Genomic DNA, 57,671 nt, shown 5'->3' with positions numbered 1-57,671 from the left:
AACGGGCGCTCCGCATGGGCGACCGCGTGACCACCCTCCCGCACCACCACCCCCTCGGGCGCCTCGACCCGGTGCACCCGGAACTCCCACGGGCCGTGCAGCACACTCGTCGTCTCGATCCGGTACGGGTGATCGTCACCGGGCAGCCGGGCCGCGTACCAGGAGGCGGCGACACGTTCCTCGCAGCGCAACGGATGGATGCGGCGGCGCGGTGACGGGGTGCCGTCCGGTGCCAGGAGCGCCAGATGGCCGTCGATGGCGCGGGCCACGGCGTGCGGGGCGGCCTCGGGCGCCGTCGCCGTCGAGTACGCGAACCGGGCGTAGTGCGGATCTTCGGTGCCCTCGGACGGGTCGGCCGACTCGTCGTACGGCGGATTGTGGTCGCTGCCGTGGTTGATCAGCCGGACGATGCCGTCGTCACGGGTGCCGTGCAGCAGCCAGCCGGTGGCGGGCAGTGCGGTGTATTGGTCGGACTCCTCGACGGGCAGCGGGAGTTCGCGCGCCGTCCACACGGCGTGGTCGGCCGGCAGCAGCAGCCCGAGGAAGCCCTTGCTCGCCCAGTACGGCGAGGCGGGGCCGGAGTACGGCTGGGTGCTCGGCAGGAACGTGTCGTACCAGCCGAGCGTCAGCAGCCCGCGCTCGTCCGGCACACCGCGCTCCGCGAAGTGCCGCATCGTGCCGGAGGCGAGCCGGCGGGTGAGCCCCGGCGCCAGCGGGGTGCAGTCGGCCAGCGCCCCCATCCACACCGGCGCCAGCGCCGCGAACCGGTAGGTCAGCGAACGGCCCTGGTGGACCGGCGCGCCGTCGGAGCCGAAGAAGTGCTGATAGCCCTCCAGGAACCGGCTCAGCCGCTGCCGGTAGACCTCGGTCCTGCCACCGTCGTCGGCACCTGCCATCCGCGACCACAGCAGCGGGTACAGATGCATCGCCCAGCCGATGTAGTAGTCGAAGTTCCGGCCGTCCCCGTCGGTGTACCAGCCGTCACCGACGTACCAGTCCTCGATCCTGTCCAGGTTCGACTCGATGTCCGAGCGGCTGTACGGCGCGCCGACCGAGGCGAGGAACTGCTCGGACACCACCTGGAAGAGCCGCCAGTTGTTGTCCCAGGTCCGTCCGCCGACGAACCCGGAGAACCAGTCGACCACCCGCTCCTGCACCCGGGCGTCGAGCCGGTCCCAGATCCACGGCCGCGTCTCGTGCAGCGCCACCGCGACCGACGCCGCCTCCACCATCTGCTGCGAACAGTCCGTCAGCCTCGGCCACGCCTCCCCGCTCCCGGGGTCCGTGCCCGCGGCCAGCCCCGCCGTGTACCGCTCGATCAGCGCGGGGTCGACCGCCCCACCCGCGCCCGCGATCCGGCAGGCGGCGAGCAGGAACGACCTGGCGAACCCTTCGAGACCGTCCGAGACGACCCCCGACCAGCTGCCGCGGCCGGGCAGCCGGTACTGGGCGAAGCCGGGGGTCGCGTACGGCACCAGCGCATCGAGCATCCGGTCGGCGGTCGCCTCCCAGTGCGCCCGGGTCCAGCCGGTTCGTGACGACAGGAGCCGGTCGGGCGGCGGCAGTTGCAGATGCGGTGCGACGGACATGGTGGTGCTGCTCCTCGGGATGGGTTACTGGATGAGTTCGGCTAGGTGGGTGTGGCCGCGTGAGCCGCCGACGGCGACGGTGAGCACGGGCCTGCGGCCCGGCACGAGAGTCACCGAACCATCGGCCCGTGCCACCGACCGCACGGGGAAGGGGAGTTCGACCGTGAGCGTGGTGAGCGTCCGCCCCGGGTCGGCGACCGCTACCCGGACCTGTCCGCCCTGGCGCCGCACCAGCACCGACGCCGGACCCGACGCGGTGATCCCGGCGGCCGTTCCGGCGCCCCAGAAATTCACCGCGGTCAGCCCGGCCCAGCGCACCTCCACGGCCTGCGCGGTGGTGTCATTGGCCACGATCCGGACCGGCCGGGACCGCGACCACACCGCGGTCGACGCGGCCGACGCGCCCGGCAGCAGTACATAGGCGTAGTGGGCGTCGGTGGGGGAAGTGCCGTGGTCCGTCCAGAGCGTCAGGTAGCGGCGGGTGACGGGGGCGGTGCTGCCGCCCGTGTCCGCGCCCGTGTCGATGGCCCGCCAGGTGCCGGTGCGTTCCTCACGCAGGGCACGCAGGGCGGCTCCCTCCGGGAACACATAGCCGCCCACCGAGTCGACATGCGCCCACCGGGCCCGGCCGAACTCGCCGCTCCAGCCCTGTTCGACGGGGAGGCGGACACCGTCGACCAGCAGCCGGTGGCGTCCGTCCGTACCCAGGTTGCGGTTCTCCACGATCGTCTCGACCGGTCGGCCGTCGCTCGCCGTGATGCCCGCGCCGAGCGCGATCACCGCGTTGTCGAGCAGGAACCAGGACTTCCTGGACCGCAGGGTGGTGCCCTGGGCGCCGACCACCTCCATCGCGGCGGCCCCGTACCGGTCGTCCAGCACGGCTCCGCCCGCCACGGTGTTGGCCGGACGGTAGGTGGACGTACCCGCGCCGGTGCCGAGGTCGGTCCGCGGCCGGGTGTCGACCGTGGTGCCGGGGAGGCGGTACGGATCGACGGTGGGCCAGAAGCCGTCGTTGAACTGCCCGAGGTCGTCGCCGTCGTACAGATACGTCATGCCGTCGCCGGTGTACCAGCCATGCAGGTTCTCGCCGTTGCCCGCCTCGTACGCCGAGATCCGCTTCGACGACAGCGAGAGCGCGCAGGCCCAGCCGGGGCGGCGGTGCACGACGCGGTCCATGTCCGCGAAGACGTGGCTGCCGGTGGAGCGCGGTCCGGCCGGCACGGCGTTGTCGTTCAGGAGGGCCTTGGCCAGGGAGAGTTGGGGGATGGTCGCGAGCCCCTCGAAGGGGGTGGTGCGGTTGCGGGTCAGCCAGCCCTTGACCAGTGACCGCCAGCGCGACGCGTACTCGGCGGGCGCGCCGGACGCCAGCAGCAGGATCGCCGCCAGGGCCGTCGCACCGTCGCGGTGGTCACCGGCACGCTCCCGGGAGATCGCCCGGCCGCGCACCGAATCCATCATCAGCCCGTCGAAGACCACCGGGGCGAAGGTCCGCTCCACGGCGTCGTACATCACCGACACCTTCGGGTCGGCCACCGCCCACTCGGAGCCCGCCAGCAGAGCGAGCAGATACGCCGTGCCGCCCAGCAGCACGACGCCGTACGAACCGGTGTAGGCCACCACGTCGTGCTGGACGAACGAACCGTCCTCGTAGAACCCGTCACCCGAACTCGTGTATCGGAAAAGGCTGTTGCGGCCCGAGTCGCGTACGTCGGAGAGAGCGTCGCGGGCCGAGACGAGCTTGGCGGGGTCCTGCCCCAGAAGCCCGCGCAGCGCGACGATGACCGCCTTGTCGGTGCGGTTCGCCCCGGTCTCGGAGAGCGTGGGGGAGTTGGTACGGCGGTCCGCGTCCGGGCAGAACCGGTCGACGACCGCCAGATAATCCGCCAGATCGGCTGCCGGAAGCCGGTCGCGCAGGATGACGGAGCAGTCCATCAGCGCACGCGGGGCACCGATCTCCCAGAACCACCAGTTGCCGGTCTCGCGCCTGGCCGGGTTGTACGCGGTGTCGTGGGTGAAGCGCAGGGCGGCGACGAGGGCGTCCGCCACCTGCGTGGACCCGGCGAGGGAGGTGCCCCCGGTGGCCCAGGCGGTCGTGACGGTGCGCAGCCGGGTGTAGCTCTGGCCGAAATTGCCCGGGTCGGTGAGCGGTGCGAGGTCCGGCCAGAGCGCCGTGCGACCGGCGCTGCGGTCGAGGGTGTCCCAGAGCTCCGCGGCCGTGGTGTCCAGGGCCGCGACGGCGGTTGCGAAGTCGGGGTCGGCCGGGTCGAATCCGCCGCCGGTGAGCAGGGATTCGGCCCGCTGGAGCAGTGTGTCGAAGCCGGCGGTGGGTGCGGCTGTGGCTTCGCCGGATGCTTCCGCGACGGGCGAGGCGTGTGCCGCACCGGCCGGGGTCACGAGGGCGACGGCGGTGGCGCTGCTCGCCGCGAGCAGAGTGCGTCTGCTCAGGTTCACGGTGAACTCCCTTGTCACGACGGTCAGTCGGCCAGCGTGGACGGGTCGACGGGCGGCTTCGGAAGGTTCAGTGCGGCCAGCTCGGCCCGGCCCTTGGCGTCGATCGGGAACGCCCAGGTGTTCACGAAGAAGTCGGTGAGGTCGTAGCCCGCGACACGGCTGGAGTAGGTGGCGAGGGCCCGGTAGCGCTTGTCGTTCTCGGTGTAGTCGGACTGCGGGTTCTCCTCGCGGACCAGCTTGTGCATCCGGGGCCAGAAGTCTTCGCCGAACGCCAGCTCCAGCTGGCGCAGCGGGACGAGCTTCTCGTACGCGCCGAAGGACTTCTCGTACGTCAGCCCGGCCGTGCCGAACTTCAGCCGCGCCGACTCGAAGTAGGTGAGACCCGTCTTCGGGTCGACGGTGAGAAGGTTGGACGGCTGCTTCAGGGTGCGTTGCGCGGCGAGCGAGTAGATGTTGACCGTGACCTCGGTCAGACCGCCGGGCTTGTACGCCATCTGCTGGTGGAGATGGCCGAGTTCGTGGTAGAGCCCCCAACCCCGGGTCCGCAGCCCCTCCACGGTCGTGGCCCGGTCCAGGTAGGCGCGCGGGAAGCCGTTGTAGCCATGGGTGGCATAGGCGCCGACACCACTGGGCACCTTGCTGACCTCGGTGAAGTGGTACGGCCCGGCCTTGCGCCGGTGCACCGGCTTCGAGCCGTCCAGACCGCTGATCCGGGCATGGGAGTCGATGATCGTCTCGACCAGCCCGAGCAGTGCGGCGTGGTCCTCGCCTCGGTACAGCAGCGCACCCTCGCGAGTGAGCGTCATGATGGTGTTCGGCGCGTGCAGTTCGACGTACGGCGAGATGGTGAGAGTGTCCAGCTGTTGCTGGTAGTCGGCCTCGGAGGTGCGGCCCAGGGTGAAGACCGGCATGGGTACGGCACCGGAGCGGAACAGCACACCGGCCTGCTCGCCGCGGCCCGTCAGGGTGAGGTAGACCGGCCCGCCGTGCGGGTCCGTGACGGTGTTCGCCCCCGCGGTCAGCGGATAGCTGCGCGGCGCGGTGATCTCGCCGTAGTAGTCCCAGGCGCCGATCCAGAGGGTGGGCAGCAGATCGTCGTACGGCTGGACGGTGAGGGAGATCGGGGTGCCCGCCGGGACGTACAGACCGGTGGGCTGGAACTCCGAGCCGCGCAGGGCCTGTCCGAGCCGCAGCCGCTCGGCCTCGGCGGCGGGCCGGGCGGTCAGGGTCAGGTTGACCGGCCGGCCGGCCGCCCGCTCCGTGGCGGTGGCGGACGTGGCGGCCCGAGCCGTTCCGGTCGCGGCGCCGAGTGCGAGGGCCGCCCCGGCCGCGGCGGCCGCGGCGAGAACGGAACGCCGGCCGACGGGGGAGGAGGCGACGGAAGAGGTGGTGGCGGAGCCGGCGGGGTCTGTGGGCATGCGCATGCGGAACTCCCTGCGGAAACGAGTGAGGGCGGAAGCGTGCGGAACGGTGCTGCTCGGCGCCAGCATGTAAGCGGTTGCTAAGGGGAGGCAAGGGGTGACAAGAAGTTACTGTTATTTTCTATGGCCAACTGCGGACAGGCGGGAAGTAACCGGTCACATTCCGGCGGAACGGCCGGGCCTCGGCGCGACGGAATCGCGTACCACGATGTGGGTGCCGAGCCGTAGCGCGCCCGTGGTGGGTTCGCGCCAGTCGTCCTCGTCCCCGCTGTTCACGGCGAGCCGTACCGCCTGGCGCCCCATCTCCTCCAGCGGGACATGGACGGTGGTCAGCCGCGGTCGCAGCTCCTGCGCCACCGGAATGTCGTCGTACCCCACCAGGGACACGTCCTTCGGTACCCGGATCCCGGCCTCTTCCAGCGCCTGGGCCGCGCCCGCCGCCACCATGTCGTTGGCGGCGAAGACAGCGGTGAAGTCGGGCCCTTCCCGCAGTACTTCGGCCATCATCCGGTAGCCGAAGTTACGGCTGAAGGCGCCGGGCCGGACCAGGTCGGGGTCCGGTTCGATGCCGCGCAGCCGCAGCGCCCGCTGGTGGCCGGCGAGCCGGTCGCGGGTGGTGGAGAGCTTGGGCGGGCCACCGAGGGAGAGGATCCGTTCGTGCCCCTGCATCAGCAGATGGTCGGTGATGGCGAAGGCGCCGCCCTCGTTGTCGTACTCGACCGCGACGGTCGGGGCCTGCTCGCTCAGCGGCGGCCTGCCGCACAGCACCAGCTTCGATCCGCCCGCGTCCAACTCGCGTGCCCTGCGGGCCAGTTCGCTGGTGTAGCCGCGGTCCGCGATGGAGCCGCCGACCACGACCACCGCGTCCGCCCGGCGCTCGTGCATCAGATCGATGAAGGCCAGCTCCCGCTGCGGGTCGCCCTGGGTGCAGCAGACCAGGCAGAGCCGTCCGCCGAGCGCGGCCTCCCGCTCCACACCGCGCGCGATGTACGCGTAGAACGGGTCGATGACCTCGTTGACGATGATCCCGACGGTGCGGTTGGAGACGCCGGCCAGGGCGCGGGCGTGGGCGTTGACGACATAGCCCAGCTCGCGCATCGCGGACTCGACCCGCTCCCGGGTCGCCTCGGCGACCGGGTAGTTGCGGTTCAGTACGCGGGAGACGGTGGCCGTCGAGACGCCTGCGCGCCGTGCGACGTCGGTGACCGTCGCCCGCCGTTGTCCGTCCCCGGCCGTGCTCTGCCGGCGCATCCGGCTCACCCCCTGGTGGCTGTTGTGTGACGACGAGCCTAGAGCCTGTGCGAGGGAGGGGCTCACGCGATCCTCCCCAGATCGGCCCGCTGCACAGGGTGGTCGAACGGTGTGCCGTGCGCGTACCGGGCCAGTTCGTCGACCGCGAGTGCTCCCAGTCGGCCGACCTCGTTGCCCTGGGCGCCGGCCATGTGCGGGGTGAGGAAGACGTTCGGCAGGTCCCACAGGGGGTGGCCGTCGGGCAGCGGCTCGGGCGAAGTCACGTCGAGGACCGCGTCCAGCCGCCCGCTGACCAGGTGCCCGGTCAGCGCCTCGGTGTCCACCAGCGGGCCGCGCGAGGTGTTGACGAGCAGGGTGCCGGGGCGCATCAGGCTGATCCTGCGGGCATCGATGATCCCGCGGGTCTCCAGGGTGTCGGGGGCGTGGACGGTCACCACGTCGCTGGTCGCCACCAGGGTGTCGAGGTCGGTCGGGGTGACGCCGAGCAGTTCCGCCTCGGCCGCACTCACATAGGGGTCGTAGAGCAGCACCTCCACGTCCAGGACCCGCAGGAGTTCGATGACCCGCCGGCCGATCCGGGAGGCCCCGACGACGCCGATGGTCAGCCCGTGCGTGCCGAGCCAGTGCTGGCGGTCGAGATCGGCGCCGGTGCGGTGGGTGCGCCGGGTGCGGAAGAGCCCGGCCAGCGGGAAGACGCGCTTGGCGCCCATGATGATCGCCGCCAGGGTGTACTCGGCGACGGGTACGGCGTTGGCGGCGGCGGCCGACGAGACGACGATCCCGCGATCGAACGCAACCGGGGACAGAAAAGTTTTCACCGTGCCGGCCGCATGGATCACGGCCCGCAGCGCGGGCGCCCGGTCCAGCAGCGCGGCATCGACGGGCGGGCAGCCCCAGCCGGTGAGCAGGACCTCCGCGCCGCGAAGCGCCGCCGAGGCCTCCGGGGAGTCGAACTCGCTGATCACGGACGGATTGAGCAGCTCGGCGGTCTCCTCCAGACGGGCCCGCACCGGTGGCGGAAAGACGTCGTCCAGCAGTCCGGGGCTCATGACCAGGAGCGTGCGCGGCCGTCGCGGGGACGGTGCCGCGGCATCGCTACCGGAATGCGCCGGTGCCTCTTCGGTGGTTCGCACCCTGCCTCCGGACAGTAATCGCGTTCTATGGAATGACCGGCACGCTAAGGAGCGTGGCGGCCGACCGTCAAGCTCCCGCTCGCTCCAACTGTCCAAATAGGGAGCATATTTGCAGGTTAGGGACGCTGGATTCAGTCGCCCGGGCATCGCGACTCAACGACATTTGCCTGGATCTCTTGACGCTTGGGTTAACCGCTTACTAACTTGCGGCCCCAGAAGGCCCACCACGCGCCACCCAGCCGAACAGGACGCACCATGGCTGAAACAGCACCCCCGTTGCCGCGGGAAGAGCGGCGGCAGAAGGCTGAAACACCCTCCCCGCCCGCTGCCGGGGCCGTTGTCGCACAGCACCGGCTGAGCCTCTGGCAGCGGATCAAGCGGGACCGGGTGATGCTGCTGCTCACCCTGCCCGGCCTGCTGTACTTCATCGTCTTCCACTACGTACCGCTGCTCGGTTATGTCGTGGCGTTCCAGGACTACCAGCCGTACCTCGGCTACATGCACAGCGTCTGGGTGGGGTTCGCCAACTTCTCCGCGGCGTTCAGCGAGCCGGCCTTCTGGTCCGCGACGTTCAACACCCTGGAGATCGCCCTCGTCCAGCTGGTGTTCTTCTTCCCGATCCCGATCGCCCTGGCGCTGCTGCTCAACAGCATCGCCAGCGACCGGATCAGGCGCTTCGTGCAGAGCGTCGTCTATCTGCCGCACTTCATCGGCTGGGTCATCATCGTCTCGATCTTCCAGCAGATCCTGGGCGGTGCGGGGCTCCTGCCCGACGTCCTGGGCGGAATGGGGCTGCCGCGCTACGACATGATGAGCGACCCCGACGCCTTCCCCTGGCTGCTGACCCTTCAGGTGGCCTGGAAGGACGCCGGCTGGGGCACGATCATCATCCTCGCCGCGCTGCTGAACATCGACAAGCAGCAGTACGAGGCCGCCGCCATCGACGGTGCCGGACCGCGTCGCCGCCTGTGGCACGTGACCCTGCCGGGCATCGCCCCCGTACTCATCCTGCTGCTGATCCTCAACCTCGGGCAGATCCTCTCCGTCGGCTTCGAGCAGATCCTGCTCCAGCGCGACGCGGTCGGCCCGGACGCCGGTGAGGTCCTCGACACCTACGTCTACTACCACGGCATCAAGGACAACGACTGGGGCGTAGCCGCCGCTGTCGGACTCGTCAAGGCGGTCATCGGCACCGCACTCGTCCTGGGCGCGAACAAGTTCGCCCATCGACTCGGCCACGAAGGGGTGTACCGCGGTGCTGACCGCTGAGAAGACGCGCGCCACAACGGAATCCACCGCCCCGGCGCCCCGCCCCGAACCCGCCGGGAAGTCCGACGGCCGGCCCCCGTGGATGGAACGGCCGACCCGCATCGGACAGACCGCCAAGGCGATAGCCATCGTCGTGGTCGTCCTCGCCGTCGCCTACCCGCTGGTCGGTGTCATCGGCACGAGCTTCGCCTCGCAGACCGACATCATCAAGAGCTCCGGCCTCGTCGTGTGGCCGGACCACCCCACCCTGGACGCCTACCGCACCATCTTCACCGGCGGAGTCGTCACCCGGGCGCTGATCGTCTCCGTGGGCATCACGGTCCTCGGCACCCTCGCCAGCCTCCTGGTCACCGTCGGCATGGCGTACGGGCTCTCCCGCCGCGACGTCACCGGCTCCCGCTTCATCCTGATGACGGCCCTGTTCACGATGCTCTTCAACGCGGGCATCATCCCGAACTTCCTGCTGGTCAAGGGACTCGGCCTGTACGACACCTACGCGGCGCTCGTCATGCCCACCCTGGTCAGCGCGTTCAACCTGGTCGTCCTGCGCTCCTTCTTCATGAATCTGCCCGAGGAGCTGTACGACGCGGCGAAGGTCGACGGCGCGGGCGACTTCCGAGTGCTGGTGCGCATCGTTCTGCCGCTGTCCAAGGCCGTCCTCGCGGTGATCAGCCTCTTCTACGCGGTGACGTACTGGAACGCCTTCTTCAACGCGCTCCTGTACCTCAACGACTCCGACAAGTGGCCGCTGCCGATGGTGCTGCGCACCTACGTGCTCCAGGGCCAGAGCCTGAACGCCGCCTCCGCCGGCGAGGTGCTCGCCCCGCAGCAGGCCGTGCAGATGGCGGTCCTGGTGATCGCCGTCGTACCGATCCTCTGCGTCTACCCGTTCCTCCAGCGCTACTTCACCAAGGGCGTGCTCACCGGCGCCGTCAAGGGCTGAGAGCCCGCCCGACGGCCTCTGAGCGCAACCACCGCCCCCCACTCCTTCCTTCCCCTCTCTCAAGGAGATTCAGGTGTCGAGCTCCACCCCCATCAACCGCAGAGCGCTGTTCCGCATGGGTGCGGGCGTCGGTCTGGGACTGGCCGCCGCCCCGCTGCTCGCCGCCTGCGGCGACGGCGGCACGACCGCCAAGGCCGAGGCCAAGAGCGCCTCGCTGCTGCCCAACACCGCGGTCCGCAACATCGGCCTCAACCCCGACCTGGCGGGCACCGCGGCCGGCGTTCCGCAGGGCTACTTCAGCTACCCGGCCAAGCCGCTGCGCGCCACGAAGGGCACCCCGCTCAAGGGGGCGAAGCCGATCAGCGCGACGATGGAGACCTTCTCCCCGCCGCCGCCCTCGCGCGGCGGCAACGCCGCCTGGCAGGAGATCGAGAAGCTCCTCGGCGGCACGGTGAACATCACCGCCGTACCCGCCGACGACTACGGCACCAAGTTCTCCACCATGGTCGCCAGCGACAGCCTGCCCGACATCTTCATGTACCCCGAGACCGGAGGCGTCGACAACAAGGCCGCCTTCCTCCAGGCCAAGTGCGCCGACCTGACCCCGTACCTCGCCGGTGACAAGGTCCAGGACTACCCGAACCTGGCGGCGATCCCGAAGGCCGCCTGGCAGGCCGCGATCTTCGGCGGGAAGCTCTACGGGATCCCGATCGCCAGGACCGGCACCGGTGGCGCGGGCTTCTACCGCCACGACCTGTTCGAGGAGGTCGGTGTCACCAGCCTCGACCAGATCACCGACCTCGACCGTCTCGTCGAGGTCTGCAAGGAACTGACCCGGCCCAAGAAGGACCAGTACGCCATCATCGCGGGCGCCACCGGCATGCTCGCCATGTCCGCGGGCGCGCCCGGTGGCTGGCGGCTGGACGAGAAGACCGGCAAGTTCACCCTGGACCTGGAGACCCCGGAGTACCGCAAGGCGGTGGAGACCGCCCGGCTGCTGTACAAGGCCGGCTGCTACTACCCGGGAACCCTCCAGATGTCCGGGGCGCAGAAGGCCCAGTACACGGACATGTTCAAGAACGGCAAGGGCGCCTACGTCCTCGACGGCATGCCCAGCTACCTGGCACCCGGAGTCGGCTACGTAGCCGCCATGAAGGCGATCGACAAGAAGTACGACCCGCGCCCGTTCGTGCCGGTCGGCAAGGACGCCGTCGCCTGGATGGACAACGTCTCGCTCCAGAACACCCACATCAAGAAAGCGTCCGGGGACCGCGTCAAGGAGATCCTGGCCCTCGCCGACTTCGCCGCGTCCCCGTTCGGCAGCCAGGAGTACACGCTCATCAACTACGGCGTGGAGGGCAAGGACTTCACCCGCGACGCCAAGGGCAACCCGGCGCTCACCAAGCAGGGCACCCAGGACGTCACCGTGCCCTGGAAGTTCACCGCCTCCGCCGTCCCGGCCATCTTCAGCGCCGACTCGGAGCAGGGCGTCCGGCACGTCCACGACGCCTTCACCAAGATGATCCCGATGATGGTGCCGGATCCGGTGCTCCAGTACTCCTCGCCCACCTGGGACTCCAAGGGCACCGGCAGCCTCAACACACTGAAGGGCGACGGGCTGAAGGACATCATCGCCGGCCGCAAGCCCATGTCAGCCTACGACCAGCTCGTCAAGGACTACCTGGCCAAGGGCGGCGAGCAGGCCCGCGGCGAGTTCGAGGAAGCGTTCCAGAAGGGGAACAAGTGACGACGCGACGCTCGGCCCTGAAGCTCGGCGGTGCGGCGGTCGCCGCAGCCGTCGCCGTACCCGCACTCGGTTCGACCGCCCTCGCACAGCCGCACGGCTTCGACCCGAAGCCCGGCTCCGACGGCGTCGGCGACCCGCTCTTCCCGACCCTCGGCAACGGCGGCTACCAGGTCGTCCACTACGACCTGACCTTCGATTTCACCCCGGTCACCTACGACTTCACCGCCGTGGTGCGGATCAACGCCAAGGCCACCCAGGACCTCTCCGCGTTCAACCTGGACACCGACGGCCACACCATCGACTCCGTCACCGTCGCCGGCCGCCCCGCGACCTGGGCGCTCGCGCCCGGCAGGAGCGGCCAGGAACTCACCGTCACGCCCGACCGACCGCTCCACAACGGCCAGGCGTTCACCGCCGAGGTCCGCTACCGGGGCAACGGCAAGGCGCCCCGACTCGGCCTGACCGGGTGGAAGTTCGGCACGGACGGCGGCTTCGCCTCCGCCGCCCAGTCCTCCCGTGCCGACACCTTCCTGCCCTGCAACGACACCCCGTCCGACAAGGCGACGTGGACCTTCCACATCAGCGCCCCGCAGGGCTATGTCGCCGCCGCCAACGGCGAGCTCCTCCACAAGACCCCGCGCAGCGACGGCTCCACCGTCTGGCACTTCGCCCTGCGCGAGCGCATGGCGACCGAACTCATCGGCATCGCCGTCGTCAAGGGCACCTACCTCTACGGCACCAGCCACCGCGGACTCCCGCTGCGCCACATCGTCCCCCAGGGCCAGGAGGACAAGTACGGGCCGATCGTCGCCCGTACCGCAGACCATCTGGCCTGGCTGGAGGCCAAGTTCGGCCGCTACCCGTTCTCCGTCTACGGCGTGCACGTCTACGACGGCTACACCGACGCCCTGGAGAACCAGACCCTCTCCCTGTTCTCCACCAACTGGTTCAAGCTCAACGCCAACGGCCAGCCCGGCTACGAGACCACCATGGTCCACGAACTGGTCCACCAGTGGTTCGGCGACTCCGTCACCCCCAACGACTGGCAGCAGGCCTGGCTCAACGAGGGCCCCGCCGTGTACTACGCCGGCCTGTACGGCGAGGAGCGCGGCTGGTCGGTCTTCGAGGACAAGATGAAGGCGACGTACGAGAAGCTCGACGCGGTCCGCGCCGCCGACGGCCCGCCCGGACTGCCCAAGGCGCTCGGCGGCACCAACATCTACGACGGCGGAGCCCTCGTCCTGTACGCCCTCAGCCTCCGGATCGGTCAGCGGAAGTTCGACCGGGTCATGCGCGAGTGGGTGAAGCGCTTCAAGGACTCCACGTACACCAGCGAGGCCTTCATCCGCCACACCGTAGACGTCACCGAAGACGCCTCCCTCGACCCGTTCCTGCGCGACTGGCTCTTCGGAGCCGTGAACCCGCCCATGCCCGGCCACCCCGACTGGAAGGCCACCGCGTGAACCGCCACTGTCCGAACGTCGTACGAGGAACCGCCGCTGCCGCCTCCGCCGCCTTCCTGGCCGCACTGCTCGTCGCCCCCGCCGCCCAGGCGGCGCCCGGCGCCCGCACCCTGTACGCGGCCCCGGACGGCCACGGCACCTCCTGTACGGTCGCCCGCCCCTGCACCCCCGAGGGCGCCCGCGACCTGGCCCGCACCGAGACCGGCCACGACATCCGCGTACTCCTGAAGAACGGCACGTACCAGCTCGACCAGCCTCTGAGGCTCGGCGCCGCCGACTCCGGGAAGGCCGGCCACACCATCACCTGGAGCGCGGCGCCCGGCGCCCGCCCCATCCTCTCCGGCGGACAGGACATCACCGGCTGGCAGCAGAACACCGACGGCACCTGGACCGCCGGGGTCCCGTCCGGCGTCACCCCGCGCCAGCTCTTCGTCGACGGCAGGCGCGCCACCCGCGCCCGCGGCGAGGCCTGCGCGGCGAGCATCTGCGACGCCACGAAGACCGGCATGACCGGCGCGGTCGCCACTGGCATCGCCGACTGGCAACGCCCCACCGACGCCGAAGCCGTCATCCGGATCCGCTGGCGCAACTACCACTGCCGGATCACGGCCGTGAACGGCGATGTCATGACCTTCGCCCAGCCCTGCTGGACCAACTCGGCCAGCGGGACGAACCGCACCGGCCCCGCCTGGGACTCCACCACGGTCGACTCCACCCGCTACAGCGGCGTCGCCTTCTTCGAGAACGCTCCCGAACTCCTCGATCAGCCGGGCGAGTTCTTCTGGAACTCGAAGGAGCGCACCGTCACCTACCTGCCGCGCAAGGGCGAGAACATGCGCCACGCGCGGGCCGTCACCCCGCACACCGAACAGCTGCTCGTCGTCGACGGCGCCCATGACGTCACCGTCAGCGGGATCGGCTTCGCGTATGCGGCGTACCGGCAGCCCGGGACCGACGAGGGCTACGCGGGCATGCAGGCGGGCCTCACCCTGACCGGAGCCACCGGCCCCGCCGACCACGCCGGCCGCTTCTACACCAAGCCGTCCGCCGCGGTGACCGTCCGCGGCGGACAGCGCGTCAGCATCGACAACGCCCGGTTCAGCCGGCTCGGCGGGGCGGGCGCGATCCTCGAAGCGGGCACCAAGGACAGCTCCGTGACCCGCTCGTCGTTCACCGACCTGTCCTCCGGCGCCGTCTACGTCGGCGATACCGAGCCCATGCCGTCGGCGGCGCTCGCGGGGGAGCGGAACACCGTCGCGTACAACACCATCACCCGATCCGGAGCCGAGTACACCGACTCGGTGGGCATCTGGGCCGGATACGAGGCCGGGCTGACCGTCGACCACAACAGCCTGGACCACCTCCCGTACTCCGGGATCTCGGTCGGCTGGGGCTGGAACCAGCCCGAGTCGCAGAAGTCCGTGCTGCGTGACAACAAGGTGACGGACAACCGGATCACCCACGTCATGGAGGTCGCTCAGGCGCAGCACGACGGCGGGGCGATCTACACCCAGGGCTCGCAGCCGGGCACGGTTGTCTCCGGCAACTACATCAACCGCTCCGCCTTCGGGAACACCGAGCGCGACGGCAACGGCATCTACCTCGACGAACAGTCCTCGCACATCCTCGTCGAGAAGAACGTCATCACCCGCATCGGCTACAAGTGGGTGTCGAACTGGGCGGACTACGGAATCCAGAACACCGCCCGCGGCAACTGGACCGACACCGCCGCGCCCGCCCTCGGCGGCACCGGCTCGGTCATGACGGACAACCTCACCGGCCTGGACCGGCTGCCGGCCGAGGCGCTGGCCGTCGCGCGCCGGGCGGGCGCCCACGGCGGTCCGGTCGAGCAGCTGCGCACCGACCTGGCCCGCACCGGCACCGCCACCCAGTCCTCCACCGAGGGCACGGCGGGCGCGGCACTCGCGCTGGACGGCGACACCAACACGGACACCCGCACGCTGTCCCAGGCGGGCGCCTGGTGGCAGGTCGACCTGGGCGGTGAGCAGCACATCCGCCAGATCGAGATCTGGAACAACTCCTCGTCCACGACCGCCGACTTCGACGTGGTCACGGACGACGGAACGATCCACGTCAGCGGGAAGGCACTGCGCCCGACCGTCCTGGACCTGGACAGCCGCACCCGCACGGTGAAGATCGTGACGTCTGGCACCGGACGCGTGGCACTGTCCCAGGTGCTCGTCCACCCGTAGGGCCTGTACGCCCCCGATCCACCGGGCGCTCCCCGGGGACGCCGCCGGTCACACCCCGACCGGCGGCGTCGCCGTGCTCGCCCGCACCACTCCGGATCGGTGTCGTCCCCCCTCGTCCTGGCGGCCACGGCCTGCGGTGGCAACGACGCGTCCACCACCAGCGAATCGGGCAAGAAGCTGGACAAGGTCACGCTGACCCCCAACTGGTACCCGTACGGCGAACACGCGCCGTTCCGCTACGAACAGCTCACGTGCTCGCCGCAGCCGGTACTTGAGCGTGTTGTGGTGAATCGGGCGGCAGCTATGGCATGGGCACCGAGCGCGCTGTCGTGGGAGACCGGACATGGCAGGGCCATCGCGGCAGCTACCCCGGGTTCAGCGCGCAGGGCGCAACCGATCTTGAGCGCGGGGTGACGCTCGTCGTCGTGACGAACAGGTATATGCCCAAGCACAGTCCCGCGGACGTCATCTGGGAGCAGCTCGCCGAGACATACGCGAGGGCCGCAAGCTGAACCGAGCTCTGGGTGTCACTGAGCTGTTGACATCTACGGATCACGACGCTGCGTGAGGGGGGTTCGTGAAGCCTCGGGTACCCGGACTTGATCTCGGCAGACCAGTTCGTACCAGGGGCTTTACGCCTGTCCGGCAGAGGGAGCGCCGAGCAGCGTCACATGCCGCGCGACCCTGTCCTTCGACGCAGCACCGTCGAGTGCGTTTCCCGCCTGCTGGAGGCCGGGCACCGTCGGCGCTGCACCCGCAAGACCCGCTTGCTCACCCTCTTCCGTCAGAACGTCGTGGTATTGCGCTGGTTCGTCGACGGGACGCTGACGCCTGCCACATCCCCGGGCCGACACCCGGCGTGGACCTGTGGTGGACCGGCAAGCACAAGCAGCACGGTGGCAACATCCAGGTTGCACACGACCACGACGCGTCGGCCCCCGCGTTTCGTTCGACACCCCACTGGACTCCGAGGTCGACGACCTCGGAGTCCAGTGGGGCCCATCAGGTGAGCGTGGGGCTGTAGGTGGTGCGGGACGGCAGAACCCTCGTGCCGCGCCGCCGTCCGCGCACGGAGTCGGCCATTCGCCTGCACCTGTCGAGTGCGCCGCCGGCCCTGACCCGCTGGGCACAGGACGGGAGAACCACCCGGTGCGAGGTCACCGTCGGCGACGTCTGCGCCGTGCTGCCTCCCTCCGGCGCGGGCCGCCACCGCATGGCCGCAGGGCCCGCGGTCCCTCTTCCGCGGCCTGGTCTTCACCGACCCGGCTCGACAGGTTGCCACCGGGATCCTCGCTCGACTGTCCCGCTGTCGCTGGACGTGGAGATCATCCGCCAGGCCCTTGAATCCGCCGACCCGGCGCAGGCCGTGCAGGACGCGGCGAAGGGCGGCGGCCCGTGGCGAGGGGGCCGCCTTTGGGCTGCGGCGGTTTCGCTCAGGCGGCGTGGCGGGTCTTGCGGCGACGTACCACGACGGCGGTGCCGCCACCGGCGACGACAAGCGCGGCGGCCACGCCGGCAATCGCCGCGGTGTTGTCGTTCGTGCCGGTCTCGGCGAGGTTGGCGTCCTTGGCCGCAGCCGACGAAGCGCTGTTGGTCTCGGCGAGGTTGGCGCCCTTGGCCGCAGTCGACGGAGCGCTGTTGGTCTTCATGGTCTTGTTGATCCAGCCCGCGTAGGCGGGCGCGCTGGTGTAGAGGCCGGGGCCCTGCGAGCACGGCACGTTCGGGGCGCCGGGCCCGGAGGTGACGCCGATCAGTTCCCAGCGGCCGTCCCGGCCCTTTTGGACCTGCGGTCCGCCGGAGTCCCCGTGGCACGCCATGGCCTTGGGCACGGTGGTGATCGTGCACAGCCGGGTCCGGTCCGCCCAGCCGGGCGCGCACTCTGACTCGGCGCCCCTGCGGGTGTTCAGCTCCTGCAGCCGGTCCGGGAACTTGAACTCGGTTTCGACGGTGGTGCCGAAGCCCAGGAGCCGGGTCGGCGTGCCGGGCTTTCCTGCCTGCTTGGCGATCTTGATGGGTTGCTCGGCGACCGGGCGGTCCAGGCGTACCAGCGCGATGTCGTCCTTGTTGGCGACCTTGTTGTCGCCGTTCACGTAGCCGGGGTGGACGAAGGTCCGGTCGATCTTCCGCACGGTGCCGCCGGACTTGCGGTGGTCGCTGCCGACCCGCACGATGCCGTCCAGCTTGATGCCCTCGACCTTCAGGCAGTGGGCCGCCGTCAGCACCCACTGCGGATCGATCAGCGACGCCCCGCAGTTCCCGTCGATCAGACCCTGCTCCGGGGCCGACTCCGGGATGGTCGCCATGAACGGGTAGCTCTCGGTGGAGTCCGACCCGTTGACGATGGCGCTGGCGCTGCCGGCCATGACAGTGACGCAGGCCGCGGCGGCGAGAGCACCGACGGCAGCGGTGCGGGCGGTACGGCGGCGCGGCGACTTGAAGCTGAACACAGAAGGTTCCCTTTTGCTTGGTGGATCCGTATGCATTCAGCTTCGTTGTCCGAACCCTGCCGCACCATCCGGGCAACGGGTCGGTCGATGGTATGGCTAGCCCCCCCTCTGAACTGGGGAAACTCGGTGGCCGAAGGGGAGCTGCCCGGCGAAGGACTCCGCAGAGGGCCGGAGAACCCCCGGAGGGAGTCACCGGCCGGGAGCCAGGACACAGACGTAGGCCCTGATCGAGCTCGTGCACGCCGTACCGGAGAGCGACTAGGACGCGGAACGGTCGAAACGGCGAACGCCCCGCCGACGGCTGGGACAGATCGACCCCAGCGGTCGGCGAGAACCACGTCGCCCGGGGCATGAACAGCACCCCCCACCAGGAGCATCCCGATGCCGCCCCGGCAAGAACCCAGTGCCGGTCGCGACGAGACGCTCGTCCTCCGGCTGCACCTACGAACGCCGGCCCGGCTGCGGGCAGGCGGCTGAGCGTCCCTGACAGATGTTGACCGTGCGTATCAACGGATGAGCCAGTCCCGAAGGGCGCGGTGGACTTCACGCAGTTGGGAGACCTCCACGTACTCACCAGGTGTGTGGGCCAAAGACGGGTCGCCTGGACCGAAGTTCAGGGCGGGCACGCCTGCCGCAGCGAAGCGGGCGACATCGGTCCAGCCCAGTTTCGCCTGCGGCTCGGTGCCGAGCCGCGCGAGCAGCGACGCGGCGGCGGGCCGGTCGAGCCCCGGCAGGGCGCCCGGCAACACCTCGGTCACCTCAACCTCGTACTCGGAAAAGAGCCCACGCACGTACGCCTCTGCCTCCACAGTGGTACGGCTGGGCGCGTAGCGCAGATTGACCGTGACCACGCACAAGTCAGGGACCACGTTGCCGGCGACCCCCGACCGCACCGCCACGGCGCTCAGCCCCTCCCGGTACACCAGCCCATCGATGACCACCTCCTCAGCGATGTGCTCCGCCAATCTGCGCAGCACATCACCAGCGAGATGCGCCGCGTTGACGCCCATCCACGGCCGGGCTGTGTGCGCCCGCCTTCCCCGTACGACTATGTCCGCCGTGAGGAAGCCCTGACAGCCGCCTTCCACCGTGCCGTTGGAGGGCTCCATAAGGATTGCCAGATCGGCGTCGAGGAGGTCCGGGCGCTCGGCGGCGATCCTGCCCAGGCCGTTGCGGTTGTCAGATGTCTCCTCACACTCGTAGAAGACGTAAGTGACGTCCCGGACCGGGGTGGCGATGGTCGCCGCGGTGTGCAGGGCCACAGCGACCCCGCCCTTCATGTCGCATGCCCCAAGCCCGTGCAAGAACCCGTCGGCGAGACGGGAGGGCAGATTGTCGCATGGCGGGACAGTGTCCAGGTGCCCGGCGATCACCACGCGCTCGGCTCGTCCCAGATCAGTGCGGGCGACCACGGAGTTACCGATCCGCTCGACCCTCAGGTGGGACAGACTCCTCAAAGCACGCTCCACCCCGTTGGCGAGTGTCGCCTCCTCACCGCTCTCGGACGGTATGTCGACCAACGCGCGTGTCAACTCGACAAGATCCGCGCCGAGATCGAGTGCAGTCCGGATGCCGCTGGAAACAGACATGGCAGTTCTCCATCAGATAGGGGACAAGGTGCAGCTACTCCGGCGCACGGCACAGGAGCGGGTCGGGGCGGTGTGCGGTACCACGCTTACGTCATCCGATGGCTTGCCCCCCGTTCGCTTGCCCCGCCGTTCAGCGGCGGCCGAAGCAGAGGTAGAGCGATGGCACCCAGCAACCGGTGATCGTCAGGTGACAGGTGGCACATACGCCAGGTTCAGGTACACGGAACGGCCGTGGGCCGACGCGGCGGAGCGGGGCCTCGATGAGCGTAGAGCTGCCCCCGATCACGTCCGGGGCGGCTGGTACCAGGGCAGCGCCGGCTGCCTGCCCGGCGCTGGTCAGCGAGTCGTGTCCAGCCGCGTCGCCTTGACGGTGACGGTGACCACGCCCGACCTCTTGATCGAGGACCACCGCGGAGCCTTCGGCGTCAAGCGGCTGTGCCGGGTCTGTCGGGGCCGACCGGCCGCCGGAGCCGGTTGGCGGCCGTGATCAGCGGAATTTGGGATGCCACACGTCCAGCGTGTGACCTTGGCTGTCGACCACGGTGATGTCGGGCCAGCGGTCGAAGGCGGAGCAGGGGTGGGAGATCCCGAGGTCGACCTCGTCGCCGACGTGCAGATCGCGTACATCGGTGAGGACAAGGTGGTGGTCGTAGATCTGGTCCGCGGTCGCTGTGGCGGCGGTCCGCCGTGCGCCGTATGGATCGCGGGCGGCGATGAGTACGGGAAGGCCGGCGTCGTAGGGCAGCTCGCGTTTCCCGGCGCCGACGACGGCTCGCCCTGGTTCCGGGGTGGAGAGCACGACCGCGCGCACGGTCAGCGCCGCTTTCAGGCCAGGCAGGCGGGAGACATGTTCGTATGTGCCGTGGTCATGGGTGACGTAGCAGCCTGACCGCAGGACGGGCACCATCGGCAGGTCACCGGGGTGGCGTGCGGCGTTGGCCAGGGCGTGGACGACCCGGTCGGGGAACGCCGAGCCGCCCATGCTGAAGACAGGCCGCGTGGTCTCGAAGAGCGCGGTGAGGTTGCGGAACACCGTGATCGTCCGATGGCAGTGCTCGTCGACGGCCGCAAGGGTGGTGGTATCCCTCCGGTTGGGCCGGACGCCTTCGAAGCCGGCGACGCCGGCAAGGAGGAGTCCGGGCGCTGCGCGGACGGCCCTGGCCAGGTCAGCCGCCTCGGCCGGCCCCTTCACGCCTGTGCGGCCTGCGTCCGTTCCGACGTCGATCAGGATGCGCAGGGGGGCGCGTGCGCCGGCCATGAGCGGCTGGGCGAGGCCGATACCAGCCAAGGAGTCGACGAAGCAGTACAGCTCCGGTTCTGGTGCCTCGTCGAGCCACCGGCGCAGCAGGGAGAGGTCGTGGGGGTGGACGACCTGGTTCGCAATGATCACACGCCGCGCTCCCCACCCAAGGGCGATCCTGGCCTGCGTCACGGTGGCGACCGTGACGCCCCATGCCCCCGCGGCCAGCTGCCGTTCGACGATGGAGCGCGTCATGGTGGTCTTGATGTGCGGGGCCAGCTCAACGTGGTGATCGCGGCACCAGGCCGCCATGAGCCCGACATTGTGCTCCAGCGCCTGCTGGTCGAGGCGGAGCTCCGGCAGCTGCCCGGTTGAATGTCCGCCTAGTGGCATCTCGTGGTCCATCGGCTCCTCCGAGCGCGGCGTACCGCCGCAGGGCGAGGGGGACGTGTATATGCGACGGAGCGTAGATTATTTATGACGAGTTGCAAATACCATGCTGGATGGAGCGTGGTGGTCAGTGGAGGAGGAGCCTGTGGCGAACGATGAGTGCGCGCCCGACACATCCGAGTCCTCAGCCGGCGAGGGGATCGGTAGGTTCCTGCGGCGTGAGCGGCTGGAGAGAGGCTTCACCCTGGAGAAACTGGCGGAGAAGACGGGTCTCTCCCGCAGCTACCTCAGCAATGTCGAGCGGGACGTGAACAGCCCGACGATCAACACGTTGCGTACGATCGTCGACGCCCTCGGTACGACACTCAGCCGACTGTTCCACACGATCGAGCGGGAGCGCCGTGTGCTCACCCGCCCCGAAGAGCGCGTCGAACTCACCCGCGCGGGAGTAGAAGGGGTGACGTACACCCTCCTCAATCCAAAACACGGCGGCAAGCTCGAAATGATGATGCTGGAGGTCGCCCCGGGAGCCTCCTCCGGCACCAATCCGCACACCCACGGGGGAGAGGAAGTCGGCCTGCTGCTGAGCGGGGAGCTGGACTACTGGGTCGACGGAGTCCACCACCGCCTCCAGCCCGGCGACTGCGTCAGCTTCGATTCCTCCCTGCCGCACCGCTACAGCAACCCGGGCAACGTACCCGCAGTCTGCGTCTGGGCGGAGAAACTGCCGGGCTTCTGAGCAGCGCAGCAGAGACAAAGGCTGCACGGACCCGCACACACCAGGACTCATGAGGGGTCCGGCCGAGCACGCTGGCCTGGTCCCCCATGAGTCCTGGCAAGTTGGTAGAGCTTCCCCCTTGTCGCCGGAGCCGGCGAAGTTGCGGAAGTCCGCACGCTGATGCCCCGAACACCGTCATCCGGCCGACCGCCTGCACAACGCTCACGGCTTGGGACCACAGGTGTCCACCCGCGCCTACGCAACGGAGGAGACCCGGCACCCGTTCTGGCCGCAGGGCTTCGGCACCCTGTATGCCGCCGCTGACGCATGCATGGGCCGCTCACATGCGCCTGACCCCCGTGACGGAGCCCGAGATCTGACGGCCCCCGACGCCTCGTAGCGCCCGACCAGCGTGGTTACCCGGCCGGTGGACGCACGTCGACGGCTTCCAGGGCCCGGAACGTGCTCAACAAAGGAATACTCCTGACGGTACGGAGGCAAATGGGCATGTCCTTTCGGCCAATGTTGGGCATGCAGACTTTGCCGGTTGGGACAATCCTTCTGAGCAGTCGGAGCTGCGAGTCTGTGCCGCATGGACATCTCAACGAAATTGTCCGAGCTCGTGGGCTTGGCGGTGCGTCCGGGAGACCCGGGACTGGCCATCGGGATCTACACCGACGGGAAGCTGATCCACCAGGCATCGGCGGGGCTGGCGAGTGTGGAGTTCGAGGCGCCGATCGACACCCGCACACGGTTCGACATCGCTTCCATGAGCAAGCAGTTCACTGCCACGGCGGCGTTGCTGCTGTGCCGGGACGGGCGACTGTCTCTGGACGACGACATCCGGACCCACCTGCCCGAACTGAAGTTGGCGGTACCGGTGACCGTCGGACAGTGCCTGCGGCACACAGGCGGTCTGCGGGAGTGGTTGGCTCTGACAACGATCGCCGGCCGCCCGCTGACCCGGATCACCCAGGATCAGACGCTGGCCTTCGTGGCAGGGCTGACTGAGGTCAACTTCGAACCGGGGACCGAGTTCTCCTACTCCAACACGGGTTACGTCCTGGTCGCCTCGCTCGTGCACCGGCTCACCGGCCAAACGCTGGGGGAGTTCACCACGGACCGGATGTTCACGCCGCTGGGCATGACCGAGACCATGTTCCGCGAGAACAGCCAGGAGCCGTTGCCGCGATTCGCTTACGGGTACGACGTCACAGGCGATGCCGTCCGGCGCGCCGACACCGAGGAGTCCGCGGTCGGCGATGGCGGCCTGGCCACCAGCGTCGCCGACCTGGGTCCGTGGTTCGGATTCCTGCAGGACGGCCGGGTTCTGGGCGTCGACATCCGCGACGGGCTGTTGCAGCAGGTCGACTCCGCGGACGGAGAGGAGTGGCCGTACGCGCTGGGTCTCTACCACACGACGATCGCGGGCCACCCGGCGTTCGGCCACGCCGGCGGCGTCCCCGGGTACCGGTCTCAGCTGCTGTTCATGCCGGGCTCCGACCTCGGTGTGGCGTTGCTGAGCAACAACTCGTCGATCAACTCCACGAAGCTGGCCACCCAGGTGCTTCGGCTGGCCGCCGGGCTGCCCGAGGACGATCCCATCGAACTGGTGGCGGACCCGGTGGCCGGCGAGCCCGCTGCCCAGCTGACGGGGGACTGGCTGGATCCGCAATCCGACCTCACCATCCGGATCGACGCCGTGGGCAACGGACGGATCAAAATCCGTGGTGGGTCGCCCACCGGCGAGTTCGCGCCGGCTGTCGACGGAAGCTGGCAGGGCTTGGAGGACAGCGCCGCCTTCTGGGTGCAGGCGTCGGCCGGCACCGTCCGGATCGGGTCGGTGTATCGCCCGGGCCGAGCCACGGAGTACTGGCGTTGTCCACCCTCGGTTGCCGGCCCCACGCTGCCGCCGGCCGTCTACCGCAGTCCCGAGCTGGGCATCCTGGCGACAGTCACCGCGGACGGCAAGCTCGCGCTCGGCCTGGAGTTCGTCGAGACGATCGAACCGGCACCGGACGGTGCGTTCAGCGCAGGCGGCCTGATCAGCCTGCGTCCCAGCGGTGACGACCTCCTGATCAGCACCCACGGCGTCCACCGGATGCGCTTCGTCAGACAGCCTGACGACACCGCCCCCGTGGGTCTTCCCCCCGGCCTCGACGTCGCCACCTGACAGCCCCCACCCACTGCTCACTCTCCGCCGACCGTCCCAACGTGTCCCTCACCGGCGTCCACTTCACCCGATCCATCCCACGACGAGGACTCCCCATGACTCCAACGCTGCTAAGCCGCCGGACGGCCTGCGGGCTGCTCGGCGGTGCTCTGACCGGAAGCCTGCTGCTGACCGGATGCGCCACGACGGCCGGCAGCAGGGCAGGCGGCCCGGACACGCTCACGATGGCAACCACGAGCCCGCCGAACGTGCTGGACGTCGCCCATGGCTTCACCGGTCCGGGCACCCTGGTGCAGTTCGCGATCCTGGAGTCGCCGGTGACGAGGGACGAGAACGGCAAGGTCATCCCGCAGTTGGCGGAGTCGTGGACCGAGCCGAACCCGGTCACGTACGTGTTCAAGCTGCGCAAGGGCGTGGTGTTCTCCGACGGCTCTGCGATGACCGCCGAGGATGTCGCGTTCTCACTGTTGCGGCACACCGACCCGAAGGTGGCCTCCGAGGCGGCGAGCATGGTGACCGCCGTCAAGTCGGTGCGGGCCACCGGCCCGGGCGAGGTCACCGTCGTGCTGAAGTCCCCGACCCAGACGTTCCTGCCGAACGCAGCTGTGGTGTGGCAAGTGGTGCCCAGGAAGCTCGCTGCGGCGCACCCGCAGGACCTGGGTACGCCGGCCGTCGGGACCCTGGGCACCGGGCCGTACAAGGTCACCAAGTTCTCCAGCACCGAGGGCATCACCCTGAAACGCAACGAAAAGTACTGGGGCCCCAAGCCGGCCATCGGCACGGTGAAGGTGACCACCATCACCGACCCGGAGACGCTGCGGTTGGCTGTCTCCTCCGGGGAGGTGGACGGGACCATCCAAGTTCCGCCGCGTGATACCCGCAAGTGGGCCCCTCTGAAGAACGTCAAGACCCGGTTCTATGCCGGAAATTCGATCGCTTACCTCGCCCTCAACGTCAAGTATGCGCAACTGTCGGACGTACACGTCCGCAGGGCCATCGCGCACGCGGTGAACCGGGAGGCGATGCAGCGGCTGGTGGTCGGGGACAAGGCAGCACCCGCGACCACGATCCTGACCCACCCGATGCTCAAAGCGCTCTACGGGGACGGCTTCCAGAGCGCGATCGACCAGTTGCCCCAGTATCCGTACGACCTGGCCGCGGCCAGGTCGGAGCTGGCGAAATCCAAGTACCCCAACGGCTTCGAGCTGCCAGTCAACTACAGCAGCGGTAACAACACGGCCGACGCGATGCAGGCGCTGGCGGCAGACCTGGCCAAGATCGGCATCAAGCTCAAGCCCAACCCGTTGCCCGACGATGCCTACCGCGCCAAACGGATTCGACACGATGGACTCACCCTGGGACTGAGCGACCTGGCCTACGCCACCCCGGATCCGGGCGAGCTGCTACCGGACCTGGTGTCCAGCGTCGGGGCGAAGCCCTACGGCTTCAACTTCGCCCGGTTCTGGACCCCCCAGCTGGACGCCAAGGTGAACAAGGTGCTCGGCCTCAAGAACGGCGAGGAGCGCAAACAGGCAGTCACCGAGATCCTCACCGAGACCGCCGAGCAGGCGCCGTACATCCCGCTGTACAGCGTGGACTCCGGGATCGCGCTGAACAAGCGGTTCGCCGAGAACGTCGGGGTGTGGACGCTGAACATCTTCACCGAGATCAAGCCCGCGGGGGCCTAGATGAACACTGCCAAGTTGGTTGCCCGGCGGTTGGCGTCCGCCGTGGTCCTGCTCGGGGTGATGTCGGTGCTCACCTACGGGTTGCTGTCCCTCACCCCGGACGGACCCGTGCAAGCGCTGCTGGGTGATCGCCCGTCGACCCCGCAGACCATAGCCGCGATCCGCGCGCAGTACCTGCTGGACGAGCCGTTCCCGGTGCAGTATTGGCACTGGCTGAGTGGTGTGCTGTCGGGTGACTTCGGATCCTCGGTATTCGCCAGGCAGCCGGTGCTGTCGGTGATCGCCGAGCGCCTCCCGGTGACCGCCACGCTGGCCGGCTACGCGATGGTGCTGACCCTGCTGCTCGGAATTCCGGCGGGCATGGCGGCCGGGCTGCGCCGCGGCAAGCTGCTCGACCAGGGCATCACGCTGGTCACGCTGGTCGCGCTGTCCTTCCCGCCGTTCGCGCTGGGTCTGCTGCTGCTGTACGGCTTCGCCGTCGCGCTGGGCTGGTTCCCGACGTACGGGGGCGGGGATCTGAGCCACTACATCTTGCCGGCGATCGCGTTGTCGCTCGGTCAAGCGGCTGTACTGGTGCGGCAGACCCGCGCCGCCACCCTTGATGTCGGTGCCCAGGACTACGTCACGTTCGCCCGGGCCCGGGGCCTGAGCCGGATGCGGACCTGGGGAAGCTACTCCCTGCGCAACGCCGCTCTGCCCGTGCTCACCGTCACGGGACTGCTGGCCGCAGCGAACCTGACCGGAGCGGTGTTCGTGGAACAGACCTTCAGCTTGCCCGGGCTGGGATCGCTCCTGGTGCAGGCGGTAGACCAGAAGGACATCCCATTGATCCAGGCATTGGTACTGCTCGGTGGCGCAGTGGTCATCGGGGTGAACCTATTGGTGGACTTGATATACCTGGTGGTCGACCCCCGGGTCCGACACGGAGCCCCCGCATGAGCGCGGCGACGACGACCCTGTCGGGCGTCCGAGAAGGTGGCCGGCGGCCCAGGCTCGCCGGCGGCCGCATCCTGACGGTGACAGCGCTGCTGGCGCTCGCGGTCATCGTGCTGGCCGCGGTCCTTGGAAACTGGCTGGCTCCGCACGACCCGGCGCTGCAGAACGTCGAGCTGGGCCCCAGTGGCCCGAGCGCGACCCACCTGCTCGGTACAGACGATCTGGGCCGTGATGTGGTGTCCCGGCTGTTGGCAGGCGCCCACACCGCGTTGGTCGCCCCGGTGTTGATCGCCCTCGGGACCACCCTGCTGGGTACCACCCTCGGCCTGCTCGCCGGCTACCACCGCAGCTGGCTGGACGCGGTCCTGATGCGACTCAGCGACCTGTTGTACGCGCTGCCCGGGCTGCTCATCCTGATCGTCCTGGTGGGCATTGCCGGCGGCGGAACCACGATCGCCGTGCTCGCACTCATCGTCCTGGGCGCCCCGGTCGACATCCGGATCATCCGCAGCCTGGCACTGGGCCAGCGGGAGCTGGCGTACGTCGATGCCGCCCGTACTCTGGGCCTGCCGGACCGGCGGATCATCTTCCGGCACCTGCTGCCCAATCTGGCGCCGACTGTGACAGCCAACCTGCTGCTCAGCTTCGTCAGTGCGTTGGTGGCGCTGACCGGGCTGTCGTTCCTGGGAATCGGACTGCCGGCGGGCACGCCCGACTGGGGCCTGATGATCCAGGAGAACCGCACCCTGCTGGACCTCAATCCGTGGGCGTCCGTGGCACCGGCATTGCTCATCATGATCACCGCCATCGCGGCGACCCTGCTGGGCGACAGCATCTTCGAACGGCTCAGCGCCGGGAAAGGCGTTCCGGAATGAGCGAGCTGCTACAGGTGGACGGGCTCACGATCACCCTCGGGGACCGGCGGATCGTCGACGACATCGGCCTCACCGTCGGACCCGGCGAAACCGTCGGACTGGTCGGCGAATCGGGCAGTGGCAAGTCCCTGACTGCCCGGGCGATAGCCGGACTGCTGCCCCCGCCACTGATGGCCCACGGCTCGGTGCAGCTGTCCGGGACAGAACTCGTCGGGGCGCGGGAGAAGGCGCTGCGCAAGGTGCGGGGCCGACGCGTCGGCCTGCTCATGCAGGACCCGTTCGCCCAGCTGAACCCGCTGCTGACCGCAGGTGCACACATCGCCGAGTCGCTTCCTCGTGGTGCCGGCCGCGACCGCGCCGAGATCACCCGCCGACTCGCGGAGGTCGGCATCAACAACCCGCACGTGGCCCAGCAGTACCCATTCCAGCTGTCCGGCGGGATGCGGCAACGGGTGGCGATAGCGGCAGCGCTGGCCGGGGATCCCGAGCTGCTGATCGCCGACGAGCCCACCACAGCCCTCGACGCCACCATTCAGCACGAGATCATGCAGCTGCTCGCCAGGATTCAGGCGGCCCGGGGGATGGCCGTGCTGCTGATCACGCATGACCTGCGAGTCGCGTTCGCGCTGTGCGACCGGGTCCAGGTGATGTACGCCGGTCGGGTGCTGGAGGCGGGCCGCAGCCACACCGTCGCCGCTGCCCCGAGCCACCCGTACACCGCCGGGTTGATCGGCGCGCTTCCAGCGGTGGAACGCACCTCCATGCAGCTGGTAGCCATTCCCGGCTCGGTGCCGCGCGCGGCCGACGTAACGGATCGGTGTGCGTTCGCCGACCGGTGCCGACAGCAACAAGACGATTGCCTCACCGGTCGTCCACCGCTACGAGAGGTTGCGGCCGCCCACCGCACGGCTTGCCGGTACGACGTGCAGCCGTCCGCGCCCCTGACCATCGACGAGCCGATCGCGGTCAAGCCTGCGAAGTCGTCGGGCGGCCCCCTCCTACTGGTCGAGGGATTGCATAAAAGCTACGGCAGGGTGAAGTCACTGGACGGTGTCGACCTCCGGATCGCCCCGGGCGAGCGGCTGGGATTGGTCGGCGAGTCCGGCTCCGGCAAGACGACCCTGGCCCGGTGCCTGCTCGGCCTGGTCGAAGCGAGCAACGGGCGGATCCTGCTGGACGGCACGGATACGACCCGGCTGCGACGACTGTCCACGAGCCAACGGCGAACTGCACGGACCCTGGTGCAGTGTGTGTTCCAGGATCCGTCCACCTCGCTCAACCCGGCGATGACGGTTGGCGCCACCCTGGCAGAGGCGGCCGGTCAGGCACGGCCCGAGGACCGTCTCCCCGTCGGCGAGCTGCTCGAGCTGGTCGGCATGCCACCGGCGTACTCCGGGCTGCGGCCGCACCGGCTGTCGGGCGGCCAGAAGCAGCGGGTGGCGATCGCGCGTGCGCTCGCCGTGCGTCCCGCGCTCTTGATCTGTGACGAGCCGACCGCCTCGCTGGACGTGTCGGTCCAGGCCCACATCCTGGAACTGCTGCGTCGCATCAATACCGAACTGGGCACCGCCCTGCTGTTCATCACGCACGACCTGGCTGTGGTCAGACAGATCACTGACCGCATCACAGTGCTACTGCACGGCCAGGTGGTCGAGTCGGGTGACACCGAAAAGGTGCTCGATTCCCCCACCCACGAATACACCCGACGCCTCGTGGCCTCCGTGCCACCGGCGCCGACCGGAAAGGCAGCCCATGCATGACCTGATCATCTCCGGCGGTGAGGTCCACGACGGATTCGCCTCCACGCCGGTCACCGCCGACGTCGCCATCACCGCCGGCCGCGTCACTGCCGTAGGCAAGGATCTCGGGGCAGCCAGACGGACCATCGACGCGGCCGGCCTGGTGACGGCCCCCGGGTTCGTCGATCCGCACAGCCACTCCGACAGCGTTCCGTTCCTGCCCGACGCGCAACCCTTCAAGCTGCTGCAGGGCGTCACCACGGAGGTCGTCGGCAACTGCGGCTTCTCGATGGGACCGGCAGATCCCGAGACCGCCGGGCTGAGCCCGATCCAGCTGGGCGAGCAGACGTTCAAGACCTTCGCGGACTACCTCGATGCCGCGGAGGCCGCCGGGCTGAGCAACCACTTCGCCCCACTGGTCGGCCACAACACGCTGCGGCTGGCGGTAGCCGGCATGGAGAAGCAGTTGCCGCCGGGGGGCCTGGACCGGCTGTACGCGCTCACCGACGAGGCCTTCGCAGCCGGGGCTCGCGGACTGTCCAGCGGTCTCGAGTACGTGCCCGGCGCGTACGCGGACCTGGCCGAGCTCACCGCCCTGGCCCGGATCGCGCGCCGGTACGACGGGGCATACGCCACCCACAGCCGCAGCGAGAGCGAGGGGCTGGCCGATGCACTCGACGAAGCGGTCGCGGTCGCCAGAGCAGCCGGGATCAGGCTCCAGGTGTCGCACTGCAAGGCTTCCGGCCGCGCCGTCCACGGCGCGGCCCGGCTGATCCTGGACAAGCTGGCCGAGGCCCGCCGCATTGGCGTCGACGTACGTGGAGACCAGTACCCGTACCAGGCCTTCTGCACGAGCCTGTCAGCGATGCTGCCTCCAGAGGCCTGCGAGGGCAACGTGGACGCGCTGCGCGCCAGACTCTCCGATCCGGTGACCCGGGCGGCGCTCAGAGCGACGGCCGAGGGGCCGGGGCCGGGGATCGGCGTCGGGTTGTGGCGGGAGATCCACCCGGAGGACATGCAGATCCTGCGGCACACCGATCCGACGGTGAAGGGGCGTCGGCTCGCCGAAGTGCTGGCCGGACGAGATCCATGGGATGTGCTGTGCGAGCTGCTGATCGCCGACCCGCACGCGTTTGTCGTCTGCCACACCATGGACGAAGGTGATGTACTGGCGATCATGGCCGATCCGTTGGTCGCCATCGGCTCGGACAGCGACATCCCGATCGGTCCCAACCATCCCCGGACCTTTGGCACCTTCCCCACCTTCCTCGGCAGCTATGTACGTGACGGCGGTGTGGTGGACCTGCCCGAGGCGATCCGGAAGGTCACCTCCGCCACCGCGAGCCAATTCGGGCTGTCCGACCGCGGCTGGATCGGCCGCGGCTCCGTCGCGGACCTGGTGGTCTTCGATCCTGCGCGGATAGGCCACGCCGGGACCTATGAGAATCCCGAGCTGCGGCCGACCGGCATGGCGCATGTGTTCCTGGCTGGTGAACAGGTGATCGTCGACGGTGAGTTCACCGGTGAGCGACGGGGCCGGATGCTGCGATCGGCGAGGCGATGACAGCCCCGGCCGGGATCACGCTCGGGGTCGTGCTCGACAGCCTGGGAACCGAAGTCGTACGACCGCTCGCGCTGCCACAAGGCCGGTCGGTCGCCATCGGTGCGCCCACGATCTATGACACCGACGCCCCCACGACGGGGCTGACCGATGCGATCGTACTGGTACCCGGCCGACTGACCGCCGACGTACTGGAATGGGCCGCCAAGCAACACGCCATGGCGGTGGTCATGCGAGCCGGCACCACGGACACGGCAGCACTGACACAGGCTGCCGAGCGGACCGGGGTGGCGCTCCTGGAACGCAGTACCGAGATTTCCTGGGGACAGCTCTACACCTTGATCGACGCGCTGCGTGCGATCACGAGCCCGGTATTCGAGCCGAACGGCCATCGATCCGTCGACTTGTTCGCCCTGGCCAACGACATAGCCGTGCGCGCCGGTGGCGCGGTGGCGATCGAGGATCTGTCCATGCGCGTGCTGGCCTACTCCACGGTCCCAGGTCAGCTGGTCGACGACCCGCGTCGTGACGGCATCCTCGGCCGCCGGGTGCCGGACCATCCGACCCACACCGAGGAGTACGCCGCCGTCCTGCGGTCCGATACCGCGGTATGGAGCTACGAGCCGAAGGAGTACCGGCCGCGACTCGCCATCGCAATACGAGACGGTGGTGAGGCGTTGGGCACCATCTGGGTGCTACAGGGTGATGAACCATTGGCAGAGGGGGCGCCAGACGTCCTTGCCGAGGGTGCACGGCTGGCCGCGCCCCACCTGGCCCGGGTGAGCCTCGCGGCGGATGCCGAGCGTCGGCAACGTGTGGAGCGCCTTGGCTGGTTGCTCCGAGGCTTGGGAGTGACCCGGGAGCTCGCCGACTCGTTCGGGATGCGCTTCGATGCCCCGGCGACCGTGCTGGTGATCGGCCGCTCCAGTAATCCGGCCGACCACGCGCGAGGAGTGTCGCTGGATTCGGCCGCGGAGCACGTCGGAGACCTGCTGCGGATGGGACTCTCGGCGTACCGGCTGGGAGCCGCCGCAGGAGCGCTGGACGGTCAGGCCGTGGCAGTGGTCGACACTGCGTCCGACGCGCCCGTGATCCAGCTGATCATTGCTACGGTGCTGGCTCGGGCGAGGGACACCCTGGGCGGCGGCTGGCGGGCCGGGATCAGCCGCACCCTTACCGGCCTTGCCGACATACCAACGGGGATGAGTCAGGCCAGGCAGGCGCTCAAGGTGGTGTGCGGACCGTTCGGCAAGGCGGAGATCGGACGGCACGACGAGCTGGCAGCCTCGATGTTCCTGCGCGACGTCTACGAGGCGCTCCGGTACCGCCCGGCCCTGGACGCGGAGCCGCTGTCGACGGTGCTCGACCACGACGCCCGGCACGGAACGGACTACGAGAAAACGCTGCGTTGCTGGATCGCCGAGCACTACGACGTGCCACGGGCCGCCGACGCCTTGACGCTGCACCCCAACACATTGCGCCACCGGTTGCGCCGGCTGGCCGAGCTGATCGACATCGACGATCCGGACCTGCGATTGGCGCTGGCGCTGCAGCTGCGGCTACGGCTGCCGGACATCGGCACAAAGGAGGCCGAGTGAACTTGGGCCTGGACGCCAATGGTTCGGAGCGGTCCGCCAAGCAGACTCGTCACATGGTCGAATTTCCATCCGCCGTCGCGGAGCGGCTAGACGTCCGGATCCAGTTGCTTCGGACCGTCCCCGAACTTCAGCAGGCCGAGGCGTTGCTACGTGCCGTGTGGAACACCCCGGACACCGCCGAGCCACCACTGGCTCTGGACGTGATGTGCGCGCTCGCGCACACCGGCGGCTACGTCGCGGCGGCGTACCTCGGGACGGCGATGGTCGGCGTGACCGCCGGGTTCCGAACCGTCGGAGACAGCCTGCACTCGCACGTGGCCGGCGTGGTACCGGCAATGCATGGGCGTGGGATCGGCGCGGCGATGAAGTCGCACCAGCGGGAGTGGGCTGCCGAGGCGGGCTTGTCGTCGATCTCATGGACGTACGACCCGCTGATCCGCCGCAACGCCTACTTCAACCTGCACAGGCTCGGGGCGGCCGCAGAGGCGTACTTGCCTGACTTCTACGGGCCGTTGGACGACGGCATCAACGACGGCGACGAGTCCGACCGGCTGTTCGTCAGTTGGCCGGTGCACGCGACGTCGCATACACCGGAGCCGTTGCCGAACCTGGCCGCTGCGGTGCCCGTACTCGAGCCGGACGGCAACGAAGAGCCAGTACTGGGCGCCGCGACCGGCGGCGTACTGCGTTGTGCCACCCCGGCGGATGCGGAGTCCTTGCGGCAAAGGGATCCAGCCTGCGCCCGGCGCTGGCGGTCCGCGATGCGCGAGGCGCTCGGTGGCGCCTTGGAGAACGGTTATCGGGTCGACGGGTTCGTCCGGTCGGGCTGGTACGTCCTGCAACGAAAGGAAGTGTCGAAATGAAGCTGCAGCAGGTGGAGTTGCGTGAGGTGGCCCTGCCCTTGGTCTCGCCGTTCCGGACCTCACTGGGCACCCAGGAACACCGGAACTCGTTGCTGGTCAAGGTGACCACGGTCGAGGGAGCCGTCGGCTGGGGCGAGTGTGTGACCGACGACGACCCGACGTACAGCGCGGAGTACCTGGCCGGGGCCCGGGAGGTGTTGCGTTCGTTCCTGCTGCCCCGGTTGTTCCCGACACCCGAGCTGACTGCCGCGCTGGTGCCCGAGCTGCTCCGGCCGATCAGGGGGAATCCGATGGCCAAGTCGGCGGTCGAGATGGCAGTGCTGGACGCCGAACTGCAGACCGCCGGCATCAGTCTCGCCCAGTACTTCGGGGCGACGCGGACCGAACTCGCAGTCGGAGTGTCAGTCGGCATCATGGACACCGTCGACGAGCTGATCAGTGCCGTCGACGGCTATCTCAGCGCGGGCTACGCCCGGGTCAAGCTGAAGATCGAACCAGGCTGGGACGTCGAGCCGCTGCGAGCGGTGCGGGAGACGTTCGGCCCGGAGACCCCCTTGCAGGTGGATGCCAACACCGCCTACAGCGCGGCGGATCTGCCCCACCTGCGACGGCTCGACGACTACGGGCTGACGCTGATCGAGCAGCCGTTCGCCCCGGACGACCTGCTCTCGCACACCCGGCTGGCAGCCCGGATGGACACCCCGATCTGCCTGGATGAGTCGATCACCTCGGCCCGGGACGCGGCCACCGCCATCCGGCAGGAGGCGTGCTCGATCGTGAACATCAAGCCCGGCCGGGTCGGCGGATACCTGGAGGCCCGCCGGATCCACGACCTGTGCCTGGCCAACGGCGTACCGGTGTGGTGCGGCGGCATGCTGGAGACCGGGCTTGGCCGGGCAGCCAACCTGGCGCTGGCCGCACTCCCGGGCTTCACCCTGCCCGGTGACATCTCGGCCACGGCCCGCTACTACAGCCGCGACATCACTGCCCCCTTCGTCCTTCACGATGGCCACCTGACTGTTCCCACCGGCCCAGGAATCGGCATCGTCCCCGACCCCGACGCCCTGCAAGCCGCCACCACCTCCACAGAACTCCTCAGTGCCTGACCAGCCGACGGAGGTACGCTCACGAACGCTGACGCCGACCGGCCGGCCTTCCTGCTGGTCCACGGAGCCTGGCACGGCGCCTGGTGCTGGGACCCCGTACGACGGGCCCCTCCGCTCCGCCCCCTCCGCTTCATCCTCCGCGTCCTCAGCCCCTCCGCCTTCTCCGCCCCCTCAGCGACCGAGGAAGCCGCCCATCCGCTCCCGCAGTCCCCGCGCGTCCAGCCCGTGCGCGGCGAGATGCTCGTCCATCTCCCCGTACTTGCGCAGCTCGGCCCGCCCGACGCCGAGCCCGAGCACACGGTGCGGGAGATCCGCCAGCGCGTCATTGGCGGCGGCCGTCGAGGTGCCCGCCAGATACGGCTCGACGATCACCACGTCCGCGACCCCGTGGCCACCGACCGCCCGCCGCAGCCCGGCGCCGTCGAACGGGCGCACCGTCGTCGCGTACAGCACGGTCACATCGAGCCCGTCGGTCGCGGCGAGCACGTTGTCGAGCATCGGCCCGACCGCGATCACCACCCCGCCCGCACCCTCCCGCACCGCGGTGAACCCGCTCCCCGGGGCGACCGGCCGCGCCCGCTCGTTGGACTGCACCGACAACCGTACGTACACCCGGCCGTCCCCGGCCGCGGCCCGCCGCAGCAGCTCCTCGGCCTCGTCCGGGTGGCCCGGCACATGGACCGTCCAGCCGTCGAGGGTGTCCAGGAGCGCGACATCGCCCGGCGACATATGGGTGAAGCCGCCGGCCGGCCAGTCGTACGAGGCTCCGGCGCTCACCAGCACGCCACCCACCCCCTGATGGCCGAAGTCGAGTTTCACCTGCTCGAACGGCCGCTCCACCAGAAAGCTGGCGAAGGTGTGCACGATCGGACGCATTCCGGCGAGCGCCATCCCGGCACCCGCTCCGACCAGCAGCTGCTCCCTGATTCCCACATTGACCACCCGGTCCGGATGGGCTCGCGCGGCGGGGCCGAAGCCGTCCCGGCTGATCTCTGCCAGGACCAGGGCGAGGCGCGGGTCCTCGTCCAGCAGCTGTGTCGTGGTGGCGATGAAGCGGTCACGCATCGTGTCCATTTGAAAGGTCCCTCTCTCCGGTCCTCGAGCGGTGTGTTCAGTTCTTCGGGTCGACATGCACGACCACGGCCCTCGGCCGCCCGGGGTGCGGCGCGGTGAAGGCGGTGTACAGCGCCTCGTGGTCCCGCCCGTCGACGGAGTCGACCGACCAGCCCGCGGCCTCGAACCGGGCAGCGATCCCGCCGGGCCGGGCGTACGAAGCCGAAGCGTTGTCGATCACCACGGTGTGCAGCTGCTCCAGCCCGGCCGGTCCCGCGAAGGCGAGCGCCTCGTGGTTGCTGCCCTCGTCCAGTTCGGCGTCGCCGATCAGCACCCACACCCGCGGATCGGTGAGTCCCTGCGCCCGCAGCCCGAGCACGCTGCCCACGGCCAGCGGAAGCCCGTGCCCCAGTGACCCGCTTCCGATCTCGGCCCCCGGCACCAGCATCCGGTCCGGGTGGTGACCCAACGGTGAGTCGTACGACCCGAACCCCGCCAGCAGCTCCTCCCCGAAGAATCCGCGCGCGGCCAGGACCGCGTAGTACGCCATCGGCCCGTGCCCCTTCGACAACAGGAACCGGTCGCGGCCGGGCGCGTCGACGGTTTCGGGCGTCACCCGCAGCACCCGGTCGTACAGCACCCAGATGGCGTCCAGGGTGGAGGTCGCCGCGGGGCCGTGCTTCTCGTCCCCGGTCATCCGGCTCATCAGGTTCATCAGGCGGTTCATGGAGTGGTGGTCGCGCGCCGGTGCGGCGGTGGTGTTCGTCATGCGACCAGCGTTGAACATCAAGCTCGGTTGAGGTCAAGCGGTAAAGGCGTTCGTGACCACCCTCCCGAGTGCGGTATTGTTCTCATGCGCGTTCGGCCAGGAGGAAACCCCAGGTCAGGCGGGCATCGGGACGTGGCGCAGCTTGGTAGCGCACTTGACTGGGGGTCAAGGGGTCGCAGGTTCAAATCCTGTCGTCCCGACTGGAGACAGTCGCAGGTCAGGGCCGGTTTCGGAGCAATCCGAAACCGGCCCTTGATCATTTCTGGGGACCAGTTGGGGACCAGCGTCCTTGACCGGGTCAGCGGGTCATGGCGATGGGGCTCGGTAGCGAGCGCGGTGCGCGTAGCACGCTGAAGTGGGCCGAGAGCGCTGCCCCGGCCGCGGTGATCTTGTGGATATCCGGGTGCAGGTAGCGCTGGGTGGTGAGTGATCCGTGGCCGGCGATCCTGCGAAGGACGTGTACTTGGACCCCGGCGTCGGCGAACCAGGTCAATCCGGTATGCCGGAGGTCATGGCGGCGCAGATGCTCGTAGCCGAGCCTGGTGACCACGTCGTCCCAGTGGGTCGCGTCGCGCAGGACGGCGGTGGAGATGCCCCCGCCTCGCGGGCCCGTGAACAGGCGGGCGTCGGGATTGGGGCCGGCGGACAGGATGCGCTGGGCGACGAGGGGGCGGATCTCCTCGACGATAGGAACCTTGCGGGCCCGCTTACCCTTGTTGCCTTTATCGGTCAGCCCACCGGGCGCGGGTGTGGTCTGACGCCGCACGGTCCAGATCCACTGGGTGGTGTCGATGTCTCCGACGCGGCATCCTGAGATCTCTCCGATCCGTGCGGCGGTGCACGCGGCGTCTTCGGCCTGCTTGTAGAGTTTCTGCCAGCCAGTCACCCGGGCGGGGTTCACCTTGATGATGCCGTCGCGAACTGCCTGCTCCATGACTCGGACCAGGACGGCGATGGTGTTCTTCACTGTTGAGCGGCTGTGCTCGTCGGCGATCCAGTTCCGCACGGTGCGGTCGACAGCACCGTTGGTGATCATCCGGACCGCGAGATGGCCCAGGGCGGGGACGACACGCATCCGCCAGCCCGCGAGATACGGGTCGAGTGTTTTCAATTCCAGGCCCCGCAGGGCAAGATCCATGTTCGCGTCACCGTATTCGGCGAGTTTCATGGTGGCGAGCGACGGGGACAATCCTGCCTCCGGGGCCTCGATGATGGACTGAAGCCACTCCTGTGCTTCGTCCTCCGGAGGGTGGATACCGCTGGCGATGTGCTTCGTCGTATGCGTCAGCGGTCGCGTACGCGACTGGGGTATCAGAGATTGTGCCCTTTTTCATGTTTTCCCGATGACGCACCATGTGGAGTGCGTGGCGATCCTTGAGCCGGTGGCTAAGGGTTCCTGACCTGCGGTTTTGCCCGCGCGTTAAGTGCAGTGGGGGCGTTGCAGGCGATATCTTGACGCTGAAATGACGCTCGTTCTGATGAGGCGTCAGGTGCATGTTGGGCACGTCAGGCGGCGTCAAGGCTGCGAGTGACGATGCAACGCCGAGGGCTGGAGACGCTCAATGCGGAGTCGCCGGGTCCTGTAGATCAGAAGTCCCGGAAGAGACCAGTGAGCGCTGTGACCTGCGATGTCTGGCCGTCGCAGGTCGTTGACCTGCATGAATGCCCTTTCGGTTGTTTCACGCTCGTACTGGTTGATGCGGCCGGAAGTCCCAGGAAAGTCCCAGAGAACCCCCACGGGCAGGAGCCGCTCTTTCTGCTCTGTACAGGGCATGCGAGTGCGCTGTGGGTTGGTGATCGTGGATCGATGGTCTGACCCGAATGAACGGCGACGCGCACTGCTCGAACGGCTCGCAGCCGGTGATGAGGCTCCGGTCGCCTGGGCACTGGGGCATTGGCGGTCGGCTTATGCCTTTGCGTAATCGAGGGCTGTAGGGTCAGTCGGAGTGGCAGGTAGGCGCTCGTGAAGGTCACCGAGGATGGCCTCTCGCCAACGGCCGCGGGGCCTCGGGCATTGGTGGAGGCCGCCGCCCTCAGGTGCACGCTCCTCAATCGTCGTGACGGCGCAGGGGCGGCACGGGGAGCCGGGTGAGGAGCGGCGGGTGGGGAACCTGACGGCACCGAGGACGCGGACGGTCGACCGCCGGGCGGAAGTGGCAGAGATCGAGCGGCTGTTCACCGACGCCTCCGCTGGGGAGCCGACGCGGCTGATCACGCTGACCGTGGTCGGCGGCGTGGGCAAGACGAGGGTGGCGCTGAACGCCGCCGCCGCGCTCCAGCCCCGCGTCCGCGACGGGGCCTGGCTGCGGGAGCTGCTGCTGGTCCTCGACACCTGCGAGCACTTGGTCCACGACTGCGCGCTCGTCGCCGAGGCCCTCCTGGGGGCCGCGCCTGGCCTGCGCATCCTGGCCACCAGCTGCGCAATTCCGAGATTCGGGGAGGGGAGGATAGATGCCCGTTGCATGATTGGCATTGGGAAGGCGTGGACCTGGCGGAGCTATGAGGCGCGGTCGGGGCTCGGTTGGCTGGGGCTATTCCGGGGCCCAGATACCGCTGTTGGGGCGCCCGGGATACGCGGCAGTGAGATGGTTACGGAGCGTGGCCAGGGCTGGGTGGGTATTGTCGGTACGCCACACCAACTGGCCGGGGTAGACGGGGGTCGGATCCACCAACGGGATGCGGCGCAGTGCGTGCCTGACGGGCCACACCAGCCGCGTCTCCTGGCCGACGAAGGTGGCCACTGTTGAGGAATCCGCGATGGTGTCGAAAATCATCTCGATGCCGAAGTCGAGACCGATCGTGTCGATGGTGAACCCGAACTCGGCGGCGAGCCGGTCGTAGTAGGCCGTCCACTCGGAGCCGGGGGAGTTGCCCGGCATCCAGATGTGGTGGCCCGCGAGCTGTGCAGGAGTGACCGAGCGGGCCTTGGCGAAGGGGTGGCCGGGCCCGGTGAACAGGTGGAGAGGCTCGTCCAGTACGCGGGCGGACTCGACGTCGTCGGGGAGTGGCTGGTCGAGGAAGGTAACCGCGCGGACCGTCGCGTCGATGACGCCGGAGCGCACGGCCTCGACCGCCTGGGCGCCGCCGTGCAGTGTGACGATGTCGAGCGCAGTGTCGGGATGCGCCTCGCGGAAGGCGCGCAACAGCCCGACCGTAGCGACCTGCCGGTGTACGACGTCCACCCGCAGCGCCCTGCTACCAGGGCGCACGGAGGCCGCCGCGCGCTCCATGGAGTCCAGGAGTGCCCGAGCGTGCGGCAGGAGCGCCTGGCCGTCGATGGTGAGACGCGTGCCACCGGGGGCGCGCACGAAGAGTTTTGCGCCCAGGGAGTGTTCGAGGGCTGTGACTCGTTTGGATACGGCTTGCTGCGTCACCGAGAGGTCGGCCGCGGCTTTCTGGAACTGCCCCGCGTCGGCTACGGCGACGAAGGTGCGTACGGCGTTGACGTCCACGATCGCTAGCGTACAGGTACAACTTGTCGCTTCTGTAAGGTGGTTGTCTATTCTTTGATCTTCCCTCCTTGCAAGGCTTTCATGACGCCAAACCGAAATCCTTCGACCATCTGCACAACCACACCGAGTACTCGCTGCTCGAAAGTGCCCTGTAAATCGCGCCTGGTCGCCGATGTCGCCCCCAGCAGATGCCCGCTATCGCCATGAGTGATCACGGCAACATGTTCGGAGCGTACGAGTTTGCGCAGGTCGCCAAGGGCTACGACGGCATCAACCCGAGCATCGGCATCGAGGCGCATGTGGCTCCTTCGTCGCGCTTCTCGTGTAAGCAGGAGTTCTGGGGGTTGGGCGGGCGCCGCGCCATGAGCGAGTTCGGAGAAGGGTCCAAAGACGTCTCGGGAGGCGGGCGCTTGACGCATATGTCGATGTGGGCTCAGGGTGCCGGACATCTACGCAACCTCTTTTGGTTGGGTACCCAGGCCAGTTACAAGAAAAGGGGCAGCTCCCGGCCGGCCAGCCCCTTACGGACCGTGATCTCATCGCCGAGCGGCCCGGCATCATCATCGACACCACCGGCTGCACATCTGGGGAGATCCAGGCCAGGCCGCGCCTCGACCAGTACGAGGCGGCCAGGAAAGCGGCCGCTGCTCACCAGGAGATGTTCGGCCACGAGAACTACGGCCTCGAGCTGATGGTCCACTGCCTGGACACCGAACGCGACGTCCGCGACGCCCTGTTGCGACTCGCCCGCGACCTGCATATCCCGCTCCTGGCCACGAACGATGCCCACTCGCCACCGAGGTCCAGGCCGATGCCCACGACAGCCTGCTCTAAAAAGGTGCGCTGCCTGCTGCACGAGGGCGAGGAGCTGCAGACTCACGCCGAACAGCTGGCGATGGGCGAAGAGGTCGAACCGCGCGTGGGGCTGGAGGCCCTGTGCCCTCTCCCGCCGGTGTTGGAGATGCGCAGAGGCTTCTTCGCGGGGTGCCCGCAAAGACGACTGCCCCTGCAGTTGGAGACGGTCACCGGACCCTGTGAGCGGCGGTTGGAGGACGACGCCGCCCTCATCGATCACCGCCCCCAAAGCGACGTGCGTATGGAATGGATAGATCTCGGCCTCGTCGCGCTGGTCCCTGTTGTAACGCCCGGTTCCCGGACCTTCCCTCCAGACACCGACATCACACCGCAGCGGATGCAGGCCTCACTCAGTGCATGGTCCGAGAAGCAGCTCACCAGGCCGTGACCGCCGAAGCGTGGGCCAAGGCCCGCCCGTGGGAGCAGCGTGCGAACAGCAGGCTGCCGCCTGTCGGCGTACCCGAGGTTCACGTGTACCACGACACTGCCCAGCCCAGCCCCGCGCTGAAGTCGCCGCCGCAGCCGGTCGACGACGTCCCGGCCGCACCGGTGGCCCCGTCGTGCGACCCCCGCTGCAGTCGCCCTGAGCGGCGACTGCAGCGGGCGGTTGGCGCGGCTGATCCCCGATCCGGTTGGGTGCCATGCACGGCGGTATGGATGGCGTGTTCTACGCGCAGTCAGCTTGGCTTGGACGCGACGATGATGGCGAAACCGATCTCCGGTGTGGCTATGAACTGATTCATTCCCGCGTCCATTTGCGAGGCCAGTTCCCCAGGTGCGAGCGACTCGGTATGCCCTTCGGCCCGGGCGGCGTGTGTCCGGCCGATGGCGTCGAATGTCGGGCGGGTGGTGTCCTCCGAGATATCCGTCAGCTCGGTGAGGACAAGACCGCTGTCACTGAGGAGCTTCGGGTAGTCCTCCAGAGGGAGCAGTGCAGCAACGTTTCCGACCTTCCAGTACTCCTCCAGGGCGGCGTTCTGCTCCTCGGTGAGGGGGACCCGCTGCACCAGGTTGGCGATGGCCAGACGTCCGCCCGGGCGGAGCACGCGTGTGATCTCCTTTAGGACCCGGGACTGGTCTGGCATGTGGAACATCGACTCGAACAGCCAGGCCGCGTCGAGTGTGTCCGCTTCGAAGGGGAGGCTCATCACGTCGGCGAGCTGGAAGGTGAGCTTGTCCTGCAGGCCCTCTGTCTTGGCGAGCTCTGTTGCCAGTTCGACCTGCCGCGGGCTGATGTCCACGCCGACGACGTAGGCACCGGTGGCTCGCGACAGGTCCGCAGCGGGACGGCCGGCGCCACAGCCGACGTCCAGAACCCGCTGCCCGGGACCGACCGACAGCTTGCTGATCATGAATTCAGTCATCTGCCGGGAGGCCTCCTGCATGGAACTGTTTTCCGGCAGGCCATGCCAGTAGCCGAAGTGGAGGCTGCCACCTAGATCTGCACTGATCAGTTCGGTGGCTAGGTTGTAGTACTCCGCCACGGTGGCGGCGGTCACGGCGTGGTCTCCACGGATCAAGGGGTTCCTCCAGATATCCGGGTCAGTGTCAGGGGGCTGGGCTGGGCAGAGAAGCGGCAGGCGGGACGGCCACGGCTGCGAAGGCGGGTTGGTCAGATTGGAGTCGGCACGCTCTCTGCGGTCCTGCGGTGCGATCTTGGGGTGGGACGAAAGAGCACGGGCAGCGACCTGGTGCTGCGGGTCACCCCGGGCGGGTGGACGACCACGCCGCCAGGATTCAGTTGCAGTTCAGGTAGCCTTGCCACCATCTCGGAGGTGGCCACCTTCAGCATGCTCTTCGCGAAGTTGGCGCCCATGCACCGGTGTGGTCCGGCCCCGAACGCCAGGTGTGCGTTGGGTTTGCGATGAATGTCGAACCGTGCGGGTTCCGGAAATACTTCAGGGTCGCGATTGCCGGAAGCCCACAGGAGGAACACTCGCTCACCGGCCGGGATGACCTGCCCGCCGACCTCGACGTCGCGTGTGGTGACGCGGGTCAGACCGAAGGAGATCGAGCCATAGCGCAGGAGTTCCTCGATGGCCATCTCGACTGGTGCTTCGGGTCCCTGGAAGTAGCGGCGGAGCGAGGGGTCCTCGATGAGATGCATGGCGATCGCACTGATGCTGCTTGAGGTGGTTTCCATGCCCGCCAGGACGAGGAGGATCAGGGTGTTGACCTTTTCCTGGAGGCTCAGGGGCTTGCCGGACACTTGCCCGTGGAGCAAGGCGTCGGTGACATCGTTGATGCGCGGGCGATCCAGCCGCCACTGGAGGAAGCCACGGGCCCACTCGTTCAGATCGGCGAAGGCCTTGTTCTGCTGCTCGAGCAGACTTTCGCCCCCAGCGCCCGACTGTTCGTCCAGGTCCTCGAACGACACCACCCTGTGCACCAGTCGCCTGGTGAGTTCCACCTGATCCACCGGCACCCCAAGAAGCACCTGGAACAGGGACGTAGGGACGAACTGCCAGGCGAAGTCCGTGGCGAGATCGCACTCCCCTCGCTCAACGAACTGATCCATCAGGTCCACGGCGATGCTGCGCATGGCGGGTTCATGCCGAGCCATGGCCGCGGGTGACATCGAAGGGTTGAGCATGCGGCGCCACTCGCGGTGCACGGGAGGATCGACCTCGATCGGTGCGAGTTTCGGCACGTCGGGGTTGCTGGGAATGGTCACTCCCTGGGCGGATGTGTAGGTCTCCCAGTCCTTGTTGGCGCGTAGCACCTCTTCATGGCCGGTGATGACCCAGAATCCCCCCTGGGCGGTACTGCGCAGCACTGGGCCCTTTTGTCGCATGCGTTCCACCACAGCCCAGAACAGATCGGAGTCGTCGGCCAGGCGTGTGTCCCAGGGGTCGAAATTCTCGGCCAGTTCGTTGATGTCCACCACGTGCTGCGTACCTCGCCTCTGTCGGATTTGCGGGGAAGGTGATTTCAGGGCCGCCATGTCGGGCTGTTGCGTGCCGACTCATGGTGGTTGTAGTCGCGGTGGTCGAAAGAGTGGTACTCGAAGATCTGGTCTGCCCAGGCCGGGTCGAACGGCAGATGGCTTCGCAGGGCGTTCACCCTGCCGATGTATCCATGCTTGCCCTCGTCGTTGAAATCGGTGATGGCGGCGAGTTCTCCTGTCCTGTCCAAGATGGTGATGATGTCGTCGAAGTAGCTGGTGATGCGGGGCAGTAGCTGCTCGTCCTGCGCGCTGCGAAATACCTCGAAGGCAGAGGTGGTGGAGGAGTAGTAGTCCAGGTCGAAGGAGATGAACCCCAGCGGGTTTCGCGCGAGGTGCTCGCTGTGTGTGCGCAGGAATTCCGGCACAGTTTCGGCCACGTCGCCGAGCACGAGTTCGGCAGATCCTCGAAGCTGGTTGCGCAGGTCCGTGCTGTCCATGGGGTACTGGCCCTGGCTCCACACGTAGAGCAGGTCCCGGAAGTCGGTGGACTCGGGCAGGCCGGCTCCCGAGTCGAAGCCGACTACGTGCACGTTGAGGCCGCTGCTGCGGGAGTAGTGCCGGGCGTGCCGGCTCAGCGCCTTGAGGCCGCCGCCGGATCCGACGCCGAACTCCAGGAGTGTCACACCGCTGTAGCCCAACGAGGAGGCCAGCTCGACGGCCTTGCGGGCACCGTAGGCGTACATGGGTCGGTCGACGAGCCCGAAGGAGTAGCGAACACTGTCCGGGACTGCTGGGACGCGCTCGGCGGCCCGGATCATCGACTGCAGCCGGAGCCCCGACATGGACCAGTCGCGCAGGGTGTGGAGGAAGTCGGGCATGGTCAGTCCCATTTCTCTGGTGTTCTGGTCGGTAGGGGGGCCGGGAGCCAGTCGCTGTGCAGTGCTGTGGACAGCTGTTCCAGGTGTACGAGGGTGAGCGCCCGCAGAGCCCACAGGTCCTCCGGGTGCTGCCGACTCCAGACGCGGTTGACCACGCGCATGGCGCCGCAGACGGCTGCCACCAGGACTCGGGGGCGCAGATCGAGGTCCGGGTCGACGCCTTCCCTGCGGGCGATCTCAAGTGCCAGTTTTTCTTCAAGGACGATGGCTCTGCGCAGGTGGGCGCCGAGCAGCCCCGGCGAGGAATCGACCAGACGGGGCATGCCCATGCACAGTTCATAGGTGGCGACTTCTGCGAAGAGGCGCTCGAGGTTTTCCCAGGTGACCAGGGAGGCCTGGCGCAGTGCCGTCAACGGAGGCTCTTCGGCCGGGCGGGCGCGCAGAGCTTGGATCAACTGGCGCTCCAGCGCCTCCTGGAAGCTGAGCGCGACATCTTCCTTGCTGTCGAAGTAGCGGAAGAAGGTGCGCTGCGATACATCGGCGACGGCCGCGATCTCATCGACCGTGGTCTCGTCGTAGCCGTGCCGCAGGAAGAGGTCGAGAGCCGCGCGGACCAGTGTGTCGCGTGTCCGCTTTTTGTTGAACTCACGCGTTCCTGGGGAAGGCGTGGCCGATGCAGGCAGGTTCATGTCCGGTGCTCAGTCCGTCTGGTTTCAAAGGGAGGGGGTGCTGAAAGAGCCGGGGCAGCCCGAGACCTGGGCACCGTGATGCCTGGGGCCGGGCTGCGGCAGTTCACAGCTCAGGAGCGATCTTCCGGCCGGTGCTGTCGTGGACGGAGATGGCCTCGACGGGGCAGTTGTCCGCCGCGTCACGGACCAGTTGGTCCTCGTCGACGCGTTCTTCGATCGGCTGGGAACGCCCGTCGACCAGCTGGAAGTGGTCAGGAGCGATTCCCACGCAGATACCCGAACCGATGCACACCTCGGTGTCGGTCGAGATACGCCAGCAGTCCTTCGCCATGACGTGACTCACCACCCGACCATGAGCTGTTCGGGGCCGCGCAGCAGCCCTCCGGTCTTCCACGGGATGTCGTCCGGGGCCGCTGCCAGGTGGAGATCGGGGAACCGGGCGACGAGGGATCCCAGCGCCACCTGCAGCTCCACGCGGCCGAGCTGTGCACCCAGACAGTGGTGCACACCGTGCCCGAAACCGATGTGCTGGTTGCGCTGCCGCCCCAGGTCGAGCCGGTCCGGGTCGGTGAACACTGATTCGTCACGGTTGGCCGCGAGAAGTGCGGGGAGCACTGCCTCGCCGGCGCGGACGGTGACCTCCCCCAGCTCGACGTCGTCCGTGGCGATGCGTGCGAAGCTCGCTGAGTCCAGGGGCACGTACCGCACGAGTTCTTCGACCGCGGTGGTGATGAGGGAAGGGTCGGCCTTGAGGCGGGCCATCTGCTCGGGGTGGGTCAGCAGGACGTAGGTGAAGGAGGCGATGCGGTTGGCGGTCGTCTCATGGCCGCCGATCATGATGTCCTCGGCCATACGTACCAGTTCGCTCTCGCTGAGCCGCTCCTCCTGGTCCCTGGCCCGGACCATCATGGAGATGAGATCGTCGGCGGGCTCGCGCCGCCGCTTCTCTATCAGTTCAGAGAAATAGGCGCGCAGTTCCTGGCGGGCCTGAGTGATCTCCTCGGCCGACCGTTTGGTCGTTGACAGGGTGGCGTCGGCCCATTCGCGGAACTTGGGGCGGGCCTCGGCAGGCACTCCGAGCAGTTCACTGACCACGGTCGCGATGGGGATGGGCAGGGCGAATTCCTGCACCAGGTCCAACGGGCCGCCGCGCAGCTCCATCTCGTCCAAAAGCCGGTCGGTGATGGTCTGGATACCCGGCCGCAGCCGTTCGGCGTGCCGCTGAGTGAAGATTCGGGCGACGATTCGCCGCAGACGGGTGTGCTCGGGAGGGTCCGTGTCGAGGATCCCGCCCTCTTCCGCGAGGTTGTTCGGCTGGATGCGCGGCACGTCCATGCCGACCACTGCGGCTCGGCTGAAGCGGGTGTCGGCCAGAACCTTCTTGGTCTGTTCGTGGCCCGTGACGAGCCAGGCGTCGCCGCCGTAGGGGAGTCGCACCCGGCTGACGGGGCAGGCGCGGCGCAGTTCGCCGTACTCCTTCTCCACCCCGGGGCCGCGCAGTGGGGGGAAGGGGAAGTCGACGGGGTCCGGAGGTGAGGTCGTCATCTGTGGTGTGTGCCTCTCATGGTGTGAGGAAAGGGGCCGGGCGGGTGTTCGCGGCTCAGCGGCCCAGGTGCGTGCCCCCGTTGACGTGGATGGTCTGGGCCGTGGTCTGTGCGGCTGCGGAGGTGGTGAGGAAGGCGACCATGGCGGCAACGTCGTCCACCTCGGTGGCCCGCTTGGTGGCGCCAGATTCGATCACCGGGCTGGCGTCGCCGCTGGCCATGAACTCACGTGCGCGGTTATTGCTGATGGTGAAGCCGGGCGACACGACGTTGACGGTGATCCCCCGCGTGCCCAGTTCGTGGGCGAGGTCGGTCGCCCAGGGTTCCAGGGCGGCCTTTGCCGGTCCGTATCCGTAGCCGCTCGCTCCGAAGCCGCGTGCGGCGATCGAGCCGATCACGACGATCCGGCCCCCCTCGGGAATACGGGGCTCGAGGGCGGAGGTCATCAGGACGGCGGTCATCAGGTTCGCGTCGATGTTGCGCAGCCAGGCCTCGCGCAGCTCCTTGAGCTGCTGCCGCGGCGGCATCGCGTGGTCGTATTCGGTGGCGCCACCGGCGTTGTTGACCAGGACGTCGATTCGCTCGGGAAGCTGTGAGAGCGCGGCCTCAACGGCGTCGGGATCGGACGCGTCGAAGGCCAGAGGGGTGACGAGCGGCCCGAGTTCGGCCGCAGTCCGCTCGAGGATCTCGGCACGGCGGCCGGTGATCACCACCTCCATGTCCTGAGTGAGGAGATGCTCGGCTACGGCTCGGCCGATGCCGTATCCGCCTCCGGTGACGATGGCTGTGCGTCGCATGACGGTGCTCCAAGTGGTGCGGGCCGTGGTGACCCGCTCGGGGTGGTGGGGTGGTCAGGCCGTCGGGTGCAGGCCGTCGGGGCGCGGCAGCCCGAGCCGGGCGCGCAGCGTGCTGCCGGGCGGAACGGTCGGGAGGGGGTTCTGGCGGCGCAGTGACGAAGCCAGGTTCACCAGCGCGGTGTGAGCGGCATCGTCCGGTCCCTCGGGCGGCAGCAGGACGAAGCCGTCGGCGGCTTGGGCCGCGAAGAGCTCCTGCAAGTGCGCCGCGGAGGCGTCGGTGTCGCCGGCGCGTACCCGGTGTTCCAGGACGACCAGGACGTCGTCCTCCTTACGTCCTGCTTCTCGGGCATGGCCTCGCACCGTGTCGCGGATGGTGCGGGCGGTGCCCTCTGGGTGCTCCCCGCTCGCTGGTATGACCGCGATGTCGGCCCTGCGACCGATGAGGGCCAGGTCTTCGGAATCTTGCACCCGCCTCAGCAGAACGGGGTGGCCCTGCGGAGGGCGGGCGATATTCAGCGGTCCCGCCACGTCGAAGTGAGTCCCGGTGTGATCGAGTTGGTGCAGACGCTCTGGCACGAAGTAGATGCCGGATTCCCGGTCGCGCAGGAAGGCATCGTCCTGGAAGCTGTCCCACAGCCCCCTCACCACGTCGATGAACTCTGCTGCCCGGTTCTGCCGGAGAGCGGCCGGTGCGACGTTCTGGTCAGGTTCGTGTGCCGGCTCACGGTAGTTGGCCTGTTCGGCTTGCGCGGTCTCGTCGTCCGGCGCAGCGGCTTCCCAGCCGGACCGGCCTGCACTGAGAAAGTCGACGGTGGCCAAGGCCCGGGCCACGTGGTACGGCGCGAGCTGCCCGGTGCAGACGGTGCTGATCAACCCGATGTGCCCAGTGGCCACGGCCAGGGCGGCCGCGAGCGTGCCCGCCTCGAAATCCGGGAGGCGGTGCGCGTGCCCGGCGGTGGATTGCTGGTCGTGGAGCAGCAGTGCGTCCACCTCGGCCTGTTCACAGGCCAGGGCGCGTTGCCGCGCACGAGTGAAGGCTGCCGCGCCGACGGGGCCGCCTGCGGTGAGGAGAGGGGTGAGGAGGACCGGCCGACCGGTGCGTATGCTCACGCCGCACCTGCCCCGGCCGCGGCGAGCGGTGCGTTCAGGCTCAGGTTGTCGCGAAGCGTGCCCTCTGTGTACGCGGTGCGTACGAGGTTGCGCCGGCGCAGTTCCGGGATCACCTGGTCCACGAAGTCGTCGAGTGCTCCGGGGAGATAGGGGAAGTCGACGATGAAGCCGTCAGCTGCTCTCTGGGTGAACATCGACTCCATATGGTCCGCCAGTTGTTCGGGAGTGCCCGCGATGATGTCGCCGGTCTGCCGCATCGCCAGCTGGCGCAGCGTGAGGTTCTCCCGCCGTGCGAGGGAGATCCAGCGTTCGGACGTACTGTGCGAGTGGTTCGATGCGGGGATCTCGGGGACGGGGCCGTCCAGCGGGTAGCCCGTCAGATCGAGGTCACCGAGCTGGTCCTGGAGGGCCCGCAGAGCGACGATGTCGGGCACGAGTTCCTGCAGCTCGTGCAGGCGTTCCTGGGCTTCGGCCTCGGTGCTGCCGACGATGGGTTGGAGTCCGGGCCAGATCTGGATGCCGTCGGGTCGCCTACCGTGTTTGACTGCGCGGTCCTTGAGGTCGGCGTAGAAGTCCTGTGCGTCTGAGAGCCGGGTATGCCTGGTGAAGATCACTTCGCCGTGGCGGGAAGCGAACTCTCGGCCCACCGGTGAGGCACCGGCCTGGAAGATGACAGGGGAGCCTTGCGGCGTGGGCGGCAGGTTCAGCGGGCCGCGGACGCTGAAGAACTCGCCCTCGTGGTCGATCGGCAGTCGGTGGGTGCCGTCGCTCGTGGTTTCCTGCGTCCACAGTTGCCGGGCCACGGACAGGAACTCCTCGGCCCGGGCGTAGCGCAGGTCATGTTCCATGTGCTCGGGGAAACCGAAGTTGCGAGATTCCCAGGGTGCTGCCGAGGTGACGACATTCCAGCCGGCCCGGCCTCCGCTGATGTGGTCCAGTGACGCGAACTTGCGGGCGAGATCGTAGGGGGCGTTGTAGGTGGTGGTCGCCGTTGCGGCAAGTCCTATGTGCTCGGTCGCCGCGGCATAGGCAGCGAGCAGACTGAGCGGTTCGAGGTGCTCGTTGCGTGCAGTGCGGCTTAAGTGCTCGACGTCGGTGCCCCAGACCGCCACGACATCGGGGACGAAAAGACAGTCGAACACACCTCGTTCGAGCGCCTGGGCATTGCGCCGGTGGAACGCGAAGTCGAGCTGGGAGTCGGCCGGAGCCATGGGGTGCCGCCAGGCGGCGACGTGACCGCCTGGCCCGTCGATGATGGCTCCGAGCCGCAGCACTCTTCCCTCATGCGCCATAGGTGGTCCTTCGCTGATGTGGGTGTGTTGGCGGGGGCCGCTTCAGACCGGCAGGGCGCGCAACTCGGCCGCGCTGGATACGTCAGGACCCCGGCGTGGTCCGGAGGTGAAGCGGGCGGGCATCCTCACGAAGCCGTTGACCTGACCCACCGTCGGATACCGTTGCGCGGCTCCTTCGACGAGCTGGTAGTCGGGCAGACGTGCAAGCACTTCCTCGACCATGACCTCGAAGTCCATCCGGGCGATGTGCCGGCCGATGCACCGGTGCGCGCCGATCCCGAAGGCCGCCTGCCGCCGTGCGTCGCGGTCCAGGTCGATGATGTCGGGGCGTGGGAAGACCTTCGCGTCGAGATTGGCGGCCGCCCAGGAGACCAGGACACGCTCCCCCTGCTTGACGGGACAGCCGCCGACGCTGTCATCCCGCATGACCGTGCGTCCTGCGCCAACCACCGGTGTGAAGTAGCGAAGGAACTCATCGCAGGTGTCGGGGATCTTCTCTGGGGCTCCGACCAGACGCTGTCGGGTCCTGCGATCGCGGTCCAGGAACTCGAAGGTGTTGGAGAGCAGCGCGGTGGTGGTGTCGACACCGCCGGGGATGACGGCGTTGCAGACAGCGACGATGTCTTCGTCGGGGATCTTCTTCCCGTTGATCTCGAGCTGGGTGAGGAAACTGATCAGGTCCGCACCCGGGTCCGCCCGCCGCTGGGGTATCAAATCCCTTACCGTCTGGATGAGTTGAGCGAATCCCGCCTCAACGCGGTCGTATTCGTCGGTCCCTGGATGGGTGTAGGCCAGCGCGTGCACCACGTCGGCGTACAGGCGCCAGTCGTCCAGCGGCAGGCCCACCAGATCCAGGGTGATCAGAGCTGGCACGGGGTTCGACAGGTCGAGTACGAGGTCGATCTCGCCGCTCTCAATGTGCTGGTCGACACACCAACGTGCGTACTGGGCGATACGCGGCCGCAGTTTTTTAGCTGCCGCCGGCGAGAAGAACTCGTTCATGGCACGCCGCCACTGCAGGTACTCCGGCGGGTCGATCTCCAGCGGCAGGCCGCGGAAGGACGACGCCGGGACCACGGTGCCCTGGGGGCGTCCCGGTGCGTTGGGCAGTTCGTGCGCCGAGGAGAAAACCTCGGGACGCCGGGCCACGTCGGTTACTTCGTCGAAGCCCGTGACGATGTAGAAGCCGCCGTGGTGGCTGCTGTAGGCCACCGGGCAGTGGGTGTTCATAGCGATGTTCGCGGCCCAGGGGTCGCGACCGTATTCTGCGGAGTGGTGGTCGAAGTTGGTTCGTGGCGCTTCACCGGCCACAGGAATCTCCCTTCGGATGGCAGGCGGGGGCTCGGGGGCGCCTTTGGTCATGCGCGGACCGCGGTCAAGAAGAGGTAGCCGTTCTCCGGGGTAGCCGCGGCGCGGCGCATGAAGTCGATGAGCGAGGCGACCTGCTCTTCGCCGGCCTGTTCGACGAGCTTGTCGCGGACGGTCTCCACCACATCGGCGAGGATGGCGCCGGTACGGGAAACGTTCTCGCTGATGTCGCGGATCTCCACGTCGATGAATCCGTTGGCCGACAGCGTCTCGCGGTATTCGTCCATGGTACCGAGGGAACGCACCTTGTAGGTCTCGCAGATGTGGTCCAGGACCACACGTCCCCCGGGGCTGACCGGCCCGCGTTCGATGATGTCGGCAATGGCGAGGCGGCCGCCGGGGCGAAGGACGCGGGCGGCCTCAGCAAGCACACTGCTGCGATCGGGCATGTGCAGCATCGACTCCAGTGCCCAGGCTCCGTCGAACGAGCCGTCGGGGAAGGGCATGTCCATGGCGTCCGCGAACTGGAAGGTGGCACGGTCGGCGAGCCCGGCCTGCTCCGCACGTTCCGTGGCCTGCGTCACCTGGACGTGACTGACGGTTATTCCCACCACGTTCACGTCGCGGGCACCAACGAGCCGCAGCGCGGGATTGCCAATGCCGCAGCCGATGTCCAGGACACGCTCTCCGGCCCGGGGAGCGAGACCCGAGATCATCAGGTCGGTGAGGCGGTGGGTGGCCTCCTCGATGGAACTGTCATCCGCGCCGTTCTCCCAGTAGCCGTAGTGGAGGTTCGGGCCCCACACGGTGTTGAGGACCTGACCGATCCCGTCGTAGAAGCTGGCGACGTCATTGGGGGCGGGAGCCTGGCCGAGAGACATGAGGAACTCCGTATCTGGGGAGTGATGGTGGTTTGTGGGCGCAGTCGCTCACTGCAAGGTGAGCGCGTTCTCGGGGCAGTTGGAGACGCAACGCGACACCCGTTCCGCTGACTCCGCGGGGACCGGGCCGCTGAGGACAACGACGCCGTAGCCAAGGTCGTCGCAGTCGAAGACGTCGGGAGCGATGGCCATGCAGCGCAGATGACCTTGGCATTTCTCGGTGTCAAGCCAGACTTCCATGTCTGCCTCCGAATTCGACGTCGAGTCGGCGTGGCCCCCAGACATGGCCGGTTGACCAGGTCACAGGGTCGTCTCCGGCCAAGGAAAAGTCCGGAATGGCCCGCAGCCACTCCTCGAGGGCAACACGCATTTCAAGACGAGCAACGGTGGAGCCGATGCAGCGGTGAATGCCGACGCCGAAGGCGAGATGCCTGTTCGTGGCGCGATCGATCACCACCCGGTCAGAATCAGGGAACTCGCCGGCGTCACGGTTGGCAGAGGGTATCCCCATGAGGATGGAATCGCCTCTACTCAGCCGGGTTCCGTAAAATTCGGTGTCGCGCGTGACGACTCGAGCTATCTGGACCGGAGAATAGGATCTGAGGAATTCCTCCACGGCGGATGGAATCAATTCGGGGGAGGCGGAAAGGCGAGTGCGGTCTTCGGGGGTGCGTGCCAGATGCCACAAGCTGCTGCCAATGGCGCTCCAGGTGGTGTCGATACCCGCCGTAATGATCAGAACAAGTGCGCCGAGGAGCTCTTCGGGATTCAGCTGGCTTCCGTCAATCTCGGTCGATAGTAGCAGTCCGACCAGATCGTCCTGAGGGTACTTCGTCCGATCTTCGATCAACTCCTGGAGAAACTCCTGGGTTTCCGACATTGCGTTCTGGATCTCGTCCATGTCGTTGGAATCCAGGATGGCGCGCATCCGTTCACCGAAGGCCTCTTGCTGCTCCGGCGGACACCCCATCATCCGGGCCATGAACCGTAGCGGGATCTTCTTCGCGTACTCCGCCGCAGCGTCGCAGCGGCCCCGCGGCTCGATCTCCCTCAGCAGTTCCCGGGCGTGCTCGCGGACCAACGGCTCCATGCGGCGGATCTGTCGCGGGCCGAAGGCGGGCAGCAGCAGCTTTCGGAAAGGCCCGTGCCGGGGCGGGTCCAGGGTGATCGGTGGGCGTTCGGCCAACTCGTCGCCGAAAGCATTCTTGGGCACGCTGATGGAGGAAGAGGAGAACAGATCGGGGTTCTTCGCGACATCCTCGACGACCTGGTGCCGGGTGGCGATCCAGTAGCCACCGAGTTGCTCGCTGCGGGCCACTGGGCACCGCCCGCGCATGCCGTCGTACACAGCGAATGGGTTTTCCCCGGAAGGTGGGGAAAATATGTCGAATTCGGTGTCGTGTTCCCTGTTTTGAGACACGTCTTCCCCTTGGGTGGCAGAATTCGGCCAGTGTCTGGTGTGATGGTCGACTGCAGGAGCTGTGCTCGGAAAGGAAAGTATCCGGAGTGGCCGGCGCAGCGGGCTGGACGCGGCCCACTGCGCCGGCCTGTTCCGATCTAGAGGTAGCGACGTTCCCCGTCACCGCTGAGCGGTGACCACCACTGGTCGTAATTGGTCGCCCCGGCGCCGAATATTCCGCCGAATCCCTCAACGACCCTACCGTCACGCCAATTTAGCATCTGAACTCCGGAGATGTCGAGGACATCGTAGGGAGACTTGCTTCCCGTCGGCGCCCCATTTCGGACCGCGTGGATTTTGTTGACGTCGATCGAGTAGCCGTCATCGTTATTGATGAGGAGTGTGACCGGCTCCATGCTCCAGGAGCCTCCGGAAGCCTCCAGCATTCCCTGGACGTATGCCAGGAAATCATCGATTCCGACCCTCCAGCCGGCGTGGTGGTGGCTGCCCGGAGCCAGGAAACGCAGATCCTCCGACCAGTACAGGGCGGTCTTCTCACGGTCCCCGGAACTCACTGCCTCGTATGCGGCGGCGACCAACTCAGGGGTTATTTCAGTCATGTGCGATCTCCTTGTGGGTGGAACGACCAGGGCAGGCTTGCCCGGACATCAGAGGGAGGGGCGGTCACGCCCCCGTAGCGGAGCCCGGGCCATCGAGGCTGATGAGCCACTCGTCCACGGCTCGTGCCGTGCTATCCGCGTGGTCTTCCATGACGGTGAAGTGATCGCCGGGCGTCTTGAGGGACGCATCGGCCGGCAACCACGACGGGCCCCAGTCCGCGTCAGCCAACGGGCTGCCGTCGGAGTCGGGCAACGCGTCGGCAGCACGGACGAACAGCGTGCGAGTGGGCAGGGTACGAGGCCCCCAGGCGCCGAACACCTCGAAATAGCCGGCCATGGCCGTCAGGGACACGTGGTCCATGGACACGAACTGCTCACGCCGGGCAAACAGCCCCTGCGTAAAAGCCCGTTGGAGACGGGGGGTCATCTCGTGCGCCAGATAGGTGTCCACCATGACGGCGGCGTGGGCCGGGTGCCCCATCTGCTCAAGACGGTCTGCGACTGCGTGGGCGATCCACCCTCCGGAGGAGTAGCCGAGAACGGCGAACGGCACGCCGTCCGCATACTCGAGTGCGGCGTGGGCCTGCATGTCCACCAGGGCGTCGATGCTGCCCGGTATTAACTCGCCGTCCAGGAAGCCGGGCTGCGGCAGAACGATGGTGTCGCGCGAATCACGCAGCGCCGCCGCGAAGCGCGCGTACTGATGGGCCCCTGACATCGCCACCACGGCGGGAAAGCAGATCAGCAGCGGATCGCGCGGACCGCGCGCCAGCGGGACCGGATGGGGGCGCTGTTCGAGTTCGTCCTGGGTCTTGAACGTGCTTCGGAAGTGCGCGGCGAGCCGGACCAGTTCCATGCCCTCATCGATCCGGTCTGACGCGCAGGCCTGACGGAACAGCTCTCCGAGTGTGTCGCCTGCCGTGCCATCCTTCGGCGTGAAGTCGTCATCCGTGGGCTGGGTGCTGGAGACGGCCTCCTCCTCGTGCGAGGCGTGGAGGCGATCGAGCGCAGTTCGAAGGAAGCTGGTGAGCGCAGGCGGTGTCGGCTGGTCGAAGACCACCGTGGCGGACAACCTCAAGCCCGTGGCCCGCTCAAGCCGGTTCCTGAGCTCAACTGCGGTCAGCGAGTCGAATCCGAGTTCTGTGAAGGCCCGGTCGCCGCCGACGGCGTCGAGCGAGGTGTGGCCGAGTACCGCGGCGACCTCACCGCGTACCAGGTCGAGAAGAGCCTTCTCCTGTTCGTCGGAGGCCAGCCCAGCCCACCGTGTCCGGAGGTCGGGCTCGGGTCCGTCGCTGGCCGCCGAGGCCCGACGCGGCCGGGCCTTCGGCCGGACAAGGGCATGCCACAGGGGCAGCAGCGGCGCACGCGAGGACAGGGAACGCAAAGCCTCCGTGTCGATGCGGGCGGAAAGGAGCAGCGGCTCGGAACGATGCTCCAGCTCATAGGCGAGGGCCGCGTCGAAGAGCGCCAGGCCCTGCTCCGTGGAGAGCGGCAGTAGCCCTCCCCGCTCCAGCCGGTGCCGGTCCTTGGCACCGAGTTCCCCCGCCATGCCGCTCTCGATGTCCCAGGGCCCCCAAGCCAAGGACACGCCGGGGAGACCGGAGGCCCGGCGATGCGCGGCCAGCGCATCCAAGAATGTGTTCCCCGCCGCGTAGTTGGCCTGACCCGCGGAACCCAGTACGCCGGCCGCCGACGAGAACAGAACGAAGGCAGAGAGGTCGTGCTCGCGCGTCAACTCATGCAGATGCCATGAGGCGTCCACCTTGGGGCGCAGCACGCGGGTAACCCGCTCGGGGGACAGTAGGTCCAGGACTCCGTCGTCGAGAACGCCGGCGGCGTGCACCACGGCTGTCAGCCGCTGGTCTGCGGGTATGGATTCGAGGAGCTTCACCACGTCGGAGCGCTCGGCCAGATCACAGGCAGCGACCGTAATCCGCGCCTCAGGACCGGCCAGGTGTTCCAGCTCCTCCCGCAGAGCCACCATTTCGGGAGCCCGCTCGCCACGGCGGCTGGCGAGGAGCAAGTGGCTTACTCCGTGGGCGGAGACCAGATGACGAGCCACCGCGCTGCCGAGCGCCCCGGAGGCGCCGGTCACGAGCACGGTCCCGCGCGGGTCGAGGCCGGACGGCTCGGCCGCCGTGTGCGAGGGGTGGGACACCAGCCTCGGAACATGAACGGATCCCGCGCGTACAGCGGCCTGCGGCTCCCCCGAAGTGAGCACCTCGCTGAGCGGGCGCCACGGTATCTCAGCAGTGCCGGCTTCGAGATCGACGATGGTCACCCGACCGGGATGTTCCGATTGGGTGGTGCGCACCATGCCCCAGACTGCGGCCATCACGGGGTCGACCTCCGACGCCCCGTCGGTCGCTACGGCGGCGCAGGTGATCAGCACCAGGTGCGAGCCGAGGAAGCGGTCATCACGCAGCCAGTCCTGCAGCAGACCAAGAGTGTTGAGAGCGAGGCTCGATGCCGCCTCGGGCGCGGTGGCACCCGATGGAGCTTGCAGTCGCATCATGACGGTGTCCGGTGCCGAGCCCGTGCCGGCGACAGCGGTCGCGAGCTCCGAGAGCTCGCGGTACGCGTCCACATGAACGCCGATGTTACGAAGCGACTCGTGGGTCCGGTGCGTCCGCCGTTCGGAAGCATCCAACAGCGCCCACCAGCCGGGAGGCACAGTATCGCGGGAACCCGGCATCTGCTGCCAGTCGATGCACAGGAAAGACGGGTGAGGCCCGTTGGCGGAGCCGACGGGGAGCGACCTGAGTGTGAGCTCCCCAACGGCACCCAGAGATGCCCCGCTCCCGTCGAACAACTGCAACGCCACGGTGTCCTTGCCGACGGCCGACAGCCGGACCCGCAACGTGTCCGCTCCTGCTACGGCAATCCGCACATGACGCCAGGCGAACGGCAGACTGGGGCCTTCCCTGTTCGCGTCGACGAAGCCCCCAAGCCCCACGGCGTGCAGAACCGAATCCAGCAGCGCCGGATGGATGACGTACTGTTGCGCGACGTCACCGGCTGCTTCCGGGAGGGAGACTTCTGCGAACACCTCGCCCTTGGACCGCCAGACCGCGCGAAGGCCCTGAAAGGCCGAACCGTAGTACAACCCGCTGTCGGCCAACACGTCGTAGACACCGTCCAGTTCGACACGCACGGCATCCTTCGGTGGCCATGTACGCATGCCGCCCGAGTCTTGCGAGCCGTGATCGGGGGAGGCTGTGACTGTCCCGTCCTTGGCCAAGGTCGCGCTCGCGTGTCGCTCCCAGCTGTCGGATTGGCGTGCGTGCACGTAGACGTTGCACCTTCCTCCCTCGTCGGCGGCTGCGACGGTGACGCGAATGTCTACTTCTCCCTGGTCGGGGATCGGGAGCGGCGTCTCTAGCATGAGATCGTCGAGGACGCTGTAGCCGCTCGTCTCTCCGGCGTGAAGAGCGAGTTCCACAAAGGCGGTTCCGGGGAACAGGACCGTCTCGCCCACGGCGTGATCGGCCAGCCACGGATGGCTGGCAAGAGAGATTCGGCCGGTGAAGATCGCCCCGCCCGATTCAGGATCGGTGACGACAGTGGACAGCAGAGGATGGTGCGCAGCCTCCAATCCCAGTTCAGCCGGTGCGTTTTCACGCGGTGCGTCGTGGTTGAGCCAGTAGGTGTGGTGTTGGAAGGGGTAGGTGGGGAGGGGGGTGTGGTGGGTTTTGGGGTGGTTGTAGTAGGTGGTCCAGTTGGGGGTGTGTCCG

The 57,671-nt window shown here is 68.3% G+C and carries 46 protein-coding genes, 1 tRNA gene and 2 pseudogenes (1 of these 49 running past the window's edge); 20 read left to right on the top strand and 29 right to left on the bottom strand.

Annotated elements, in window-relative coordinates; all coding sequences use genetic code 11:
* The 5 genes from ACIRJP_RS32130 to ACIRJP_RS32110 form a co-directional block, all read right to left on the bottom strand.
* Window positions 1-1,589, bottom strand: the 5' portion of a protein-coding gene (locus ACIRJP_RS32130) for a DUF2264 domain-containing protein (protein ID WP_404181751.1). Its footprint begins 322 nt before the window's first position; 1,589 of the gene's 1,911 nt are visible here — the first part of the coding sequence; its start codon is at window positions 1,587-1,589; the stop codon falls past the left edge of the window.
* 24 nt (window positions 1,590-1,613) lie between these two features.
* Window positions 1,614-4,040, bottom strand: coding sequence for a polysaccharide lyase 8 family protein (locus tag ACIRJP_RS32125; protein WP_404181748.1), 2,427 nt, complete (start codon window positions 4,038-4,040; stop codon window positions 1,614-1,616).
* Window positions 4,041-4,063: 23 nt separating this feature from the next.
* On the bottom strand, window positions 4,064-5,464 hold the full coding sequence (locus ACIRJP_RS32120) for a M60 family metallopeptidase (protein WP_404181745.1): 1,401 nt from the start codon (window positions 5,462-5,464) through the stop codon (window positions 4,064-4,066).
* 153 nt (window positions 5,465-5,617) lie between these two features.
* Window positions 5,618-6,712 carry a LacI family DNA-binding transcriptional regulator gene (locus ACIRJP_RS32115; RefSeq protein WP_404181742.1) on the bottom strand — a complete coding sequence of 365 codons (1,095 nt, stop codon included), beginning with the start codon at window positions 6,710-6,712 and terminating at the stop codon, window positions 5,618-5,620.
* A gap of 62 nt (window positions 6,713-6,774) precedes the next feature.
* Window positions 6,775-7,761 carry a hydroxyacid dehydrogenase gene (locus tag ACIRJP_RS32110; RefSeq protein WP_404181739.1) on the bottom strand — a complete coding sequence of 329 codons (987 nt, stop codon included), beginning with the start codon at window positions 7,759-7,761 and terminating at the stop codon, window positions 6,775-6,777.
* 339 nt (window positions 7,762-8,100) lie between these two features.
* Between ACIRJP_RS32110 and ACIRJP_RS32105 the strand changes: the two genes are divergently transcribed.
* The 7 genes and pseudogenes from ACIRJP_RS32105 to ACIRJP_RS32075 form a co-directional block, all read left to right on the top strand.
* The gene (locus ACIRJP_RS32105; protein ID WP_404181736.1) at window positions 8,101-9,114 is read left to right on the top strand and encodes an ABC transporter permease; all 1,014 of its coding nucleotides are present in this window, start codon (window positions 8,101-8,103) and stop codon (window positions 9,112-9,114) included.
* Window positions 9,115-9,196: 82 nt separating this feature from the next.
* Entirely contained in the window at window positions 9,197-10,057 is an 861-nt protein-coding gene (locus ACIRJP_RS32100) for a carbohydrate ABC transporter permease (protein ID WP_404181782.1), read from the top strand.
* Between the two features lie 73 nt (window positions 10,058-10,130).
* Window positions 10,131-11,804, top strand: a complete 1,674-nt coding sequence (locus ACIRJP_RS32095; RefSeq protein ID WP_404181733.1) for an extracellular solute-binding protein — start codon at window positions 10,131-10,133, stop codon at window positions 11,802-11,804.
* Window positions 11,801-13,267 (top strand): M1 family metallopeptidase, encoded by a 1,467-nt coding sequence (locus ACIRJP_RS32090; protein ID WP_404181730.1) that lies wholly within the window; start codon window positions 11,801-11,803, stop codon window positions 13,265-13,267. Before ACIRJP_RS32095 ends, ACIRJP_RS32090 begins: the two co-directional genes overlap by 4 nt.
* Window positions 13,264-15,480, top strand: a complete 2,217-nt coding sequence (locus ACIRJP_RS32085; protein ID WP_404181727.1) for a right-handed parallel beta-helix repeat-containing protein — start codon at window positions 13,264-13,266, stop codon at window positions 15,478-15,480. Before ACIRJP_RS32090 ends, ACIRJP_RS32085 begins: the two co-directional genes overlap by 4 nt.
* A gap of 329 nt (window positions 15,481-15,809) precedes the next feature.
* The gene (locus tag ACIRJP_RS32080; RefSeq protein ID WP_404181724.1) at window positions 15,810-15,992 is read left to right on the top strand and encodes a hypothetical protein; all 183 of its coding nucleotides are present in this window, start codon (window positions 15,810-15,812) and stop codon (window positions 15,990-15,992) included.
* Between the two features lie 177 nt (window positions 15,993-16,169).
* Window positions 16,170-16,393 (top strand): annotated as a pseudogene (locus tag ACIRJP_RS32075) (hypothetical protein); the annotation flags it as partial.
* Between the two features lie 520 nt (window positions 16,394-16,913).
* On the opposite strand, the gene ACIRJP_RS32070 reads toward ACIRJP_RS32075, so the two are convergent.
* The 3 genes from ACIRJP_RS32070 to ACIRJP_RS32060 all read right to left on the bottom strand — a co-directional run bounded on the left by ACIRJP_RS32070 (window position 16,914) and on the right by ACIRJP_RS32060 (window position 21,161).
* Window positions 16,914-17,927: a S1 family peptidase gene (locus ACIRJP_RS32070; RefSeq protein ID WP_404181721.1), complete on the bottom strand. Its 1,014-nt coding sequence runs from the start codon at window positions 17,925-17,927 to the stop codon at window positions 16,914-16,916.
* 506 nt (window positions 17,928-18,433) lie between these two features.
* Window positions 18,434-19,516, bottom strand: a complete 1,083-nt coding sequence (gene dapE / locus ACIRJP_RS32065; protein WP_404181718.1) for a succinyl-diaminopimelate desuccinylase — start codon at window positions 19,514-19,516, stop codon at window positions 18,434-18,436.
* Window positions 19,517-20,003: 487 nt separating this feature from the next.
* Window positions 20,004-21,161: an alanine racemase gene (locus ACIRJP_RS32060; protein ID WP_404181715.1), complete on the bottom strand. Its 1,158-nt coding sequence runs from the start codon at window positions 21,159-21,161 to the stop codon at window positions 20,004-20,006.
* A 130-nt stretch (window positions 21,162-21,291) separates the two neighbouring features.
* On the opposite strand from ACIRJP_RS32060, the gene ACIRJP_RS32055 reads away from it, so the two are divergent.
* The 10 genes from ACIRJP_RS32055 (at window position 21,292) to menC (ending at window position 34,403) form a co-directional block, all read left to right on the top strand.
* Complete coding sequence (locus ACIRJP_RS32055) at window positions 21,292-21,885, top strand: helix-turn-helix domain-containing protein (protein WP_404181712.1); 594 nt, start codon at window positions 21,292-21,294, stop codon at window positions 21,883-21,885.
* A gap of 571 nt (window positions 21,886-22,456) precedes the next feature.
* A complete protein-coding gene (locus ACIRJP_RS32050; protein WP_404181709.1) occupies window positions 22,457-24,037 on the top strand; it encodes a serine hydrolase domain-containing protein in 1,581 nt (526 codons plus the stop codon).
* Window positions 24,038-24,132: 95 nt separating this feature from the next.
* Window positions 24,133-25,725, top strand: a complete 1,593-nt coding sequence (locus ACIRJP_RS32045) for an ABC transporter substrate-binding protein (protein WP_404181706.1) — start codon at window positions 24,133-24,135, stop codon at window positions 25,723-25,725.
* Window positions 25,726-26,664 (top strand): ABC transporter permease, encoded by a 939-nt coding sequence (locus ACIRJP_RS32040; RefSeq protein WP_404181703.1) that lies wholly within the window; start codon window positions 25,726-25,728, stop codon window positions 26,662-26,664.
* Window positions 26,661-27,536 (top strand): ABC transporter permease, encoded by an 876-nt coding sequence (locus ACIRJP_RS32035; RefSeq protein ID WP_404181700.1) that lies wholly within the window; start codon window positions 26,661-26,663, stop codon window positions 27,534-27,536. Before ACIRJP_RS32040 ends, ACIRJP_RS32035 begins: the two co-directional genes overlap by 4 nt.
* Entirely contained in the window at window positions 27,533-29,296 is a 1,764-nt protein-coding gene (locus ACIRJP_RS32030) for a dipeptide ABC transporter ATP-binding protein (RefSeq protein WP_404181697.1), read from the top strand. Before ACIRJP_RS32035 ends, ACIRJP_RS32030 begins: the two co-directional genes overlap by 4 nt.
* Window positions 29,289-30,839 (top strand): amidohydrolase family protein, encoded by a 1,551-nt coding sequence (locus ACIRJP_RS32025; protein ID WP_404181694.1) that lies wholly within the window; start codon window positions 29,289-29,291, stop codon window positions 30,837-30,839. The genes ACIRJP_RS32030 and ACIRJP_RS32025 overlap by 8 nt, the downstream gene beginning before the upstream one ends.
* Window positions 30,840-30,868: 29 nt before the next feature.
* Complete coding sequence (locus ACIRJP_RS32020) at window positions 30,869-32,434, top strand: PucR family transcriptional regulator (RefSeq protein ID WP_404181691.1); 1,566 nt, start codon at window positions 30,869-30,871, stop codon at window positions 32,432-32,434.
* A complete protein-coding gene (locus ACIRJP_RS32015; protein WP_404181688.1) occupies window positions 32,431-33,297 on the top strand; it encodes a GNAT family N-acetyltransferase in 867 nt (288 codons plus the stop codon). Before ACIRJP_RS32020 ends, ACIRJP_RS32015 begins: the two co-directional genes overlap by 4 nt.
* Entirely contained in the window at window positions 33,294-34,403 is a 1,110-nt protein-coding gene (menC, locus tag ACIRJP_RS32010) for an o-succinylbenzoate synthase (protein ID WP_404181685.1), read from the top strand. Before ACIRJP_RS32015 ends, menC begins: the two co-directional genes overlap by 4 nt.
* A 171-nt stretch (window positions 34,404-34,574) precedes the next feature.
* Here menC and ACIRJP_RS32005 read toward each other — a convergent pair whose 3' ends face one another.
* Window positions 34,575-35,477, bottom strand: a complete 903-nt coding sequence (locus ACIRJP_RS32005) for a transketolase family protein (RefSeq protein WP_404181682.1) — start codon at window positions 35,475-35,477, stop codon at window positions 34,575-34,577.
* Window positions 35,478-35,514: 37 nt separating this feature from the next.
* The gene (locus tag ACIRJP_RS32000; RefSeq protein WP_404181679.1) at window positions 35,515-36,225 is read right to left on the bottom strand and encodes a transketolase; all 711 of its coding nucleotides are present in this window, start codon (window positions 36,223-36,225) and stop codon (window positions 35,515-35,517) included.
* 126 nt (window positions 36,226-36,351) lie between these two features.
* On the opposite strand from ACIRJP_RS32000, the gene ACIRJP_RS31995 reads away from it, so the two are divergent.
* Window positions 36,352-36,425: transfer RNA gene (locus ACIRJP_RS31995), tRNA-Pro, on the top strand.
* A gap of 98 nt (window positions 36,426-36,523) precedes the next feature.
* On the opposite strand, the gene ACIRJP_RS31990 is transcribed toward ACIRJP_RS31995, so the two are convergent.
* The 4 genes from ACIRJP_RS31990 to ACIRJP_RS31975 form a co-directional block, all read right to left on the bottom strand.
* The gene (locus ACIRJP_RS31990; protein ID WP_404181677.1) at window positions 36,524-37,393 is read right to left on the bottom strand and encodes a tyrosine-type recombinase/integrase; all 870 of its coding nucleotides are present in this window, start codon (window positions 37,391-37,393) and stop codon (window positions 36,524-36,526) included.
* Between the two features lie 880 nt (window positions 37,394-38,273).
* Window positions 38,274-38,576, bottom strand: a complete 303-nt coding sequence (locus ACIRJP_RS31985) for a hypothetical protein (RefSeq protein WP_404181674.1) — start codon at window positions 38,574-38,576, stop codon at window positions 38,274-38,276.
* 180 nt (window positions 38,577-38,756) lie between these two features.
* Entirely contained in the window at window positions 38,757-39,677 is a 921-nt protein-coding gene (locus ACIRJP_RS31980; protein ID WP_404181671.1) for a LysR family transcriptional regulator, read from the bottom strand.
* Window positions 39,678-39,724: 47 nt separating this feature from the next.
* Complete coding sequence (locus tag ACIRJP_RS31975) at window positions 39,725-39,976, bottom strand: hypothetical protein (protein WP_404181792.1); 252 nt, start codon at window positions 39,974-39,976, stop codon at window positions 39,725-39,727.
* Between ACIRJP_RS31975 and ACIRJP_RS31970 the strand changes: the two are divergent.
* Window positions 39,866-40,108 (top strand): annotated as a pseudogene (locus tag ACIRJP_RS31970) (PHP domain-containing protein); the annotation flags it as partial. The gene ACIRJP_RS31975 and the pseudogene ACIRJP_RS31970 overlap by 111 nt on opposite strands.
* A 32-nt stretch (window positions 40,109-40,140) precedes the next feature.
* Entirely contained in the window at window positions 40,141-40,920 is a 780-nt protein-coding gene (locus ACIRJP_RS31965) for a hypothetical protein (protein WP_404181788.1), read from the top strand.
* A 289-nt stretch (window positions 40,921-41,209) separates the two neighbouring features.
* Here the strand turns inward: ACIRJP_RS31965 and ACIRJP_RS31960 are convergent, their stop codons facing one another.
* From ACIRJP_RS31960 to ACIRJP_RS31890, 15 genes are all read right to left on the bottom strand, one after another.
* Window positions 41,210-42,031, bottom strand: coding sequence for an SAM-dependent methyltransferase (locus ACIRJP_RS31960; protein ID WP_404181668.1), 822 nt, complete (start codon window positions 42,029-42,031; stop codon window positions 41,210-41,212).
* Window positions 42,032-42,144: 113 nt separating this feature from the next.
* Window positions 42,145-43,416 carry a cytochrome P450 gene (locus ACIRJP_RS31955; protein WP_404181665.1) on the bottom strand — a complete coding sequence of 424 codons (1,272 nt, stop codon included), beginning with the start codon at window positions 43,414-43,416 and terminating at the stop codon, window positions 42,145-42,147.
* A gap of 47 nt (window positions 43,417-43,463) precedes the next feature.
* Window positions 43,464-44,309, bottom strand: coding sequence for a hypothetical protein (locus ACIRJP_RS31950; protein WP_404181663.1), 846 nt, complete (start codon window positions 44,307-44,309; stop codon window positions 43,464-43,466).
* Window positions 44,300-44,986: a TetR family transcriptional regulator gene (locus tag ACIRJP_RS31945; protein ID WP_404181660.1), complete on the bottom strand. Its 687-nt coding sequence runs from the start codon at window positions 44,984-44,986 to the stop codon at window positions 44,300-44,302. Before ACIRJP_RS31945 ends, ACIRJP_RS31950 begins: the two co-directional genes overlap by 10 nt.
* Before the next feature lie 103 nt (window positions 44,987-45,089).
* The gene (locus tag ACIRJP_RS31940; protein WP_404181657.1) at window positions 45,090-45,329 is read right to left on the bottom strand and encodes a ferredoxin; all 240 of its coding nucleotides are present in this window, start codon (window positions 45,327-45,329) and stop codon (window positions 45,090-45,092) included.
* On the bottom strand, window positions 45,326-46,531 hold the full coding sequence (locus tag ACIRJP_RS31935) for a cytochrome P450 (RefSeq protein WP_404181654.1): 1,206 nt from the start codon (window positions 46,529-46,531) through the stop codon (window positions 45,326-45,328). The genes ACIRJP_RS31940 and ACIRJP_RS31935 overlap by 4 nt, the downstream gene beginning before the upstream one ends.
* A gap of 55 nt (window positions 46,532-46,586) precedes the next feature.
* Window positions 46,587-47,327, bottom strand: a complete 741-nt coding sequence (locus tag ACIRJP_RS31930) for an SDR family NAD(P)-dependent oxidoreductase (protein ID WP_404181651.1) — start codon at window positions 47,325-47,327, stop codon at window positions 46,587-46,589.
* Window positions 47,328-47,381: 54 nt separating this feature from the next.
* Window positions 47,382-48,437, bottom strand: a complete 1,056-nt coding sequence (locus ACIRJP_RS31925) for an LLM class flavin-dependent oxidoreductase (RefSeq protein ID WP_404181648.1) — start codon at window positions 48,435-48,437, stop codon at window positions 47,382-47,384.
* Window positions 48,434-49,729: an NtaA/DmoA family FMN-dependent monooxygenase gene (locus tag ACIRJP_RS31920; protein WP_404181645.1), complete on the bottom strand. Its 1,296-nt coding sequence runs from the start codon at window positions 49,727-49,729 to the stop codon at window positions 48,434-48,436. The genes ACIRJP_RS31925 and ACIRJP_RS31920 overlap by 4 nt, the downstream gene beginning before the upstream one ends.
* A gap of 42 nt (window positions 49,730-49,771) precedes the next feature.
* Window positions 49,772-50,959, bottom strand: a complete 1,188-nt coding sequence (locus ACIRJP_RS31915; RefSeq protein ID WP_404181642.1) for a cytochrome P450 — start codon at window positions 50,957-50,959, stop codon at window positions 49,772-49,774.
* A gap of 128 nt (window positions 50,960-51,087) precedes the next feature.
* Window positions 51,088-51,918 (bottom strand): methyltransferase domain-containing protein, encoded by an 831-nt coding sequence (locus ACIRJP_RS31910; RefSeq protein WP_404181639.1) that lies wholly within the window; start codon window positions 51,916-51,918, stop codon window positions 51,088-51,090.
* A gap of 48 nt (window positions 51,919-51,966) precedes the next feature.
* Window positions 51,967-52,158, bottom strand: coding sequence for a ferredoxin (locus ACIRJP_RS31905; protein WP_404181637.1), 192 nt, complete (start codon window positions 52,156-52,158; stop codon window positions 51,967-51,969).
* On the bottom strand, window positions 52,142-53,338 hold the full coding sequence (locus ACIRJP_RS31900) for a cytochrome P450 (RefSeq protein WP_404181634.1): 1,197 nt from the start codon (window positions 53,336-53,338) through the stop codon (window positions 52,142-52,144). The genes ACIRJP_RS31905 and ACIRJP_RS31900 overlap by 17 nt, the downstream gene beginning before the upstream one ends.
* Before the next feature lie 137 nt (window positions 53,339-53,475).
* A complete protein-coding gene (locus ACIRJP_RS31895) occupies window positions 53,476-53,937 on the bottom strand; it encodes a nuclear transport factor 2 family protein (RefSeq protein ID WP_404181631.1) in 462 nt (153 codons plus the stop codon).
* 64 nt (window positions 53,938-54,001) lie between these two features.
* Complete coding sequence (locus ACIRJP_RS31890; RefSeq protein ID WP_404181628.1) at window positions 54,002-57,532, bottom strand: SDR family NAD(P)-dependent oxidoreductase; 3,531 nt, start codon at window positions 57,530-57,532, stop codon at window positions 54,002-54,004.
* Window positions 57,533-57,671 lie beyond the last annotated feature (139 nt).

Origin of the sequence: Streptomyces sp. NPDC102437 (genome assembly GCF_044765565.1) — a bacterium.
GTDB lineage: Bacteria > Actinomycetota > Actinomycetes > Streptomycetales > Streptomycetaceae > Streptomyces.
This window is presented reverse-complemented; position numbering and strand designations above follow the sequence as displayed.

Excerpts from the sequence above, each read along its gene's own strand:
- menC (WP_404181685.1), top strand. The coding sequence starts at position 33,294 with ATGAAGCTGCAGCAGGTGGAGTTGCGTGAGGTGGCCCTGCCCTTGGTC.
- ACIRJP_RS32115 (WP_404181742.1), bottom strand. The coding sequence starts at position 6,712 with ATGCGCCGGCAGAGCACGGCCGGGGACGGACAACGGCGGGCGACGGTC.
- ACIRJP_RS31930 (WP_404181651.1), bottom strand. The coding sequence starts at position 47,327 with ATGCGACGCACAGCCATCGTCACCGGAGGCGGATACGGCATCGGCCGA.
- ACIRJP_RS32050 (WP_404181709.1), top strand. The coding sequence starts at position 22,457 with ATGGACATCTCAACGAAATTGTCCGAGCTCGTGGGCTTGGCGGTGCGT.
- ACIRJP_RS32000 (WP_404181679.1), bottom strand. The coding sequence starts at position 36,225 with ATGACGAACACCACCGCCGCACCGGCGCGCGACCACCACTCCATGAAC.
- ACIRJP_RS31895 (WP_404181631.1), bottom strand. The coding sequence starts at position 53,937 with ATGACTGAAATAACCCCTGAGTTGGTCGCCGCCGCATACGAGGCAGTG.
- ACIRJP_RS32030 (WP_404181697.1), top strand. The coding sequence starts at position 27,533 with ATGAGCGAGCTGCTACAGGTGGACGGGCTCACGATCACCCTCGGGGAC.
- ACIRJP_RS31945 (WP_404181660.1), bottom strand. The coding sequence starts at position 44,986 with ATGAACCTGCCTGCATCGGCCACGCCTTCCCCAGGAACGCGTGAGTTC.
- ACIRJP_RS32025 (WP_404181694.1), top strand. The coding sequence starts at position 29,289 with ATGCATGACCTGATCATCTCCGGCGGTGAGGTCCACGACGGATTCGCC.
- ACIRJP_RS32005 (WP_404181682.1), bottom strand. The coding sequence starts at position 35,477 with ATGGACACGATGCGTGACCGCTTCATCGCCACCACGACACAGCTGCTG.
- ACIRJP_RS31920 (WP_404181645.1), bottom strand. The coding sequence starts at position 49,729 with ATGGCGCATGAGGGAAGAGTGCTGCGGCTCGGAGCCATCATCGACGGG.
- dapE (WP_404181718.1), bottom strand. The coding sequence starts at position 19,516 with ATGTCTGTTTCCAGCGGCATCCGGACTGCACTCGATCTCGGCGCGGAT.
- ACIRJP_RS32110 (WP_404181739.1), bottom strand. The coding sequence starts at position 7,761 with ATGAGCCCCGGACTGCTGGACGACGTCTTTCCGCCACCGGTGCGGGCC.
- ACIRJP_RS31975 (WP_404181792.1), bottom strand. The coding sequence starts at position 39,976 with ATGCGCCTCGATGCCGATGCTCGGGTTGATGCCGTCGTAGCCCTTGGC.
- ACIRJP_RS31915 (WP_404181642.1), bottom strand. The coding sequence starts at position 50,959 with ATGAACACCCACTGCCCGGTGGCCTACAGCAGCCACCACGGCGGCTTC.
- ACIRJP_RS32040 (WP_404181703.1), top strand. The coding sequence starts at position 25,726 with ATGAACACTGCCAAGTTGGTTGCCCGGCGGTTGGCGTCCGCCGTGGTC.
- ACIRJP_RS32100 (WP_404181782.1), top strand. The coding sequence starts at position 9,197 with ATGGAACGGCCGACCCGCATCGGACAGACCGCCAAGGCGATAGCCATC.
- ACIRJP_RS32105 (WP_404181736.1), top strand. The coding sequence starts at position 8,101 with ATGGCTGAAACAGCACCCCCGTTGCCGCGGGAAGAGCGGCGGCAGAAG.
- ACIRJP_RS31990 (WP_404181677.1), bottom strand. The coding sequence starts at position 37,393 with ATGAAACTCGCCGAATACGGTGACGCGAACATGGATCTTGCCCTGCGG.
- ACIRJP_RS32060 (WP_404181715.1), bottom strand. The coding sequence starts at position 21,161 with ATGGACCACGAGATGCCACTAGGCGGACATTCAACCGGGCAGCTGCCG.
- ACIRJP_RS31935 (WP_404181654.1), bottom strand. The coding sequence starts at position 46,531 with ATGACGACCTCACCTCCGGACCCCGTCGACTTCCCCTTCCCCCCACTG.
- ACIRJP_RS32035 (WP_404181700.1), top strand. The coding sequence starts at position 26,661 with ATGAGCGCGGCGACGACGACCCTGTCGGGCGTCCGAGAAGGTGGCCGG.
- ACIRJP_RS31905 (WP_404181637.1), bottom strand. The coding sequence starts at position 52,158 with ATGGAAGTCTGGCTTGACACCGAGAAATGCCAAGGTCATCTGCGCTGC.
- ACIRJP_RS31910 (WP_404181639.1), bottom strand. The coding sequence starts at position 51,918 with ATGTCTCTCGGCCAGGCTCCCGCCCCCAATGACGTCGCCAGCTTCTAC.
- ACIRJP_RS32120 (WP_404181745.1), bottom strand. The coding sequence starts at position 5,464 with ATGCGCATGCCCACAGACCCCGCCGGCTCCGCCACCACCTCTTCCGTC.
- ACIRJP_RS32045 (WP_404181706.1), top strand. The coding sequence starts at position 24,133 with ATGACTCCAACGCTGCTAAGCCGCCGGACGGCCTGCGGGCTGCTCGGC.
- ACIRJP_RS31950 (WP_404181663.1), bottom strand. The coding sequence starts at position 44,309 with ATGGGACTGACCATGCCCGACTTCCTCCACACCCTGCGCGACTGGTCC.